Annotated in this window: 43 protein-coding genes (2 of these 43 running past the window's edge); 14 read left to right on the top strand and 29 right to left on the bottom strand. The window is 41.6% G+C overall.

Annotated elements, in window-relative coordinates; all coding sequences use genetic code 11:
- Window positions 1-1,716: the 5' portion of a TonB-dependent receptor gene (locus BMY70_RS15015; RefSeq protein WP_090336224.1), read on the bottom strand. Its footprint begins 660 nt before the window's first position; only the first 1,716 of its 2,376 coding nucleotides appear in the window; it begins with the start codon at window positions 1,714-1,716; its stop codon lies off the left edge, out of view.
- 548 nt (window positions 1,717-2,264) lie between these two features.
- Between BMY70_RS15015 and BMY70_RS15020 the strand changes: the two genes are divergently transcribed.
- On the top strand, window positions 2,265-2,636 hold the full coding sequence (locus BMY70_RS15020; protein WP_090336226.1) for a hypothetical protein: 372 nt from the start codon (window positions 2,265-2,267) through the stop codon (window positions 2,634-2,636).
- Window positions 2,637-2,720: 84 nt separating this feature from the next.
- On the opposite strand, the gene BMY70_RS15025 is transcribed toward BMY70_RS15020, so the two are convergent.
- Window positions 2,721-3,506, bottom strand: coding sequence for an alpha/beta hydrolase (locus BMY70_RS15025; RefSeq protein ID WP_218148629.1), 786 nt, complete (start codon window positions 3,504-3,506; stop codon window positions 2,721-2,723).
- A gap of 540 nt (window positions 3,507-4,046) precedes the next feature.
- Here BMY70_RS15025 and BMY70_RS15030 point away from each other — a divergent pair.
- Entirely contained in the window at window positions 4,047-6,494 is a 2,448-nt protein-coding gene (locus BMY70_RS15030; RefSeq protein ID WP_229209617.1) for a TonB-dependent receptor, read from the top strand.
- A 165-nt stretch (window positions 6,495-6,659) separates the two neighbouring features.
- Here the strand turns inward: BMY70_RS15030 and BMY70_RS15035 are convergent, their stop codons facing one another.
- Together BMY70_RS15035 and BMY70_RS15040 are read right to left on the bottom strand one after the other, a co-directional pair.
- A complete protein-coding gene (locus BMY70_RS15035; RefSeq protein WP_090336229.1) occupies window positions 6,660-7,562 on the bottom strand; it encodes a metallophosphoesterase family protein in 903 nt (300 codons plus the stop codon).
- Window positions 7,563-8,026: 464 nt separating this feature from the next.
- The gene (locus tag BMY70_RS15040; RefSeq protein WP_090336231.1) at window positions 8,027-9,094 is read right to left on the bottom strand and encodes a branched-chain amino acid aminotransferase; all 1,068 of its coding nucleotides are present in this window, start codon (window positions 9,092-9,094) and stop codon (window positions 8,027-8,029) included.
- A gap of 444 nt (window positions 9,095-9,538) precedes the next feature.
- Between BMY70_RS15040 and BMY70_RS15045 the strand changes: the two genes are divergently transcribed.
- The gene (locus BMY70_RS15045) at window positions 9,539-9,934 is read left to right on the top strand and encodes a DoxX family protein (protein WP_090336234.1); all 396 of its coding nucleotides are present in this window, start codon (window positions 9,539-9,541) and stop codon (window positions 9,932-9,934) included.
- 112 nt (window positions 9,935-10,046) lie between these two features.
- Here the strand turns inward: BMY70_RS15045 and BMY70_RS15050 are convergent, their stop codons facing one another.
- Together BMY70_RS15050 and BMY70_RS15055 are read right to left on the bottom strand one after the other, a co-directional pair.
- A complete protein-coding gene (locus tag BMY70_RS15050) occupies window positions 10,047-10,787 on the bottom strand; it encodes an SDR family oxidoreductase (RefSeq protein WP_090336236.1) in 741 nt (246 codons plus the stop codon).
- 294 nt (window positions 10,788-11,081) lie between these two features.
- On the bottom strand, window positions 11,082-12,140 hold the full coding sequence (locus tag BMY70_RS15055) for an alpha/beta fold hydrolase (protein WP_090336238.1): 1,059 nt from the start codon (window positions 12,138-12,140) through the stop codon (window positions 11,082-11,084).
- Window positions 12,141-12,798: 658 nt separating this feature from the next.
- Here BMY70_RS15055 and BMY70_RS30910 point away from each other — a divergent pair.
- On the top strand, window positions 12,799-13,116 hold the full coding sequence (locus tag BMY70_RS30910) for a hypothetical protein (RefSeq protein ID WP_090336240.1): 318 nt from the start codon (window positions 12,799-12,801) through the stop codon (window positions 13,114-13,116).
- A gap of 82 nt (window positions 13,117-13,198) precedes the next feature.
- On the top strand, window positions 13,199-13,867 hold the full coding sequence (locus tag BMY70_RS15065; RefSeq protein ID WP_090336242.1) for a hypothetical protein: 669 nt from the start codon (window positions 13,199-13,201) through the stop codon (window positions 13,865-13,867).
- Between the two features lie 10 nt (window positions 13,868-13,877).
- Here the strand turns inward: BMY70_RS15065 and BMY70_RS15070 are convergent, their stop codons facing one another.
- Window positions 13,878-14,726 (bottom strand): hypothetical protein, encoded by an 849-nt coding sequence (locus BMY70_RS15070; protein ID WP_090336244.1) that lies wholly within the window; start codon window positions 14,724-14,726, stop codon window positions 13,878-13,880.
- Window positions 14,727-14,829: 103 nt separating this feature from the next.
- Here BMY70_RS15070 and BMY70_RS30915 point away from each other — a divergent pair, with 103 nt between their 5' ends.
- Window positions 14,830-14,976 carry a hypothetical protein gene (locus BMY70_RS30915; protein WP_177197029.1) on the top strand — a complete coding sequence of 49 codons (147 nt, stop codon included), beginning with the start codon at window positions 14,830-14,832 and terminating at the stop codon, window positions 14,974-14,976.
- 427 nt (window positions 14,977-15,403) lie between these two features.
- Window positions 15,404-15,988 carry a hypothetical protein gene (locus tag BMY70_RS15075; protein ID WP_177197030.1) on the top strand — a complete coding sequence of 195 codons (585 nt, stop codon included), beginning with the start codon at window positions 15,404-15,406 and terminating at the stop codon, window positions 15,986-15,988.
- A 28-nt stretch (window positions 15,989-16,016) separates the two neighbouring features.
- On the opposite strand, the gene BMY70_RS15080 is transcribed toward BMY70_RS15075, so the two are convergent.
- The gene (locus BMY70_RS15080) at window positions 16,017-16,604 is read right to left on the bottom strand and encodes a Crp/Fnr family transcriptional regulator (protein ID WP_090336572.1); all 588 of its coding nucleotides are present in this window, start codon (window positions 16,602-16,604) and stop codon (window positions 16,017-16,019) included.
- Window positions 16,605-17,226: 622 nt separating this feature from the next.
- On the opposite strand from BMY70_RS15080, the gene BMY70_RS15085 reads away from it, so the two are divergent.
- Together BMY70_RS15085 and BMY70_RS15090 are read left to right on the top strand one after the other, a co-directional pair.
- Window positions 17,227-20,556, top strand: a complete 3,330-nt coding sequence (locus BMY70_RS15085; RefSeq protein WP_090336246.1) for a SusC/RagA family TonB-linked outer membrane protein — start codon at window positions 17,227-17,229, stop codon at window positions 20,554-20,556.
- An 8-nt stretch (window positions 20,557-20,564) separates the two neighbouring features.
- Complete coding sequence (locus tag BMY70_RS15090; protein ID WP_229209618.1) at window positions 20,565-22,334, top strand: RagB/SusD family nutrient uptake outer membrane protein; 1,770 nt, start codon at window positions 20,565-20,567, stop codon at window positions 22,332-22,334.
- A gap of 346 nt (window positions 22,335-22,680) precedes the next feature.
- On the opposite strand, the gene BMY70_RS15095 is transcribed toward BMY70_RS15090, so the two are convergent.
- The 21 genes from BMY70_RS15095 to BMY70_RS15200 form a co-directional block, all read right to left on the bottom strand.
- Window positions 22,681-23,052 carry a hypothetical protein gene (locus BMY70_RS15095; protein ID WP_177197031.1) on the bottom strand — a complete coding sequence of 124 codons (372 nt, stop codon included), beginning with the start codon at window positions 23,050-23,052 and terminating at the stop codon, window positions 22,681-22,683.
- Between the two features lie 480 nt (window positions 23,053-23,532).
- Window positions 23,533-25,692, bottom strand: a complete 2,160-nt coding sequence (locus tag BMY70_RS15100; RefSeq protein ID WP_143072105.1) for a molybdopterin cofactor-binding domain-containing protein — start codon at window positions 25,690-25,692, stop codon at window positions 23,533-23,535.
- Between the two features lie 23 nt (window positions 25,693-25,715).
- On the bottom strand, window positions 25,716-26,360 hold the full coding sequence (locus tag BMY70_RS15105; protein WP_090336253.1) for a hypothetical protein: 645 nt from the start codon (window positions 26,358-26,360) through the stop codon (window positions 25,716-25,718).
- A gap of 24 nt (window positions 26,361-26,384) precedes the next feature.
- Window positions 26,385-26,864, bottom strand: coding sequence for a (2Fe-2S)-binding protein (locus BMY70_RS15110; RefSeq protein ID WP_090336255.1), 480 nt, complete (start codon window positions 26,862-26,864; stop codon window positions 26,385-26,387).
- A 35-nt stretch (window positions 26,865-26,899) separates the two neighbouring features.
- Entirely contained in the window at window positions 26,900-27,097 is a 198-nt protein-coding gene (locus tag BMY70_RS15115; RefSeq protein ID WP_090336257.1) for a hypothetical protein, read from the bottom strand.
- Window positions 27,098-28,539: 1,442 nt separating this feature from the next.
- On the bottom strand, window positions 28,540-30,270 hold the full coding sequence (locus BMY70_RS15125; protein WP_090336263.1) for a tetratricopeptide repeat protein: 1,731 nt from the start codon (window positions 30,268-30,270) through the stop codon (window positions 28,540-28,542).
- 28 nt (window positions 30,271-30,298) lie between these two features.
- Entirely contained in the window at window positions 30,299-30,721 is a 423-nt protein-coding gene (locus tag BMY70_RS15130; RefSeq protein WP_177197032.1) for a rhodanese-like domain-containing protein, read from the bottom strand.
- 4 nt (window positions 30,722-30,725) lie between these two features.
- Window positions 30,726-32,207: a hypothetical protein gene (locus BMY70_RS15135; RefSeq protein ID WP_090336269.1), complete on the bottom strand. Its 1,482-nt coding sequence runs from the start codon at window positions 32,205-32,207 to the stop codon at window positions 30,726-30,728.
- 23 nt (window positions 32,208-32,230) lie between these two features.
- Window positions 32,231-33,559 (bottom strand): hypothetical protein, encoded by a 1,329-nt coding sequence (locus tag BMY70_RS15140; RefSeq protein ID WP_090336270.1) that lies wholly within the window; start codon window positions 33,557-33,559, stop codon window positions 32,231-32,233.
- A 117-nt stretch (window positions 33,560-33,676) separates the two neighbouring features.
- Complete coding sequence (locus BMY70_RS15145; protein ID WP_090336272.1) at window positions 33,677-35,041, bottom strand: RagB/SusD family nutrient uptake outer membrane protein; 1,365 nt, start codon at window positions 35,039-35,041, stop codon at window positions 33,677-33,679.
- A gap of 17 nt (window positions 35,042-35,058) precedes the next feature.
- On the bottom strand, window positions 35,059-38,424 hold the full coding sequence (locus tag BMY70_RS15150; RefSeq protein ID WP_177197033.1) for a TonB-dependent receptor: 3,366 nt from the start codon (window positions 38,422-38,424) through the stop codon (window positions 35,059-35,061).
- A gap of 66 nt (window positions 38,425-38,490) precedes the next feature.
- The gene (locus tag BMY70_RS15155) at window positions 38,491-39,465 is read right to left on the bottom strand and encodes a FecR family protein (RefSeq protein ID WP_090336277.1); all 975 of its coding nucleotides are present in this window, start codon (window positions 39,463-39,465) and stop codon (window positions 38,491-38,493) included.
- A gap of 139 nt (window positions 39,466-39,604) precedes the next feature.
- Window positions 39,605-40,201: an RNA polymerase sigma factor gene (locus tag BMY70_RS15160; RefSeq protein WP_090336280.1), complete on the bottom strand. Its 597-nt coding sequence runs from the start codon at window positions 40,199-40,201 to the stop codon at window positions 39,605-39,607.
- 404 nt (window positions 40,202-40,605) lie between these two features.
- Window positions 40,606-41,499, bottom strand: coding sequence for a DUF1684 domain-containing protein (locus BMY70_RS15165; RefSeq protein WP_229209619.1), 894 nt, complete (start codon window positions 41,497-41,499; stop codon window positions 40,606-40,608).
- A gap of 242 nt (window positions 41,500-41,741) precedes the next feature.
- Window positions 41,742-43,196, bottom strand: coding sequence for a RagB/SusD family nutrient uptake outer membrane protein (locus tag BMY70_RS15170; protein WP_090336281.1), 1,455 nt, complete (start codon window positions 43,194-43,196; stop codon window positions 41,742-41,744).
- A gap of 26 nt (window positions 43,197-43,222) precedes the next feature.
- Window positions 43,223-46,489, bottom strand: a complete 3,267-nt coding sequence (locus tag BMY70_RS15175; protein ID WP_229209620.1) for a SusC/RagA family TonB-linked outer membrane protein — start codon at window positions 46,487-46,489, stop codon at window positions 43,223-43,225.
- A 386-nt stretch (window positions 46,490-46,875) separates the two neighbouring features.
- Window positions 46,876-47,112, bottom strand: a complete 237-nt coding sequence (locus BMY70_RS15180) for a hypothetical protein (protein ID WP_090336283.1) — start codon at window positions 47,110-47,112, stop codon at window positions 46,876-46,878.
- 100 nt (window positions 47,113-47,212) lie between these two features.
- The gene (locus BMY70_RS15185; protein ID WP_090336285.1) at window positions 47,213-47,611 is read right to left on the bottom strand and encodes a carboxypeptidase-like regulatory domain-containing protein; all 399 of its coding nucleotides are present in this window, start codon (window positions 47,609-47,611) and stop codon (window positions 47,213-47,215) included.
- Between the two features lie 43 nt (window positions 47,612-47,654).
- Complete coding sequence (locus BMY70_RS15190; protein WP_229209621.1) at window positions 47,655-48,614, bottom strand: cytochrome-c peroxidase; 960 nt, start codon at window positions 48,612-48,614, stop codon at window positions 47,655-47,657.
- Window positions 48,615-48,638: 24 nt separating this feature from the next.
- Window positions 48,639-49,097, bottom strand: a complete 459-nt coding sequence (locus tag BMY70_RS15195) for a protein-disulfide reductase DsbD domain-containing protein (protein ID WP_090336292.1) — start codon at window positions 49,095-49,097, stop codon at window positions 48,639-48,641.
- A 153-nt stretch (window positions 49,098-49,250) separates the two neighbouring features.
- Window positions 49,251-50,567 carry a peroxiredoxin family protein gene (locus tag BMY70_RS15200; RefSeq protein ID WP_090336295.1) on the bottom strand — a complete coding sequence of 439 codons (1,317 nt, stop codon included), beginning with the start codon at window positions 50,565-50,567 and terminating at the stop codon, window positions 49,251-49,253.
- Window positions 50,568-50,872: 305 nt separating this feature from the next.
- On the opposite strand from BMY70_RS15200, the gene BMY70_RS15205 reads away from it, so the two are divergent.
- The 5 genes from BMY70_RS15205 to BMY70_RS15225 form a co-directional block, all read left to right on the top strand.
- The gene (locus BMY70_RS15205; protein WP_090336297.1) at window positions 50,873-52,183 is read left to right on the top strand and encodes a hypothetical protein; all 1,311 of its coding nucleotides are present in this window, start codon (window positions 50,873-50,875) and stop codon (window positions 52,181-52,183) included.
- 340 nt (window positions 52,184-52,523) lie between these two features.
- Window positions 52,524-53,165: a YceI family protein gene (locus tag BMY70_RS15210; RefSeq protein ID WP_090336299.1), complete on the top strand. Its 642-nt coding sequence runs from the start codon at window positions 52,524-52,526 to the stop codon at window positions 53,163-53,165.
- Between the two features lie 293 nt (window positions 53,166-53,458).
- Window positions 53,459-56,212 carry a TonB-dependent receptor gene (locus tag BMY70_RS15215; RefSeq protein ID WP_090336301.1) on the top strand — a complete coding sequence of 918 codons (2,754 nt, stop codon included), beginning with the start codon at window positions 53,459-53,461 and terminating at the stop codon, window positions 56,210-56,212.
- A 27-nt stretch (window positions 56,213-56,239) separates the two neighbouring features.
- The gene (locus BMY70_RS15220) at window positions 56,240-57,049 is read left to right on the top strand and encodes a DUF4397 domain-containing protein (protein WP_090336304.1); all 810 of its coding nucleotides are present in this window, start codon (window positions 56,240-56,242) and stop codon (window positions 57,047-57,049) included.
- 424 nt (window positions 57,050-57,473) lie between these two features.
- Window positions 57,474-57,671 carry the beginning of an alginate export family protein gene (locus tag BMY70_RS15225; RefSeq protein ID WP_090336307.1) on the top strand. The gene runs 1,068 nt beyond the window's last position, so 198 of the gene's 1,266 nt are visible here — the first part of the coding sequence; the start codon lies at window positions 57,474-57,476; the stop codon falls past the right edge of the window.

Raw genomic sequence — 57,671 nt, forward strand, 5'->3', positions numbered from 1 at the left:
ACCTTCCAGGTTAAGCAAGTCGCCGAACAATTCATCTGTCTCGGGCAGACGGTAACTTTTTTCAAATGAAGCTTTTAATTGAAGATTTCTGGCAACGAAATAAGTAGAAGCGATACCATATCCCAGTTTGCTAAACTTGTTTTTTTGATGCAGGTAGGCAACATCTCCCCAGTTTCCGCTTGGATTATATGATACCGAATATTTGTTGTACTGAGTAAATTGTTTTACGAAAACTGACGTATTCCATCTATCACTGTAATCATATTTATAACCCAGTCCAAGTACATTTTTTGTATTAATCCTTGGCTGCTCATATTTATCGGCATCCGGATAAAGCTCATCTTTTCCTTTCCGGTTGAATGTATTGTAAACATTATTAATCGTAAATGAATGTTTGTTATTAATCTGGTAGCTAACATTGGCAGTAGCTAAACCATTATTATTCCGGTATTTGTAAAGTGAACGTTCTCTTTCACTTCCCAATCCTTCATATTGTTTGAATTGCTGGAACCAGTTATAACGACGATAAACCGTGTCGATGTTCTGTTCTTGTCCAAGGTTGTAATTAGCAGAAATATTAACATTCAAGCCCTTAACAAAAAGATCTTTTTTCTGATATTTCAAACTAGGCATGACGATATTTCCTCTTCTATGCCATTGTCCGAAAACACTGACCATTCTCGCGCCTGTCTGAATTTCAGCTTTGTTTTTTCCAAGCGTAATACCAACTAATAATCTGTCAGCAAACTTTTTCCCTACGACACCGACATTAGCAATTAAGGTTTCGTTATGATATGTATCATGGAATCTTCTAAGGCGCTGATTTTTAAAATATTCTCCCGTGTTAACGTCAGCGACATCTACGTTAATCCAGTAATTATTGTCGGAATAATTTTGAAAAGCGTTGATCTGGGCTGTAAAACCATTTTTTGCCGTAAATCCTGCATTAATCGCCGTTCGGTGCGTATTGAACGAACCGTAAGAGTAAGATGCATCCAGATAACTGTTCTGTTTCGTATTTGTGACAATATTGACAGCCCCTCCGAGCGCATCCGAACCAAGCCAGATCGGAACAACTCCTTTATAAACTTCTACCCTTTCAGCAAGATTTATTGGAATGTTATTCAATTGGAAGGACGATCCGAAGTTATCCATCGGCACACCGTCCAGGAAGAATTTGACCTGGCGTCCTGTAAATCCATTCAGGGAAAAATTCATATTAGACCCAACCCCGCCACTTTCACGAACTCTTACACCGGACACACGGTCGAGCGCATGAGACAGATCAAGCGTCGAGTTTTGAAGTTTTTTGGCATCGATGGCCGTAACATTATAAGCCTGGCGATTAATTTCTTTGGTCTCAGTGCGCCCGATTACCGAAACAGACTCCAGTTCTTTCGTATCAGGAGCAAGACGAAAATTGTGACGGATACGATCGCCTGCTTTAATCGTAATTTCTTTATATTGAGGCAGGTAACCCATAAAAGAAACGATCAACTGATAAGATCCGGGTCTTATGTTTTCCAACGTGTACTTGCCGTCGCTGCTGGAAAATGAGCCAAAAGAGCTTCCTTTGAGCGCGACAGCTGCACCTGGCAACGTTTCACCATCCTCGGATTTTACATTTCCGGTTAAAGTTGCAGTAGGACTTTGAGCGAGGGTTATAAATGACAGGGCACAAAATAGCCCTGTATGCAGAATTTTACTAATTTGCATTGCTTTAAAATGTTTCAGCGTTTATAGGCATTGCGCGTCTGCGCAACGAGCCGGGTGGTTGCAGCCATCCGGCTTTTTCTATTCGTTTATTAAATCAGAGCTTGATAATAGTCAGGTCATACGTTAATATTTATTTTTTTGGAAAAGCAACATTTTCAGAGGTAGTAGCGTAATCATGTAAAAACCGTAAATAGAATCATACTTTAATTCACAGCATCTGCGCTATACATAAATAGACTCATTCTAAATAGTCTCACAAAAGTACACTTCGGGATCTGGTTCCACTTACACAATTTGCCGGTTGAGTTGGACAATCTGCACATCTTCATATACCGTTTCTTTAAGAAAAGCGAAAACTTTGCATATCTCACCGGAAAGTAACGGGGACAGAAATCTCATAAACACCAACACATTAACCAGTTAGGCAGATATTTTATCAGATAATACTGTTCATCAGCTCCTTCATCCACTTATGTATTTCATATGGAAGAAAATAAGTAACTACTGTACATTGCATAGTACCTTGTTTAAACAATAACCATTTAGCCATGAAACATGTATTTCAATTTCTTTTGTTCCTGTGCCTTATCACCACTTTTGCGGCATCTTGTACAAACCATAATGATTTAAAGGTTGCCGTAAAAGACTCCGACGATCAATTCAGATTTACAGCGCAGTATAATCCCTCGAAAACCGAAAGGGTTCAGAAGCTGATTAATAAGGAGATATATCCCACTCGTTTTGAAGAAAATAAGGACTGGAACATTTCAACCATCCTCGATGATAAGACAAATTTTAAGATCATTTCCGCACCGGGAGATTTAGAAATTCAGTTGGACAAAGATGAAAACAGCAGGTCGTCTTACCGGCGTATTCGAAGAATGTGTGAGGAAATCAAAAAGGTGATTGCAGAAAAATAGTAGATTGACCAGAAAAATAGTCAGCGGTACTTTACTTCTGCTGACTATTTTATAATAAAAAAGTCTTCAACGAATGCTGAAAGACTACTTTTCAGCACCCACTGCCGCGGCTACGATTAAGTCCGCAACTTCATTAGGACGCGAAACAAAAACAGAGTGACTTGCACCTGTTATTTCGATAGTTTGACTTTTTGCTCTTTTTGCATACATTCGTTCGAGATCAGGATTTATAACACGATCGGCCCCGGCAATCATATACCAGCTTGGCTTTGTCTTCCAGGAAGGATTTTGAATGATCGCATGAAAAACGACATCGGCTGTCGGTATCTGTGAGACAGCCATAAATTCAGCTTTATCTTTCGGTAAATCAGCAGCGAAATCAGCGTGAAACATTTCCGGCAGCAGATAATCAAATCCATCAGTCCCCGTTTGCAGAGATTTATATGCAGACGGATAAAGCTTACCGTTTGCTCCCTCACTTTCTCCACTGTTAGGAGCATGTGCTGCAATAAACACAAGTCCAGCGACGTGCGGATCATTCCCGGCAACCGTTATGATCGCCCCTCCGTAACTATGTCCTACTAAAATACAGGGGCCATCCTGCATCGACAAAACTCGTTTTACAGCTGCTACATCACCCTCAAATGAAATTAAAGGTTGTTGCGTAACGCTGACCAAATAACCCTTATTCTTTAAAATCTTATAAACCGGTTCCCAGCCCGAGCTGTCTACAAATGCGCCGTGTACAAGAACGATGTTTTTGATCCCGGAAGGAGACTGAGCCAAAGTGCAAAAAACAGTCAGCATATTCAGGAAAGCGATAGCTGTGAGTTTCACGATGATTGTATTCTGGAATAGAAACTTTTTCATGATTCCTGTTATTTATATGAGTGTTAAAATATCTCCCTACTCCTTGTCTATTTGTCGATAAAGTTACCTGCGAGCGTTTAGAATTGCCATGGATCAAATCCCGAAAACGATGTAGAATGACCATGTTCCTTCTGCAACTCCTACTTTACAGTTGTAATGTGAACTAATTTTGGTCAAACTTCTTATTAGTGTTTTTATTTGAAAGTCAGGACTTCTGCATAAAAAACTTTCCTTCGGTTACGTCAAAATTTTATTTAGTAATTACCTGTTTGACAGCATGGAGGCTTGTTACTATGTAATTGGAGGAGCTCAAAAATTTCTATTTTTTCAATACCTCACTTCGGCTACCAAAGACTTATGCTACTTAAAAAGCACACTGACCAGGTAAATTTTATGCTAATGCAACATTTGCAGATTCAAAAAAATAAAGTTTTCGGATACAAAATCTTACGTAAAAATCCTTTTAGTAACCATCATTAATTTCCCCGGAATAATCAATGGCAAGTTTAGACCTGCCTGATAACTTATGAGACCTTCGCTATGAAAAATTATTATAAATACCTGACTTCCTGTGTCCTTTTTTTATTCATTTTATTTGCTGTGCCGCTGATGGGACAACAGACAACACCATTTGCAGTAAAGGGAATTATCGCAGATTCATTGACAAAAAAGAACATAGAATTTGCAACAATCAGCATTCTGGATAATAATCAAAAAGTGGTTGCGCTCACCTATTCGGATGAAAATGGATTATTTAAATCGGCAGATATTACAACGGGACAATACTTGTTGAACTTGTCATTTGTAGGATATGGGCAGAAAAACCTTCCCTTCGGTATCAGTGAGGAAAAACCTGTTTTTGAGTTTGGAAAAATATTTTTGTCGCCGGGAGTGAATGAACTAAATACCGTAACGATCAAAGGAAGCAAACAGCTTGTTGAGCAACAACCTGGAATGCTGATTTATAATGCAGAAAAGGATATCAGCAATAATGGAGGGACTGCCGCCGATGTGCTTCGTAAAGCGCCAATCCTGAATGTCGACGCTGCGGGAAACGTAACGATGCGAGGCAACTCAAATTTGCGGATTTTAATCAATGGAAAATATTCCGGACAAATGGCCCGCAGCCCGGGTGATGCCTTAAACATGATGCCTGCCGGATCGATCAAATCAGTTGAAGTAATTACAAGTCCATCAGCACGTTACGACGCAGAAGGTGCTGCAGGTGTTATTAATATCATCACAAAAAAAGGTCACAAAAGTGTCAGTGGCACCTTGGAATTAGTCGGTGGAAATCTCGAACAGGCAATAAATCCCAGACTTTCAATAAATCGCGACAAATGGAATATTAATTCAACACTTCATATACACCGATTCAGAAGTAAGGAACTAACTAGCCTGGAACGAAATACTTTACAAAACGGACAAGCAACGGGGCGGTTGTTGCAAGAAACGATCAGCGACAATACTAATCCGCATAGTTCCGGAGATGTTCAAATCGAGTTCACACCGGATTCCCTGAACCTGTTTAACTTTTCTGTCAACGGCTGGCTCGGCAGATGGCCACAGGACAAAGAACAAACAAACCGAAGATTTTCAGAGACCGGCGTTTTAATTGATGAGTATTTTCAGAATGCAATAACGAAGGCTCCAAGTAAAGGTATAGATCTAAATCTGGGCTATACCCGCAAATTCAGAAGGCCTGGTGAAGAGCTCTATCTGATGGTCCAGCACAACCGCTCCGTAGATGATTTCAACTATAATTCGCTGCAAACGAGCATCGAAAAAATTCCAATTTACCGGGAGTTGAACAATAACCGGACCAACAATAACGAATGGACATTCCAAAGCGACTACATTCTTCCATTGGCTGAATCGGGAAAACATGCGCTGGAAAGTGGAATTAAGGCAATTCTCAGAAGTGGCGGGACGGTATACGAAGTTCAGGAGAGTATAGACGACCAGACCGATGTGACCGTCCCTGTCCCTTCTCGATCAGATATCTTTGATTTCAACCAGAATGTGCTGGCAGCTTACAGCCAGATCAAATTGAAATGGAATAGCGGCTGGGCCCTGCAAACAGGTGCCAGGATGGAGGGGACTTTTCTCGAAGGAAAACAGAGAAATCCGGGCACGTCGTTCAAAAACAATTTTTGGAATTTCGTGCCAAGCGCAACATTATTCAGGAAGATAAATGCAAATAACAACCTGACGCTAAGTTATACGAAACGTATCTCCCGACCGTCATTGTGGGATTTAAATCCTAATACCAATAGCCAGGATCCGAATAATATCTCCGTAGGAAATCCTGGTCTCCGGCCTGAGGAGGTAAATCAGGCAGAATTTACATACGCGCTCCAAACTGATACAGATTTGTTCATGAATTTTTCCATTTTTGGTAGAAAAACTAATAATTCTATTGAAACGATTGTAAAAATTGGCGAAGACGGCGTAGCAACGTCAACCATGCAAAATCTTGCTTCGAACGCTCAATATGGTATCAACTTTTCCACTTCTGCAGCTCTGCTGCCTAACTGGAAGATAAATAGTAACGCCAATATACGTTATGCAAAATATCGCAGCGGAGCACTTGACATCAGCAACGATGGTATGGCTTGGGGAATTAACATGAACAGCAGCTGGAAACTCCGTAACAATTACAGTGTTCAGTTTTATGGAGATTACGACGCGCGAAGTGTAACCCTGCAAGGAAATGAATCCTCCTGGTTCTATTACAGTTTCTCCGCAAAAAAAGAAATCCCTGCTAAAAAACTGACAATCAGCTTCACGACGGTAAGTCCGTTCGGCAGCTACCTCTCCCGGAATGAAGTTGTGAGAGCATATGATTTTGAATCAACATTTCGCAACCGTCGCCTGATGCGCTCTTTCAGACTGTCGATAAACTGGGAATTCGGAGGCTTACTGAAAAATACGAACACCAGAAAAATTAATAACGACGATCAGAAAAATGTAAAAACCGGAGGATGATAACAGACTTCATACTTATAATAAAATCTTCTGAATCTCTTTTTAAGTATTACATAAAACATCCTTCATTAACTTTCCGAAGTATAATGAAGGATGTTTTGTTTTGACATGCAGCCCAAAACAATTTATCTGAGCAATCAGCTGTTTGTATAAATATTTTCAGAATCAGTAATTTACATAACGCTCCTGGAAACTACCATCTGTAAAAAGGTCCAAAATTCCATAACCAGGCGCTGTTTGTCTCCGATTACCCTCCCACCATGCTCCGCTTACGGCGCCATTGCATATGTACGTAACGTTGTTATACTCAACCCTGTCACGAAGGTGGATATGTCCGCTCAAACAGAGTTTTACATTGGGATATTTATAAAAGAGGTTGATAATTTTAGAAGTATCGGTATGCATATCGCCACCGAGCATTTCCCATTTATTCACAATATTATCTTCAACCATTAATGTAGCTGTAAGAATCGGAATATGGGAAAGTATCAATACAGGCTTATTCGCAGCGGTGTTTTTTAACTCATTTTCAAGCCAGTTAAATTGCTCCTCACCCAGTTTGCCTATGTACCAAGTATTGTCAATGTCGAGATGGACACTATCCAAAACAATAAATTTCCAGTCCGCTTTTTCGAAACTGTAATAGGGTTTGGATAATTGCAGCTGGTCAAGGGAATATTGTTTTCCATAAACCGCCTGCCCCTTATTATTTTCGCTCCACCAAATATCATGATTACCAAGACAGTACTGAACCGGAATGTTATTATCAGATTTCAAAATGCTTTTATAAAGCTTCCACTGGGCATCAATGGTTGTGATATTCTCTTTGTTCATATCAAATACAATATCGCCGCCATTCAAAATCAAATCGACTTTGGGAGTTTTTTTTTGAATATGATGCAGGCATTTTGAAAATTTTTCAGGTGCGCCTAATGCATTTTTTAAATGTACGTCCGTGATATGTGCGACCCGCAAAACAGGCTTATCAACCGCCGGCGATGCTTCTGGAATCAGTGAGGGAGCTAAAAATAGTCCCCCGATATTTTTTAGTACAGACCTTCTTTCCATCTTATTTTTTACTGAAAATAATGGCTGCAAATGTAGAAATTCGGGATAAATCTGCTTTGAATTCTCTGTTAAGCTTTTGTTATCGTTATAGCAAACCGATTTTATTGCTATCCGGAAGTTTCCGGAAGGGATAGGACAAGATGTAACTGACCTTGTCAGGAATAATGTAAAAAAGCTATCCGGATGTTTGCCCTATCTCTGCGACAAATATTCCGAGCCTTTGTTAAATGGATGCCTGCTATAATTCAGCCTCTTCCAACGATGAGAATACATTTCATAACCGGAAATTTTTAACTCTATTGGCACACATAGAATTGGCACCAGGTTTATCTGTCAGTCAGTTTTATGATGTTAGGATACTTGTAATGATGGTATATAAATATTGTTTGATTGCCATACAAAATGCACTTATGATTAAGCGGATGTCAGAATTTACATCCACTTAACCACTAAAATTACTCCGGCTATATTTTTAATGTCCAACCGAAAATATCCTCTGCCTTTCCGGTATAAATATCGCCCAGATAATCTTTGACCTTCTGTGCGAAGGAGTCTTTTTTAACAGCCGGAAGTTCATAGTCAACTCCCTTAAAACCAATCGCTTCGATATGAGAAACCACCGCAGCAGTTCCCGATCCGAACGCAGATTCCAGTTGCCCTTCTTTTATCGCCTTTATTATTTCGTCTACGGAAATTTTGCGCTCTTCTACCGGAATTCCCCAGTGATGTGCTATCGCAACAATTGTTTTTCGGGTGATACCATCTAGTGTAGTATCTGAAACAAAGGGCGTGACCAATTTTCCGTCCATTACGAACATTACATTCATCGCTCCCGATTCCTCAATATATGCATGCTCTCGCGCATCCGTCCAGATCAGCTGATCATAGCCCTCCTGCTGGGCAAGTTTTGCGGGGTAAAGGGAGCCGGCATAGTTACCAGCACATTTCGCTCCCCCAACGCCTCCCTCTGCCGAACGAATAAAGTGTGTTTCTATTTTTACCCTTGGAGGTTTTGCAAAATACGCCGCAACAGGCCCGGTAAAGATAATAAACGAAAATGTATCCGATGGCTTTACACCAATGAATGGGTCCGTTGCGAACATAAAAGGACGAATGTAAAGTGCACATCCTTCCGCCGAAGGTATCCAGTCAGAATCTAGCCTGATCAGCTCCGTTAAACCTCCCATAAAAATTTCTTCGGGGATTGTCGGCATGCACATTCTTTCGGCTGATTTATTCAACCGGTTCCAATTGTCCAGCGCGCGGAAAAGGAGCGTGTCTCCCTCCTGTGTTCTATAGGCCTTCATTCCTTCAAAAATCGCCTGCCCATAATGCAAAGCAGCCGTTGCCGGACTTAAAGAAAGATCTCCGTAGGGGACTATACGTGAATTTTGCCATTGCCCATTGTCATAGTCGGCAACGAACATATGGTCAGACATGATCCGACCAAAACCAAGGTTGTTGAAGTCAACCTCCTGCAAACCTGACCTTTTTGTTTGCGTAATTTCTAAGGGAAATGTTGCGGCAGTCATAAGCCTTTAATTGATAGTGAAATTTTAAATTTTTCATTATTTGTGATGAAACGCAATCTAAATAATTTTAATTAGCATAACAACAATTTATAAGACAACTTTATTACGTAAGTTTTTAAAATCGAGTTTCATATACATCTGGGTGTGTTATAGAACTTAATCTCCTGATATAATGTAAAGCTCTCATGTTCGGATGACTATAAACAGATACAGATAAAATATTTTGGAGGAGTACAGATACCCTGACAGCCGATCCATCATCTTTAAATATCCATACTTATCTGATTAAACGACGGAAAACATCTGTGGTAGCAAAGGAGATGTTGCTCTGACGGCTCCAATCGTCCAATTCAGAAGTTCGTTCGCCTGTTTCAAGTTTGTTTCGCTATCCAGTTGACCGAAACCGCTTCACCTTTACGACAGAAACATAAAAACTAAAAGATCATGAAAACAAAGAAAACAATCTATTGGGCCGGCGTAGTTTTAACTTCTTTATGGTTCGGTGCCAGCGGTTTTTTTGAATTGACAAAAAATCCCCTGGTTTGGGAAATTACCCAACAACTTGGCTACCCTGCTCATTTTATTTATATCCTTGGCTTCGCAAAAGTTTCCGGAGTGGCAGTGCTTCTTTTACCAAACCGCTTGTTAAGGCTTAAAGAATGGGTCTTTGCCGGTATCTTTTTTGATATAATATTTGCCTTTTTTTCAAAACTGGCAGTATTGGGCCTACCCTCCACCACGGATGCCGTCATTGCATTTATCATGGTCAGCATTACGTATACAATGTTCCGGAAGCTATTCCGCGTATCATATCAGACCACATTTTTACAACGGAATTAGTGGCTCGCCCAGATATGGGGCACCTTTAAGCCAGTCAAATTAGAGACGAATTAAACAAAGTGAAGCGAAGCCATGAAATAGCTTCGCTTCACCTTGTTTAATTCGATGTTTGTTACAGACTCATTCCACCGTCAATTACGACTTCCGCGCCCGTGATAAATCCAGCTGCGTCACCGGAGAAATAAGCGACTAATTTGGCAACATCATCTGCGCTGCCAATCTGCTTTAATGGAATTCTTTCGATCATCCAGTCGTCCAATGCTTTCCGTGAGGAAGGATCTAATCCCATTTTGTTTAAAATCTCGGTCTGCGTAGGTCCCGGACTGACGGCGTTAACCCGGATTTTTCTTGGAGCAAGCTCTACCGCTGCAATTTTCATGACAGCATTAAGGGCCGCCTTACTTGAGGTATAGATTGATGAATTGGCTCCGCTCATACTAACAACATTTGAAGATAAAAACACCACAGATGCGCCGTCTTTCAATAGTGGTATAAAGCGGCTCAACGTAAAATAAGCGCCTTTGAAATTGACATCTATCACATAATCAAAGTCACTTTCAGTGGCAGTTTCAATACCAGCTCCTCCAAGCACACCTGCATTTATGAATAGAATATCAAGCTTACCAAATTTTTCGCTTACTTTCACCACCAATGCTTCAATCGCAGCAACCTGGCTCTGATCACTGACAAAGCCGGTTACGCCAAGTTCCAAAGCTGCCTGGCTGACCACATCTTCACGTCTCCCGGTTATAATTACTTCTGCTCCCTGTGCCTTTAATTCTTTCGCTGCCGCATAACCAATGCCACTATTGCCACCTGTAACCAATGCTTTTTTTCCTTTCAAAGTTTCCATCTTTTTCTTGTTTAAATTTAAGCAAAGGTAAAAAGTCATTGATATAACTTTGTTACCAGTATACTCTATGATACCACTATACATGATCTTCAAAAATTTTTCTAAAAGGAAATTTTTCTAAACCTGCAAACTGTGAAGTCCTTAAAGAGCAAAAGCCGGAGTCTCCTTTGTCAGTCAGACAAAAGAAACTCCGGCCATAAATCCGCTTTCAATGCTGAACAAAATATCAGGCAGTTTAGAACAAATCACCAGGATAAATTTCTGCTACTTCAAAGGGACGAATTTAACAAGGTTTTATCTTGCCGTCGACAAATCTGCCACTTCCAGAATTGCATCTGCAAAAGCCTGCGGTGCCTCCTGCGGTAAATTATGTCCGATTCCACCGGTTATAGTATGATGCGAATATTTACCCTTGAAACGAATTGCATAAGTGCCGGGTTCAGGATGCGGAGCACCATTGGCGTCTCCTTCAAGGGTAACCGATGGTACCGTAATTGGCGGCGTCGCGGCAAGCTTAATCTCGAGCTCATCGTATCTGGCTTCGCCCTTTGTAAGCCCCAGACGCCAGCGGTAGTTGTCTATGACAATTTTAACATGGTCCGGATTGCTAAAAGAAACCGCAGAACGCTTAAAAACTTCTTCGCTAAATTTCCATGTTGGTGATGCTGTTTTCCAGATCAGTCTGTTAAATTCATTTGTATTAACCTGATATCCGGCGGCTCCGCGCTCAGTCGCGAAATAATACTGATACCACCAGGACTGTTCGTCTTTCGGTTTCAACGGCGCGCTGTTTCCTTTCTGGCTTCCAATTAGGTAACCGCTCACAGAAACCAGCCCTTTCACACGGGAGGGCCATAAGGCTGCCATAATATCAGCCGTACGCGCGCCCCAGTCAAAACCTCCTATGATGGCACTTTTTATGTTCAGGGCATCAAGGAACTCAATCATGTCCACCGCCAGCGCTGATTGCTGTCCGTTACGTGGAGTTGAAGCGGATAAAAAACTTGTGCTTCCATAACCGCGCAAATAAGGAATAAACACCCTGAACCCTTTGTTCGCTAATATTTCTGATACATCTTTATAGCTGTATATGTCATAAGGCCAGCCATGGATCAGCAGAACGGGCTCACCATCCGAAGGGCCTGCTTCTACGTAGCCAATGTCCAGCAAAGTGGTCTTGACTTGTTTTATCTTATTAAATGGATCGTCAGACTGGTTGCTGATTTTATTAGTATCGCTAATTCGTTGCTGTACCTGGGCAGTTGCTGGCACAAGCGCAAATAGCTGAAACATAGCGAAGAATACAAAAATAACACCAGAAAAACAGCAGCAGGATTTTGAGTAGGATTTCATATTTTTATTTTTTCTTTTTTGTTAGATCTATTGAAATAAATGGCGTTTGATTATTCATTGAGCAACGTCCCGAAGCCAGATTGAGCAAATCCTTTATCATTCTTTACATGGTCGGGCAGATTTCCTCTTCAACTCCACCAGCATTGTGCCGCAATTTTGAGGGTCCCGTTCGAACTTTGCCATGGCAATAGAAAGTATTGACGCAAACCCAAGCAGCCATGTGGCCATAGGTCTCGTTACTTTTGTTATTAAAAATTTCATAATATATGCTTATTGGTAATGAAAATTATTTCAGTCCTCTTCTGATTCAAAACTAGGATCATAACTTATCTTACAACAATAGATTAGGATTCAGGCCGGCACGTTAGGGGGTGATCCGGACAGGATTCAGGCTGAAGTAATTTTGAATAATATTTTCAGTGTTCATTAATCTATGGACTGAGTGTTAATATTCCTAAGTCCGGATCCAGCTAGAGAAGCAAAACTTTGAGCCTTTTCACTGAAATTTCTTTATTGAATACCTGCAAGTTCATCTCGACTTTATCCAAATATTCTGCAAATATTACAACCAATGTTCATTAAATTTGTCTTTGCACAAACTTATGGATTAACTAATTTTATATAAATCCGGACTGTCTCAAAAATCCGGTACAACTTCATGATCAATAAAGATATATGTCCTTCCTGCTCATTCGCATTCATGATACTGTTCATTAGTATCTCAACCGGCTCAACTGAATGCAAAGCTGAGGAAGTTTATATGCATTCATGTAAGGAAGGTATTGCGGGCTATGAAGCACTCAAAACGACCAGGTATTTCATAAATATCAACAAAAAGGTTAGCGTTATTTCTCTCAGAATTCAGTCGCAAAGTCATTTTTTAGAATATTTCAGAAAGGTACCTCAAATTTCCTGGCATATGATATTCAGCTCGCCCATGGCGGCCAAGCTGCCCGTGCAACTATCTCCTTCCTGACTACTATACCAAAATTCCAAACCATACGATCATAACACATAATGTTGGCTATTAAATTTTGATTGACCTAATCCAGAAAAGTATGAACCTGCATTATACCATCCTGCTCAAAATCGTGCTGCTAACAAGTATTTCAACCACAGATTTACTAGGTCAGGATACAAAGACCTGGGATTTTGGTTTATTGGGCCGTTATGGGAAGGACTACTATAAAATAACATATAACGCCCCGTACGATTCATATAAATTCAGTTCGGACAATTCGTTTGGTATCGGACTCTTCGCAGAGAAAAAGTTTGCCCCAATTTCACTGATCGCAAATTTTGAGTATGGCAGGGCCAACAACACACAGGATCTCTGCGAGTGTTCACGCACTGCGGATGTATGGATAACAGATACAAGATATCACAATATTTTCGGAAGTATGAGGGCCCGAAAATATATAACTGATCAATGGAAAATTCAACCTTTAGTAGAAATAGGAATTCAGGCTGACTGGTTCCTGGGCTTTTCAGAAAAGCGGAACGGTACAAAATCAAAATATCATCCCGGCGCTTACGCTTACGATCGTTTTGTCCCGTCCGGGATTGGTGCTATCGGAATAAAGTACAGATCTTTCGCATTGTCGGCAGAATACCAAAGAAACCTGACAAAGGATTTTTCTTCTGATAAGGCGAGTGCTATGGGCAACCACTACATAATCCGACAAGGATACTCTATAAAACTGGCTTACAGTTTTCTCAGAATCTAAACAGAAGGCATCACTTCTTATAAAATTCTGTCAGTTGGTCGCCGGGTCCTCCGTTAATCTGCTCCATATTATTGCTGCAATACAATCCGATTCGCAACTTTTTGTCGGTTGCTTCGTAATATGCCGCAACCTTCTCGAATACAGTTTTAGCATCCGTCGCGTTGAGGTTCATGAGAATCGATATTGAATAATTATTCGGTTCGCGGAATTCTTTTTCCAAATGCTTTGAATGAACTGCATCCAGGTCGGGGTACGGATAATCTGGAACTGTGACGGGTGTTAATCCCAGTTTTTCCAGCTCGGAAATTAATGTTCTGGCCAGGTTCTCATCTGTGCCGCCAACAAATCCAATCGAGCCAAAAAGCAAATTTTTTGGTACTGGATATACAGCTGATATCCGGCTACTCAAAAGGTCGTTCTGCGGGATTTGTATTGTGTACTTTTCCGGATCAATCGTAAGTGTTGATGTCACTTTACGGCCTTCTATCTCCAGTATAAATTTATATTGTCCTTGTGACAGCGCGTTTTCCGGAATAAAAACTGTTCCATTTGAAGTACATTCCTTTCCCCACGACCCAGGAAATTCCGGACATTTTCCTTTGGAAACAGTTTCCCGGAGTTTTATAAGAATTTCCCTTCCCTTGATAGTATAGTCAAATTTCAGCTCAAACTCATCAGACTGCGTTTCTGCGCTCGAAAAACCAAACAAGATGTACCTACCCTTATCTAACCCAAAAGTGTGGTGCCAATACAAGTCAAGCCCTGTCTGGTCTATAAAATAAATACCGGGATCCCGGTCTTTACAACTGATTGTGACAGATACGAAAACAATCAACAGGAAGGATAAAGTACTTTTCATAATATTAGATGAGCTATTACTTTACCAGGACAAAGTATGGTTATAAAAGGTTGGATCAGTTTTATTTTTTGTTTCCGTCAATCGATCTAAACATCTTTTAAAAATGGACTTATCAGAAATCCTGAGGCAGCTCTATGAAGATTTTAATGACAGAAATATCGAAAATGTCTTAGCACATTTACACACGAACCAACCGGGACAAACGGCTGGAAACGGTTATTTTATCAGTGGAAAATTTAGAAAAGGCTAAGAATCTACAAAGCATTGCGAATGTCGCAAATGAAGAAATAAATTTAATTCATCGGACCTAATCAACAGATTTGCCGATGTTTTTTCCGGCACGTCATCATATCTGTTCATCGATCGTGCAGGAATTATGTTCGTGCTGCTTCGCCGTGATTTGGAAGGGAATAAATTTTAATGCGAAACCAATTTCCCGTCATTATTTCAGCTAACTATTCGCTTGCATATCGCGGCGGATAGCCCGTTTACTTAAAAAATCAATTATTTAATACACTGAATAATTTTCGAAGTCGACGGGAATGTGAATCAAACTGGCCATCCTGAATAAAGTATGGTTGATTCCGGCAAATTTGTATTCGTTTTTAACTTAGGTGAAAAATATGATCAAAACAAGGCTGCAACTTTGGGGTAATAAACATTTTAAATTTACAGTCATGTCATCATCACCCTTTTTCAACGGATCAACTAACAGTGCTACCGCCGAGACCTCTCGCGCCTTACGATCGCTTTATTTTACCCGTGCAGCGTTCTCAATTATTTGGGTAGTCCTCGTTAGCATTTTCAGTAAAGACTCGCCGGAATTTGGTAAGGTCCTGCTTGTCATTTATCCCATTTGGGACGTATTCGGCACCCTTCTTGATATCCGTGCTAATAAAAATAATACCACGGCCACCCCGCAATACATAAATGCTGTCATCAGCCTTATAACCGCTGTGGCAGTCGGCATCGCGCTACAAACCGGGGTTTCGGAAGCTTTGCGTGTTTTCGGATGCTGGGCAGTTCTTACCGGAATTATCCAATTGCTAATGGGCTTGATTCGTAGAAAGTCGATCGGCGGGCAATGGCCCATGATCATAAGCGGAGGACAATCGGTTATCGCAGGTATTTCTTTCATAGTTTTGGCCAGTGCCCCCACGATGGGCATCGCAAGTCTGGCCGGATATGCAGCCTTTGGTGCTTTTTATTACCTGCTTTCAGCTTTTCGAATCCCCAAAACAGCAGAATCTGTCATCTCTTAAAGCAATTTGCCGGGCGTCGTGCCTGGCTTTATTTTTTTAATCTTTTTCGAATACGGCTCAGTGACGGATTTGTAATACCAAGATAAGAGGATATATGATAAGCAGGAATGCGCTCGATAATATTGGGACGTTCTTCCAGCAATCTCAAATAACGCTTTTCATGTGAATAAAACATAAATTCTTCTGCCCGGGTCTGAGCGTATGCGAAAAATAATTCTGCCAGCAGCCTGCCGAATTGTGCCCAGTTTGGATTGTTTTCATACAACCCGTTTAAGTCCTTGTAGGATATGAAAACGATTTCTGAATCTTCCATCGCTTCAATAAAATACCAGCAAGGATTGCGGGAAATAAAACTTCTGAAAGAAACGACAAACTGATTTTCGAAAAAAAAGAATAGATTTTTATCGATCTCAGTTTTGGGGTCACGATAGTAAATCCGGAAAATTCCTTTGACCACCAATCCAAGATCATTGCAAACCATACTTTGCATGTTGAAAAAATCCCCCTTCCTGATATTCCTCGGTTTCCAAAATGACTGACTCCCGACAATATCTTTTTCTGTCAACGGAGCGAACTGACTCAAATGCCTGGCTATAATTTCGTTTTTATCGGCCATTTCAGTAACAAAATAATTAAATTCATTATTAGCATCCGCTCTTGTGAATAACACAGCGGTCGAAAGAAGTCGAATTTAGACAGAAACATTCCGACAGATTTTAACCTAAGTTAAAATTAGCAGTATTTTTTACTTCAAGTAACGATAAAGACAGGAAATTACTGAAACTATCCAGGATTTATCTGAGCCTTCTGATTACCAGGAAGACTTCAAACATCCATATAATTTACATCTGTCTATCCGGATCAATCAGCTTGAATAGTTTAGTGTACATTCAGCGATAAATATTGCTCCCGGTGATTCCTCTACAACGCCAGACTAAATGAAAAAGCGAACACGGGCAAGGTTCATAAACCCTACTTTCTGCATAATATAATTTTAACCATACTTGGAAAAATCTAAATGCGTCTTTCGCATATCAACTACGTATCAGCATATAATAATCTTACTACCAAGATATTAATTCTAAAAAAACCTCAAAATATCAAAAGACCAGATTTCTAACAGGGCTAAATTATCATATTGTTAAATCAGCATTATCCAAAACTCGAGCTAAAAAGGATTACATAATTTTGACCCTGTATTTCACTTAATTTATTTCCAATACAAAAAATCTACTCCTATGTATCGATGTAAAAGGAGGATGTCCAGGGTCACGGACACCTTATCCAAATCGGTTGCCCAAGTGGCGTTGATCGCAATGGTCAGCACTGTAAGCTTGGCAAATTCACCTTTCACAACAGAGTGCAAAATAAAAGCCAGTTTGCAAAACCTGGCCCGTGCCGACAGACAGATAAAAGGTAAGGTAACTGACGGTGACACACCTGACGGAATTCCTGGTGTTAATGTTATAATCAAAGGAAGCCAGGTTGGAACTGTCACTGACGCGGGAGGTAATTATACCCTGGACATTCCAGAGGGCGGTGCTATACTGGTATTTTCCTATGTGGGTTACAACAGTCAGGAGATTGAGACCGGCACGCGCAGCACTATTGATATTGCGCTGAAAGCCGACAGCAAATCTCTGAATGAGGTCGTTGTGGTAGGTTATGGAACACAAAAGAAAGTAAACCTGACCGGTGCAGTGGACCAGGTGGGCCAGGAAGTGTTACAAAATCGTCCAATTCCTAACCTTGCACAGGGTTTGGTGGGTGTTGTACCCAATCTGAATATCCGGATGTTTGATGGCAAACCGACACAATCGCCTACATTCAACGTGCGTGGTACAACGTCGATCGGTCAGCAGGGAAGTGCCCTTGTACTAATCGACGGAGTGGAAGGTGATCCCCGTATGCTGAACCCACAAGATATTGAAAGTATTTCTGTACTTAAAGACGCGGCCTCCGCATCTATTTACGGAGCCCGGGCAGTTTTCGGTGTTGTGCTCATCACAACCAAGCCGGCCCCGGAAGGTAAAATGAGGGTTTCATATTCTGCCAACTATTCAATAAAAGCACCTACCGAAGTTCCTGACAATATCGTAGATTCTTACCCATGGGCACAGGGTTTCAGCGATGCATGGTCACGCTGGAACGATAACGGAAGCACGCCGACGGCGATTAATAAAACCATCAGCTTCTCCCCTGCATATCTGGCCGAGATCAAAAGACGATATGAGGACCCATCTCTGCCCAAGGTCGAAGTAAATCCGTCTACGGGTGAATATCAATATTATTACAGCACTGACTGGTACAAGGAGTTATACAAAAAACGTCTCAGCGCACAGGATCATGCACTTTCTATCGCCGGTGGTACCGACAAAGCTACCTATCTGCTGAGTGGCCGTTTCAATAATCAGGATGGTTTGTTCCGCTACAATACCGATAAATACAGCATGTATAACTTCCGTGGTAAAGGTGGTGTTCAGCTGACTCCGTGGCTGCGCGTAGACAACAACACTGAGTATTCACAAATGAAGTATCACCAGCCTATCAACGTTGGTGAAGGGAGTGGGATCTACCGTAATATTGCTGATGAGGGACATCCGTTAGCACCGCTGCTTAACCCGGATGGGACATTATCCTATTCAGCTGCCTATACTGTTGGAGACTACTACTATGGACGTAATGCCATAGACCAAACACAGCGTTTTTTGAAGAACCAAACTGCATTAAAAGCGCAGTTCTTCGAAAAAGCATTGACTATTAAAGCCAATATGACGTTCCAGAGCACAGATCTTGCAACCCAGCAAAATCGGGTTCAGGTACCTTACAGCCGCACGAAAGGCATTATTGGTTATACAGGTACGAACACCAACGATATTGCTGAGGGTAGAAACACGATCAACTATCTGGCTACCAACTTTTATGCAGATTACGTCAAATCGTTTAACAACACGCATAACTTCACGTTGCTTGGCGGATTCAATTATGAGCGGTCAATCACGACAAATTTGAATGCACAGCGTAATGGAATCGTATACAGTGGCGCGGACGACATAAACCTTGCATTGGGACAAAGCATTACCACAACCGGTGGTTACCGAAAATGGGCTGTTGCCGGTGGATTTTTCCGCTTGAATTATAATTTTCGCGAACGCTATTTGCTTGAAGTTAATGGCCGCTATGATGGATCTTCGAAATTCCCAACAGATCAGCAATGGGCTTTCTTCCCTTCTGTATCTGCGGGATGGCGCGTTTCAGAGGAGCCATTCTGGAAAGTTGATCCGAAAGTGCTTTCAAACGTCAAGATTCGTGCCTCTTATGGTTCATTGGGTAACGGTAATATTTCTCCTTATGCATTTAACGAGAAGTTCGACATTGTGCAGTCTGGCCGTGTCATCAATGGCATCCGTCCGCAAACAACCAGTCAGCCTGGTGTAGTGCCAAACGGTTTGACCTGGGAAACTTCAACAACTGCCAACCTCGGTCTTGATTTCTATGCGCTTAATAGCCGCCTTCAATTTTCCGGTGATATATACCAACGTAAAACAACCGATATGTTCACCGTTGGACCAACCGTTCCTGCGATCTATGGCACGGCCGTTCCATTTGGTAACTACGCAGATCTTAAAACCAACGGATGGGAGCTTTCGATAAACTGGGATGATCAGTTCAATATGGCTTCCAAGCCTTTTCATTACAACGTGCGCCTGACCCTGGCTGATTACAAAGCAACGATCACAAAGTACAATAATCCGGACAAGAACTTAACGGATTATTATGAGGGGCAACGTGTAGGTGAAATCTGGGGATACAAGGTTGCAGGTCTGTTCAGGTCTCAGGATGAAATAGCCAATTCTCCTTCTCAAAGCAATATTCCGAACACAAATACCCGGAAAAACTATCCAGGCGATATCAAATTTCAAAATCTGGACGGCGATAACGTCATCTATCAAGGCTTGAACCGTGTTGGAAACTCAGGAGACAAAACCATTATCGGAAATAAGGAACCTCGCTACACATACGGAGTAAACTTGTCGGGAGACTGGAATGGTTTCTTTATCGGCAGTTTTTTTCAGGGAGTTCTCAAACAAAACTGGTACCCGTCCGCAGAAGCTCGGTTTTGGGGACAATACAACCGTCCTTACAACTCATACCCGCGCTGGCAGCAGGACAACATGTACCGCGAAGAGTTAGGTAACTTCGATGCATACCTGCCGCGTCTGGTAGGTTATATTGCACAGGGAACAGGCCGCTCGCTGCAAGTAGCGAACGATCGTTTCATGCAAAATGTGGGCTATATCCGTCTGAGAAACCTTCAGGTAGGTTACACTATTCCAGAGCGTATTTCCTCGAAAATTCACGCCCGCGATATGAAAGTTTATATTTCCGGAGAGAACATCTGGACATGGTCACCACTCTACAAATGGACGCGCGATACCGATGTAACCAATATTTACGGATCTGACCGCGATCTCGCAAGCAATACAGTCAATCCAAGCAATTCTGGTGATGGATACAACTATCCGATGCTTAAATCTGTGTCAATTGGGTTGTCACTTAATTTTTAATGCAATTTATGAAGACTAAAAAAATAATCAGTTATACACTTGCTGTGATGCTGTTGGCGACGGCAAGCTCCTGCGACCTTACCGAGGTGCCTGTTGATACCGCCACAAATGAAGCCGTTTTCGGTTCGGAAAGCGGTCTGGACCTTTATGTTGGGTCTTTTTACAATTTGCTTCCCAACACGGATGTCGGGGTATTCCAGATCGACGACAACTCGGATCTGGTAGCCCGCAATGGTGTTGATGACTATCTGGCAGTAAATGCCCTAAGCCCGGTGACGAGCAGCGGATGGAGCTGGACTGACCTTCGGAATATCAACTATTTTATCGAAAATGCAGAAAAAAGCACTGTCCCGACCAAAAACCATTATTTGGGGACAGCCCGCTTTTTCAGAGCCTTGTTTTATTTTGATAAGGTGAAAAGATTCGGCGATGTACCTTGGGTTGACAAGACCATTGATGTAAAAGACGAAGCGACGTTGTACGGCAAACGAATGAATCGATACGAGGTTATGGACAAGGTACTGGCCGATCTGAATTATGCAATCGAAAATATTACATTGACCTCTGATGCTTCGGTGACGCGTATCACTAAAAATGTTGCCCGCGCCTATAAAACCCGTATCGCATTGTTTGAGGCGTCATGGCGAAAATATCATACCGAAGATAACAAGCAGTCGACCGCAAATGCCTGGTATGAAGAGGTAGTCAAGGAGGCTAATGCTATCTCCGGTTATACCCTGCATACGAGTGTGCCTGACAGAGCTTACCGCGAAATGTTTATTACCAAAACAGCTTACACCGATGAAACGATTCTTTCAGTGGCATTAAGCGCCAGCTTGCAGGTATATAGCTCCGCCAATCGCCGTTTTATCAGCCCGACCTACGGTAACCGTCCAAGTCTTACGCGTCGTTTCGTCAACACTTACCTGAATCTGGATGGAACACCGTTCACAAGTAGTGCGGGTTATGAAACGAAGCCGTTTGCGGAGGAAGTTAAAAACCGCGACCTGCGTTTAAAACAAACGATCCGCACCGGTGACTACACGCGTACTGAAAACGGTCTGCCCGTCATTTCTCCTCCCAATTTCAGCCAGACCTACACAGGTTATCAGCCGATTAAATGGTGTTATGACGAGCGGTTTCCTTTTGATGATGAAAGCCGGAATGATAATGCTCACATCGTCATGCGTTGGGCTGAAGTGCTGCTAAACAAAGCAGAAGCTCTGGCTGAGCTAGATAAAATGACTTCTTCTGAATGGACAAATACAATCGGCGCACTGCGCAGGAGAGCTGGCATCTCCGGTGCTACTTTGACAACTGTTCCGACAGCCGCAGATCCCTACATGGTATCGTTCTTCGCCGGGAAGTTCAATAATCCTGTATTGCTCGAAGTACTCAGAGAAAGAGGTACTGAAATGGTTTTCGAAGGACTTCGGCCGGACGACCTGAGAAGATGGAAATTGGGAAACCTTTTCCAGAGTGCATCTCTCAACGGAATGTATGTACCCGGACTGGGCGAGCTGGATCTAAATAGTGATGGAAAAAATGATGTATATTTTTACCAGGGTACAAAACCAACTTCTTCGACAGCAGGAATTGCTTTCGTCGACGTTTCCCCTTCTACGGCTGTGGGACGTATCCAGTTGTCAAAAGGGACATCAGGTGAAGTGATCTGGAATCCCGGCCAGCGCGAATGGGCAGATAAGAAATATTTATATCCAATCCCTGAAACCGACCGTATCCGTAATCCGGAATTAGGTCAGAATCCTGGTTGGTAGTTTATTAAACCGAAAAGAGAAGCCAGATCGACGTTCTGTTAATCTGGCTTCTCTTTTTTTTACGGAGAAATTTAATTTAATGGAAATTTAGACTGATGGACCAGCATCAATATATCTCCTTTGGTTTTCTAAAATTAAAATTAGTTGTCAGACAAAGTTGAACAACTCCAAGAATGATGGAAAGGGAGGCCTTTTAATCAAGCAGGATCCAAGTCGTTTTGGACAAAGTGTACCTCAACAATGACAAAATAAATAAGGCAACCAGCCTCAGAGTCAGTTGCCTTATTTTTGTTTTTCCAGTTCACAAAAAAAGAATTTCAAAAAACTTGATGAAAGACATAAAAGGTTACTTACCTTGTCTTACAGCTACTATCCCAAAATCCCCATATTGAGATGCGATCGTCCCGGTTAATGTATCGCCTTTTTGCATCAGGCTATATTTGAATTCACCACTCTGGTTTTCTGTTTTGAACGTAATTTTTCCCTGATCAACTGTTAAGTCTTTCATTTCATTCTTTTCAGAACTTTCAACGTATCCGACCGTTTTATTTTCTTTTTGCTCAAATACCAAAGATCCGTTTTGGTATTCAGCGGGGACATCGCTGATCACGTATTTCCAGGTTCCGACCAGGTCGTCAGCTGTGGATGATTGTCGCGCTGCAATTGAGAATAGGCTCATCACAATAAGCATCAGGAAGATGTAGTATTTTGTTTTCATACGGATTGTGGGATTTGTTGTGACTTTTGATAACAGTTAAAGGAAAAGTAAAGATAAATCTTATCATTTTCATATTTAGAAAAATGATAATTTTATATGAGCGTAAAACATCGTTTAAATTTAGCCCCACCTTGCGATGCGTCTCCAAAGAAGTATTGCAAGATGCATTTATACGAGGAATGATGATCATCTTCTATATCTGTTCTTCTTTCGAAGTTAGTGCTCCGCTTAGCTGCCTTCATGCAGTCTGGCAACATCTTTTTTTCGCTTTGTCGGAGAAAGAATATTCCAGGAAGCTTTAAGATGAGACTTTTATGTTGGGTCCGCTGCAGTGATTATATTTTTATCGCGACTACATTCTACCAATTTTATTTAACTTCTGGTTAAGAGTAGATGGAAATTATTATCCGCATTAATCGCGCATCCGGAAGCTATCTGTTTTGAGCATCGTCAGGAAGCACAAAACAGATAGCGTCGTAATTATACCCCCAATAAACTAAACGGCAATTTCCTCACCCTCTTCCCGGTCAAATCGAAAATCGCATTCGTAAGGGCAGGTGCAAACGGCGGCAGCCCTGGCTCTCCTACCCCACCCGCATCGGCGTCATTGTCCATGATATGAATGTCAATCGGAGGAATGTCAGCGATGCGTGGCATTTGGTAGGTGCTGAAATTATTATCCACCGCCATACCATCTTTAAATTTAACCTGATGGATCGTTGCGGCACCCAATGCCATCACCACAGAGCCTTCGATCTGTGCTTTGATCGTATCAGGATTTACATACCAGCCGCAATCCATGACTGCCCAGACCTTGTCGACTTTTACGCCGCCGGTTTCCAGCTTTGATACTTTTACAACCTGAGCTACCGTACTGGAAAAACATTCCGTGATGGCCACACCAAATCCCTCACCCTTTTTCCGGCTTTTCCAGCCAGAGACTTCTTCAATTTTATCAATGAGCTTTTGTAAACGATCTTCTTTCAAATAGGCGCGCCTAAAATCCAGCGGATCTTTTCCTGCCTCGTGCGCCAGTTCATCCAAAAAACTTTCATAAGCAAAACCATTCGTAGATGCGTAGACAGAACGCCACCACATAGTCGGAATCGGTGTTTCAAATGGAATATCCATGATGGCGAGGTTCTTAATAGAATCCGTGTACGGCTTAAGAAAACCTTCCGAGGCACTTCCGTTTGGTACGTCCTTCTTCCCTCCGCGCCAGTGGCTGTTATTTTGACCAGCAAGTTTTACTTTAAAAGCATCAATTTCTCCATCTTTGATCACACCTTCACACCGGTACGTAATTCCAGGTCTGAATGGTCCTTGCGTGGCATCGTCCTCCCTCGTCCATACAACCTGAACCGGCCCTTTTATCTCCTTAGAAATTACAGCCGCTTCATGCGGATAATCCATAAATGCTTTCCGTCCAAAACCTCCGCCTAAAAAAGTCATATTTACAATCACTTTTTCTTTGGAGATGGACATTTCCTTACTAATATAGTCCTGTACCCATTCCGGTGCCTGGATCGGCCCCCATATTTCCAGCTTGTCTTCCTGGTAATGAGCCACGCAGTTAAGCGGCTCCATGGCTGCGTGATATTGGTATGGCGTTTCGTAAGTAACGTCAATCTTTTTCGTTGCTTTTGCTATAATTTCATTCGGCTCACCTTGCTTTTTAAATGCTAAACCTTCCTGGGTTTTTAACGCTTCGGCCTGACGTTTATAAATTTCTTCGCTGTCCAGATGTTCAAATCCTGTATCGTCCCATTCCACTTTCAAGGCCTTTTTACCCTGAATGGCCGCCCAGGTAGAATCTGCTACCACGGCCACACCTTCCCGGTAGGTATTAAAAACACCCATTTTTACCTTGAAGACATTTTTTACCCCCGGAATCAGCCTGGTTCTGGAGTCGTCAAAGCTTTTTACCTTTCCCCGCAATCTTGGATTACGCTCAACGGCCGCGTACAGCATACCCGGAATCATTTTATCCAATCCAAATACCGCCGTTCCATTAGTCTTCATCGGCGTATCCAGCCGGCGTAACGGTTTTCCTATAAGCTTGTAGTCTGCACGTTTTTTCAGAACCACGTCTTTTGGCGCTTCCAGTTTTGATGCTGCTTCGACAAGTTCGCCATAATGCATCCGCTTTCCGGAGGGCTTGTGAATAACATGTCCAGCCTCTGCATGGCATTCAATTTTCGGCACACCCCATTTCGTTGCCCCAGCCTGGATCAGCATCTCCCGCGCCGTAGCACTTAGTTTCAGAAGATTCTTGTAAGACCCTCGTACCGTCGAGCTGCCGCCAGTAACCTGATTTCCATATTTTTTAGCATCGCCCTGGGCAAAAACAACACTTATTTCGTTGAGGTTGACTTCCAGTTCTTCTGCAACAATCTGTGGAACTGCCTGGTAAGAACCTTGTCCCATTTCAGCACGATGGTCGAAAATCGTTACCTTGCCTGACTTATCGATATGCACCCAGGAATTCATCTCTACCCCGAAATTATTCGCTTCGGCAGCATTGACGATTTTCGCAGCTTTCCCGCTACCTGGCCAATAAAAGCCCAGCGAGAATACGGCGCTGGTCAGGGCCGAAGTTTTAAGAAAATTTCTTCTTGATACTGTTTGTTCGTCTATCATGGTAAAGTGTCTTTTAAACCTTGTTATTTTTTGGGCGCATAAGCACCTTTATTAATCCATGTCAGCCATGCTTTTTTAAATTCAGCGTGGCTTACCGGTGGCAAAGTCCGTCCTTCGCCCGGGTTCCACCCTGCAAGAACCAATCCATCATCGGCGTGTTCGATCAGCTTTTTGATATCCTTATTGCCATTTTGTTTTTTGTCAACCAGTTGCTTGGCTAGTTCATGGGCACTTTTCCCCTGAAAAACCATTTTCATTGCCGCTGGCGGTAAATGCCATTCGGGATTTCCAGGAGGTGTATGCAATCCGGGCGTATTGGTTTCCTGATGGCAGTTCGAACATTTCATCGCGTATACGCCCTTGCCTTCTACGCCACGTTTTGGCGCCATCGCGTGCAAATGACTGTCATCTCCCTGCAATGGTATGTCGCCGGCGGGATGGCAATTCATACATCTTGAACTCATCAACACTTTGTAAACTGTCTCAAATGCTTTCACAGACTCGACACTATCTTTGTTGATCATGCTCAATGTAAGCTCTTTCACAGGAGTTTCGTCTTTTCTAAAAGCAGACGCTCCTATGGCTATCACAAATAACAGTACGGAGAGGACCGTAGCTGTCTTCATCGAAACGAAATTAATTTTTCCGTTTTTTGGATCTTGCATCATATCTTAAGATTTAGGTGAACGGGATTAGCCTTGTGGTGCTGCCTTCTTCTGCTCATCCGCAGCCAAATGGATTGCTGCGCGAATACGCAGATAGGTGCCACACCGGCAAATATTACCCGCCATAGCATCATCAATATCCTGGTCAGTCGGGTTCGGTTTTTCACGCAGCAGAACGACCGCAGACATAATCTGGCCCGAATGGCAATATCCGCATTGCGGAACATCTATCTCCTGCCAAGCTTTTTGTACCGGGTGAGAATTCGTTTCCGACAAACCTTCGATCGTCACCACCTGCTTGCCTACCGCCCTGCTGACTTTGGTTACACATGAACGAACAGCTTCTCCATCCAGATGAACCACGCAAGCGCCGCACTGCGCCACGCCGCAGCCGTATTTTGTCCCTTTCAGACCTGCCAGATCCCGGATAGCCCACAGGAGCGGCATTTGAGGATCCGCTTCCAGAGGATACTCTTTTTTGTTGATATTTAAAGTGATTTTCGCCATAGTGAATAGTTGTTATTGAGTTTTCTTCAAAAAAATCACGCCATCAAAAAATGCCGCGCGTCAACAACTGAGCAGCGCTGATTAACAGATTGACACTTGCAATTGTGGTCATTTTCCGCTACGGTTACTTTGTTAAGTACAGCTCTGGCTGCATCGGCCTGAGACTTTCCAATTTTCGATTCAATCAGGGAAATCGCCTCCGCAAATTGAGACGGGCCGGCTCCAAAAGGCATGCAAATTCCAAATGGCTTTGTAATTGTTAATTTGCCCGCATACGCCGGATAATTCGGAAATTTCGGTCAGATCCCTCTCCTCTTTTTTGTCCGTATCGGCTAATTTCATAGCCGCTGCCCCGGTAATATCTGTTAATACTTTTGCCTTTCGTTCACTGACAAAAATATTGATCCCTGTCTGACATCTGGGAAAACAGTAATTATAAGTTTATCCCTTGGCTATGGTTATGAAATACTTGAATCATTAAGACCCGGTGCTGACCGGATTAGGCACTATAATGTTTTGGCTATAATTAATTTTCTTGTCAATGTTCACACAGATAGCAAAACAGATTTGCAAACGGCGTTAACCTGGCTTCTCCCAAAGGTCGAAAAGCTAAGAAAATTATCAAGAAGGGGCCGTCCGGGTATATACGCTAAATGCAGCACAAAGTTTTTTCAGTATCCCGATTTATATGCCACTTTTTAATCGTGAAAAAAGTCACATTGTTATACCCACGGATGTAGCCAGGTCCTGATCGCCTTGGATAAAATGGGATATTATCAGAAAAAAGGCAACACTATTGAAATTTTATGGAAAGGCGATTCCTTAAATTGATAGCGTCTTTTTAAAATATCACTACTTATCTGCAATGCAACAATTGTCTTCTGCCCCAGAAGCATCATTTTAGTCTCATGCTGATCTTTCATAATAGGGTAATAACTGAGCTTATAAAGAAGCCTTGAAAAGGAAGCGTGGGTTCTATCTTGATTCAGAATAACCTGCTTTTTTTTAAATATGCTGAAAATCAATGCGTTTTAAACAAGAAATGCACACTTTCGTGTGCCTTTTGTGATCCCGCTGGGATTATCTTTTCTACCGAAAAAGCGCATTCATTCGTTGATTTTAAATATTCACCAAATTGGATAACCGATTCGGTAACCGAATAATTTGATCAAATATGTTCTATTTTCAATGTATGTTTCTAATCCAGAGAAGTACAAAATTAAATTTGATTTCGATACTAAGACACTAAACAATTCAATATCCCGGAATGTCGAAACTCAAATTATTTCTGATTGATCTATTAAAATTCTCACGTTCCAAAGTATATAAATTTTCACATCTGCAATCAATTCGTAAAATCAAATATTAGGTAACTATATTCGAGGGAAATATTTCTAACAGAAGTATCACGAAAGTAATGCCACTAAAAGCCAGCACCGTTAATGATAAGAATTATGGTGCTCTTTCTATCAAAACTACATGCATCTTTCCACATAAAAAAGCTGAAAAATAGCAGATGAAAACAGTATTTTTTTGACAAAGAAGGATAATGCCAATTTCTCCTCTGACCAAGATAAGATATGAAAATGTGATGTCCTTAATTGTTAATCTTCAAGTATTGTCTGTATCGTTTAACTATTATTTAATATAGATAGATCACCGAGGAAGAACTTAACTAAAAAGGATAAAGAGATTTATCTCCTCCCTTTAAAACTTCGGTCAGTTGGTCGGCATATTGTTTTACTTTGGGAGCATCTCCTTTTTTCTTGTAAACTTTGTAAAGACCCCACAATGCATTGGCGCTGTCCGGGCGTTTTTTCTCCAAATCCTGATAAGCCTTAATCGCCTGATCATATTTTCCTGCTTTCAGATATACTTCACCCAAACTGATCAAAACCGGACGCGCATAAGATGGCGGCTCACTGTAACCCAGATCGTGTTCCTTTTTCTGGGCGATGTTAAGGATCTTAATTGCTTCATCATCCTTGTTTTCAAGACTTTTGATCAATCCCTGTAATTCCAGAGATGCTACATTTAAATCTCCCAACCTTCTGGCAGCGATCACATCGTCCGGGGAAGATTGCGTGCTGTTTCTGTACAAATGAGCATCCAGCGCGTCAGAATATTTCTTTGCTTCTTCCACTTTGCTTCTTTTTACCGCATCCATTCCCAAAGCAAAAAGGTACAATCCGTCTTTATAAGCAATGGCTTTTCCAGTAAAAATACTGTCTTTGTCATTGATCAGCTTCAAACGGTCCGCAGCTTTTTTGTAGTAGCCAAAGCATAATTCCATTTTTGCAGGAGCCACAATTCCCTGATAGAAAAACCTTCCCTCATATTTTGCTTTTCGTTCTTTTGTCACCGGCATATTCTGTAACTTTTCAGCATAGTATAATCCGGTTTGATAGTGTCCGTCTTCGGCGCAGTTCGAAAGAAGATAATTGATATTATGGATATAATTCCAGGTATCGACCTCAGGAATTCCCTGTTTTTTCATGTAAATGGAATCAACTGCAACCGCAGCTAAAAATGCTTTATGTGCCTTTTGATACTGACCGAGTTTGTAATAGACATGACCCGGCATATGTACCATATGCGCAGCACCCGGGGTAAGCTGGCTTATTTTTTCTGAACTTTTGATTGCTTCCTCTGGACAACAATTTTCCATTAAATGGATCCAGTAGTGGTGTGCACCTGCATTTTCAGGGTCTGATCTCAAAATGTCGCGAAGCAGATATTCACTATATATCTGACCATCGCGTGGATTCAGCTCTACATCATATCCGGTCATTTTGCTAAGTGCCAGAAACAATTTCGCATCAATATCATCAGGATATTTGTGAACCAGCACTTCCAGTTTTTTCTGGTATTCCTTTTTGCTGTTCTCACCCGGAGAATCTCTTAACAGTATGGCTTCGGCGTATAAATTCTCATGCTCTGACGCCTTATTTTTTAACTCTTTAAGCTTTTTTACAGCCAGTTTTTTATCGTTATCAAAATCAGTCCCTTCCGTTGCTCCAATGGCACTGTAAAGTCCCCAGTATGGCATAATGGCTGTTGAATCATGGCGAATCGCTTCCTTGAAAGAACGATAAGCTTCAAAGTCCCAGAAGTCGTGAAGCAGCGCAACACCCTGGTTAAAATATTTCTGTGTCAGCTCCGATTTTGTCGAAATTTTCAAATGTGAAGTCCCGATACCTTCCAGAAACTGAGCCGGCGGAAGGTTATGGACATAAGCGGTTTCCTTACGGTAAGCCTGTATATGATCCAGGTGATTATGTGCAAATTCATTTTCATCCACATGGCTCGCGTGGTCATGAGTACCAGCGGGAGCTCCACCCTGTCTGTCACGCTGCGCAATTGCATTAATTGAAATAAGGCAAAACAATAAAAGAGCAAATTTCATATTTCTGATTTTAATATAATACTGATAATTAATGTTGAGGAACTGCTGCGGCTGTCTGACTCTTCTGGTCGGTTTCAACCGTTTTTCCTTCTTGTTTCCATTCCAGAATACCACCCTCCAAATTGATTACGTTCGTAAATCCTTTTTCCGACAGATAATCAGCTGCTGCACTGCTTCTCTTACCGCTCCGGCAATAGACGTAAACAGGTTTATCCTTATCCAGATGCTGTGCGTGCTTTTCAAATTCAACTTTATCTTCCCAGTTTGCAAGCTTTGAGCCTTTGATATGTCCTTCCTCATACTCGGCAGGACGGCGGACATCCAAAAGCTGAATTCCTTTCTTTTTGATCGCTTTTTCAAATTCCTCTGCTTTTACATTGGATTTGTTTTGAGCAAAAACACTAACGGTTATTGATAGTAATAATACGATACTTAAAAATACAGTTTTCATAGTTCTAAAATTTAGATTGAACGGTTTCATAGTGATTTTTTCTACTTTTTTTTAAAGCATATTCTTTGTTAATCCTGTCGAGCACGACATAAATCGAATCGTTGTTATCGTCAATTCCTGAAAGAATGATCCGGTCTTTGGAGGGACGCTGGAAATGCCAGACAAGCTGCTGTATGCTGTCGGTTTTAGCTGCGGCTTTTGAATCTGATTTTTTGGATTTGAAGCCTGATTCATCTTCGCTTTTCGAACGGTTTTTATCTTGCAGGAAAAGCATGTTCTTTTTGGTGTCAGCATCGTAATAAAAGAATCTTCGGCCACCGCCAATACCAGCAAGCTCATAACTCCGGTCTACATCTTTTGTCTGCGGCGTTCCATTGGCAAGCGAAATACTCACAGGACGATTGACCTGATATACAAGCGTAGAGAATTTTTCAAAGATCACATTGTTCCAGCGCAGCGTGTCCAATGGAGAATAGGGAAGAATTTTATTATTGATCTTGAATTCAGTGACATTGTAAAATCCGGCTGCTCCGGCCAATCCGTGTGTTTTGGGTTCCTTTAATCTTCCCTGATTGTAATGCATGTCATAACGGATCCAACCGTAGACAAACACAAATCCGATAACGATAGCGTATTTTAAACTTAACAAACTATTATTGAGCCACTTGAATTTATAAACCGGAACATATTCAACCGGATTAACGTCCTGTTCTTTTATCAATAATTTCCAGACGTATGGAATTTCGTGTGCAAGAACAAACGCCGAAAGCAACGAAAAGTAGGCGCTGTAAACATGTACACCACCATCATAAGCATGGTTGGCGTGCGCGATGTTATACAAAACGCCAAGATTGATGACCGCTCCTAAAACCGAAGTTGCCCTGAAAAACATCAGCGCACCGGCAAAAATTTCGATAAAACCAAGGAATATTTCATACCAGATCACGACTCCAACTGACTGCCAGTAAATTTTATAAGCCGTGTATTCTCCGATCGTTGCTTCCAGATTGCTTATCGATGGAAACGGCATTTGCATCGGAAATAACTTTAAAAACCCGAAAGCAATAATACCGATACCAATCCGGTAACGGGCCAGTGTTCTGATCCAGTAATAGAGTTCATTGTATTCCTTTCTTTCCCTTTTTCGTGCAGCAAATGTCCATATGGCAGCACCTGCAAGCGCAATCATCAGCGCGACGCCCCAGTTGGCATAACTTGCAAATCCCCAGCGCCCACTTTCGCCGGGGATTTTTACAAGATCCACACGGTATCCCGTTAACGTTGAGAAAAATTCGAATAATGATTTTACGGTGAAAAGTTTGGCATACCATTCCAAAGTAAGCGGAACAATAAGAATGGCAAAAAACAGCAGTGCAGCGCGGAAAAGAATCTTTTCCCACGGAGCCCACTCAGGTGATAGAAGCCTGGTTTTATCCGATATTTTGTGCTGTTTTTTCAGCGGCTGACTTAGTTGAATTTCAGACATAATTATTGCCTTTAAATTGGTGATCAGTTGATTTTTATCGGTTTTCTTCGCCCTTCATTCAGAAGGTATTTTTTATCCACTTTTGTCAATACAATACGGAGAGAATCGTTTGCTACATTTTTTCCTGAAAGAATTATTGTAATATTATCCGGACGTGAATAATGAAAATCCAGCTTTCCACCTTTTGTATTTTTTCCAAATAATTCTATCCGGTTTGAAATGGTATCAGCCTGGTATGTATAGAAATGCCTTCCTGCATTTCCGGCAGATTCATAATTTCTATCCGCTTCGTAATCGACCACGGGACTTGAAAAATCGATATTTGCAAGGCAATTTTTTTTAATACTGATCGTATTCCACTTTTCAAAAACCACATTATTCCAGCGTGCCGAATCCGTCAGGGAATAGGGAATCTCGTGATTATTAACCTTATATTCAGAAACATTGTAAAAACCATAGCTATCTTTCAAACCAGCCGTTTTTGGAAAAGGCCAGTGATCTGCCAGACCTGCATATGTTTTAAATCCGTAAAAAATGAAAAACAGGACCACTGATGATTTTAAAATGATGCGGAAGTTTCTTAGCCAACTTTCCGTAATAACGGGCTTAAAACTGGCTGCTTTTGTAAATTTTCTTTTGACCAAAACATTATACAAACGAGGCAAATCGTAAGCCAGCAGGAACAGCGCAATACTCAATAAATAAGCACTATACACGTGCTCTCCTATTTCATAGGCAAAATTGGCGATCACCACATTGGTCAATACAAAAATGATAATCGACGCTCCGATTGTGGCTGTTTTTCTAAAAAGCAAAAGAAGTCCTGCCACAATTTCAACCAGACCGATCGACTGCTCATAAAACGCTGAGCCAATGCCTGTACTTAATGAATAGATTTTCCAGGGAAGGTAATCTCCATAACTTGTCTGTAAATCGCTTAATGCTGGCTCTGGCAATTGAAGTTTGAATAATTTCAAAACGCCATAACCGATGATCGCAATTGCCAAACGGTAACGAAGCAGTACACGAAGCCAGTAATACAACTTGTCGTATTCTTTATTTTTCTTATCTGCCAAACCCCAAATAAAACTCCCAATCAGTGCTATGGCCAGGATAACAAACCAGTTTATGAAACTTTCAATTCCCCAGAGGCTCACAGGAGAAATAAAAGAGGGCATGTAGGTAGTTAACCTGAAAAGATCCTGAAAATGAGGAGCCAGCCAGTTGGTACTGAAAACAGTCCTGAAATATTTCCAATCCAGAGGTAGCGCCTGGATTAAAAAATAGATCAGGGAAACACGAAAAATTATCTTTTTGTATTTTGTCCATGTTTGGGTTTGTGGTGTTTTCATATTTGTTTGACTATGGTTCGGGGTTTCGGTTCGTGTTCCGATTTCCGGTTCCGATGGGCGGTGCCGATGGGCGGTGCCCACCGCTAAAATAAGGAGCCTTTCAGGCTCTTTTATTGGTTAGTATCCTTCATTTTGGACAAGATCTTTATCGGCGGCCAGGTCGTTGAATGGAATGGGGAAAATATATTTTTTTGAATCGGTGACACCCAATACGGTACCTGCCCGTCCTGTCCTTACCAAGTCAAACCAGCGGTGGGGCTCCAATGCAAATTCTGCTCTTCGTTCATCCTCAATGGCTTTTTCAATTAAGGATTTATCTGTTGATGCGAAAGCTGGCACTTTGGCCCTTGTTTTCACGGCATTCAAATCCGCCAATGCGCCTGTTAAATCTGGTGTAGCTTTTTTAGTTCTTGCCTCGGCACGTATCAGATATTGCTCTGCGATACGGAAAATATAAGTCGGGTTATCTCCGGTGGAGCGCCAGTATAACAGCTGCACGTAATAATTCAGGATCGCCGATGTTGAGATGTTTTTGATCAAAATCTTTCTGTCTCCACCAGTGGCAGGATCCTGCAAAAGATTGTACAAGGAAGGTCCGGGACAAAACTGGTTTCTATATCCATCGCTCGACCACGCTCCGTAATGAGAACTTTTATCGGATGTGCTGTACGCCAGTTCAAAAACAGATTCTTTCGAATTTTTACTATTAACAAACGACGACCAGCTAATGAGTTCGTAATTGCTATCCGAGATTAATTTGGAAGCATATTCTTCGGCTTTGTCATATTCTGCCAGGTACAAATGAACCCTGGCTTTGAAGGCGTAAACCGTTTTAAGTGTTATCCTGTTTCGGTCGGTTGTTGCAGGAAGCAAGCCTTCTGCTTTGGTAAGATCTTCGAGAACCTGCCTATACACCTGTTCTTTTGAGCTTTGTTTTACGCCATCGAAATCATTAGGTGCTGTGGTCGGTTTTAATACAATCGGAACATTTCCCCAGGCTCTGGCCAGATCAAAATAGGCAAGCGAACGAAGTACATACGCCTCGCCTGAAAATTGTTTTCTTTGTGCTTCTGTAATTGATTTGCTTTCAAGCTTCTCAACTTTGTCAATTACATTATTAGCTCCATTGACAACAGTGAAAATGCTGTACCAAACACTATTCAAAAGTGTGTTATCTGAGCGGTAGGTATGTGTGATAAAAGTGGCATAATAATTCAGGGTTCCAACCCACAGATTGTCACCACCGGCAAGATATGCCGCTGCCTGATAGCCATCACCACCATAATAATTTCCGCTTTGCAATTTGTCATAAACACCCAGCAATGCAGTTTCAGCCGTAGCAGCGTCTACGATAACTGACTGATCAGAAATGGATTGCTGCGGCTCAACATCCAGAAAATAGGATTGACAGGAAGAAGCCAGCAAACCTATGATGATAAAAAGGGCAACGTTATATCGGATGTGAAATTTAAGTTTTCGCATAATATTTCAAACAGTAATTAAAAAGTAAGATTGATACCAAACTCGATGGTGCGTGGGTGCGGCGGCATAGAGAAGTCGAGTCCCTGTACCGTGGCATTTGCCGTATCCTGCGCTGTATTTACCTCCGGATCTGCGCCGGAATATTTGGTAATCGTGAGCAGGTTTGTCGCATTCACATAAACCTTGGCGTTATCAATTTTGATTTTGGAAATCCATCTTTTAGGAAGAGAATAACCCAGATAAGCACTTCTCAGGCGGATAAACGAGCCATCTTCCATAAACCGGCTGCTCTCAAAATTATGGTTGTAACTGCCATCTTCATTAGGCAAAATGGTAACTCTTGGTATGCTGGTGATATCTCCGGGTTTCTGCCATCTGTCCATCATACTTTCAAGCATCGACCAGGAAGTTCCGCGCGATCCGGCATGCTCCTGGAAGTAGCGGTTCATGTTGAAAACTTTGTTTCCCTGCGAAAAATAAAAGTTTACAGAAAGATCAAAGTTTTTGTAGCGCACAGCATTTCTCAAACTTCCGTAATAAGCAGGCCAGGCATTTCCAACAATCTGACGATCAGCTGTTGTGATCTTTCCATCGCCAGTGCGGGAATCGTCATACACTGCATTTCCTGTTTGCGGGTCAACATAAAGCTGTTTGTAAAGCCAGAAAGAATACATTGGAGATCCTTGTTCCAGTCTTACCCAGTCACGGTTATATTGTGTGAAAGAAATCGGTAATTTTTCGATGGTATTAATGTTGTGGGCAATGTTGAAACTTGTTGTCCACTCCCAGTTTTTATTGGAAATATTGGTTGAACTGATCTGAAATTCAAATCCTTTATTACTCATTTCACCTAAATTCTGGTAGGATGATGAAAAGCCGGTTTTGGCAGGTGTTGGTACAGAAAGTAAAAGATCTGTGGTGTATTTGTTGTAAACATCAAACTCGAATTTCAACCTGTTATTGGCGATTCCTCCTTCCAGACCGATGTTCCATTGACGAGTAGTTTCCCATTTCAAATTATCATTTCCAAGCTGAGCCGGAGCAACACCTGGCTTATCCAGATAGTTATTTCCTCCCGACCAAAGTCCCAGCGAAGCAAAATCCGGAATACTCTGGTTTCCCGTCCATCCGATACTTGCTTTCACCTTTAAGTCATTCAAAAACGAAACATTATCCTTGATAAAATCCTCCTGTCCAATGCGCCATGAAGCACCGGCAGACGGGAAAGTCCCCCAACGATATTTGGCTCCGAAGCGAGAAGAAGCATCCGAACGGACATTGATGTCAAAGCTGTATTTATTATCAAAACTATAATTGGCCCCTCCAAAATAAGACATGATACCGGAATTGGTAACACCGGTGGTAGAACCTGTTGTTATAGCAGCGGCTGAAATGGTTGTAAACTGCGTGCTCGGAAAATTGGTACCGGTAATGGTTGAGCGCTGAAACTGATTCTTTTGTAACGTATTTCCTAAAAACACAGACAAAAAGTGTCTTTCGCCAAGCGGCGCGGTGTAGTTTAAAAGCTGTTCAGCAATCCAGGTTTTATCTTGCGTAGTAGCATTAGTTGCAGTTCCGTTAGTTGCTTTTCCTTCTGTCAGATTGGCATTATAATAAACGGCCTCGTTGTAAAAGTTGTCATCGAGGCTCCATGAACTCTTGAACGTCAGATCGTTAGTAAGATTCCATTTTAAATAGCCATTAGCGATCAGGTGTTTCCCGTATGCATGATTGTTGCTGTTTTCAAACAAAACATAAGGATTATTAAATCTTTCACTTTTGTTGTACGAACCGTCTGCAGCGTAAATTGGCGTTAAAGTCGGGGTATGAAGTCCCGTGTTCAAAATCCCACCGGTATCCCCTGTGCGGGCAAGCTGACGTTTTGTGGCACTGTAAGAAGTACTGATACCAATCTGCACTTTGCTGTTAATATTGTGATCGACGTTGACCCTGAAACCCAGTCTTTGAAAATCTTGCAGTTTTAGAATCGAGTTCTGATTTGTTACTTCTCCGCCCAGATAAAACTGGGTTTTATCATTTCCACCAGTGACCGACAAATTATTTGACTGTTGAATTGCAGTTCGGAAAACCAGACCCAAACGGTCATAAGTACCCTGGTCCGATGGATTCCCCTGTCCGCCTTCACTCACAGAACGAAATGGACGTGTAGATGCCGGATTTCCGTCATTGATCCACTGCTCATTCATAATTTCGGCGTGCTGAGGACCTGTTGTCAAATCCCAGAGCTTTGGCGCTTTGGCAATTCCGAGCGAAGTATTAAAATTAATTTTTGTTTTCCCGCCCTTTGCACCGCGTTTGGTAGTGATCAAAATTACACCGTTCGCTCCGCGAGCACCATAAATGGCGGTCGCATTTGCATCTTTCAGCACCTCAATATTTTCAATATCCGCCGGATTGATATCGGCCATCGGATTGGTGGTCTGCCCGCCTGTTCTTACACCCTGCAACGACTGGCTGTTGATAAAAACACCATCGATCACATACAGCGGATCATTTCCTGCATTGATCGAAGTAGCTCCACGAAGTCTTACCAATACACTTCCTCCTTCTACGCCAGACCCGGAAGTGATCTGAAGGCCAGGCGTTAGTCCCTGAATCTTCTCACTAAAACTTACGCCGTGCTGGTTGGTAATTTCTGTCCCTTTGATATTTGAAATTGCACCCGTTGCAGCCCCTTTTTTCAGCTGCGTATAACCTACTACGACAATTTCATTCAGCTGCTTTTGGGACGATTCCAGTTGTATCTCAAAAAACTTACGGTTTCCGAGTAAAATTTCCTGTGTTTGAAATCCAACAAAAGAAAAAACCAGCACAGCGTCACCAGATGTATTTTCAGGGACATCAAGCTGAAAACCTCCTTCGATATTTGAGGAAGTTCCGGTGCTTGTACCTTTTAAAACGATGTTAACACCCGGAATGCCTTCACCCTTATCGTCTGTAATTTTCCCGGTAATTTTACGAAAAGACTGATTTTCCTGTGATTGAATAATTGCTGCAGCAGATTTTTCTGTCCGCTCTATCAGGACAATTTTTCCATTTTGTTCTTTATAATCCAGGTTTGTATTCTTCAATACCTTTGATAAAACATTCGCAACCGTTTCATTTCCAGTACTCAAACTAAGCTTAGTATATGGAGTTACTAGTCTTTCGGAATAAACAAAAACGACTCCGCTTTTTTCCTCAATTAAATGAAGAATTTCTTTCAACGATTTCTTCTCCGCTTTGATCGATATCTTTATTTCTTTGACAGACGTATCGCTATATTCAGAGGCATGAACAGCCCCATTTTCCAAACCTAACAGCACCGCTGCCAGTGCAATACACTTCACAGAGTCAACAAGTGCTGAAAGTATTTTTCGCATAGTTATTTTCATATTGGAACCAGTTGTAGTAAATAAATATTGTTGAATTTTGGTAGCAGACCAATCTTACTTTCTCTGGGAAAGTGTTATTACTTTCCCATTTTTCACATAGGCCAGATTTTCAGCCAAACAAAGAACTTCCAGAATATCATCCAGTTTTTCAGATGCTTCAAAAGCGGCACTGAACCTCAATCTCCCCAAATCCTGTCCTTTAAAGTGTATCGGGATATTAAATCTTTTTTCAAGAATTACAGCAATGTCACTCAGGCTTTCATTATTAATCTTCAATTTCCCTTCTCTCCAGCTAATAAAATCAGATCCACTGACCTTTGTTTTTTGAAAAGACCCGTCGTCAGGATTCAATATAACCTGCTGATTGGCAATAAGAAAGACTGGTTTATTCTTATCATCTCCCGATTTCATAACGCCAACTTTACCGCGCGTCACCGTAATCTGAGTAGCAGCCAAAGATTTGTAAGACCGTATTGCAAAAGCAGTACCCAAAACCTGAGTTTTCGTAATTCCGGCATATACTACAAATGGTTTTTCTGTATCGTGTTTAATATCAAAATAGGCTTCTCCGTCTTCCAGTGTCACTTCTCTGAGTTTTTTATCAAACTGATTGGAATACTTTAACTTACTTCCGGCATTGAGCCAAACTTTTGATCCATCAGGCAATACAAAGTTTTTTAATTCTGAATTTTTCGTTTCGATCAAACTGTAATGAAGCCGTTCAGATTCCGGTGTTTTAATGATATCTCTATTGTGATACATTAAAAACGACAATCCTAACAATAAAGCAATACTGGCTGCAACCAGAAACGGACGGGTAAATAATAAACTGGATTGCTTACTCTTCCTCGAAATGTTATTCTGAATTGCTTTCCAGCTGATAATCTGCTGTTTTACAATGTCATGTTCATCAGAAAATTCCTGTTTGGCAATATCAGAATACCACTGCTCTATCCAGGATTTTTCCTCCGGCGTACATTGACCCAACCTATATTTTTGTAAAAGCTTTCTTGCGTCCTGCCTGTTCATTATTGCTCTGAGAGATCAGATTTACTGTATGTAATGATAAGACAGTCAAGCGGCGTTATGGTAGTAGAAGAAAATCAATTTTATTTGAAATAATTTTAAAACAATGAGTCAATCAACTGATTATCAGTATAAAACATTTTTAATTGATAAATTCGATACAGGCTTGCGCAAATACCAGACTATATGAAATTTTCATGCGCAGTATTTTCAACGCATTACTGATCTGTTTTTTAACAGTTTTGTCAGAAATAGCCAGATAGTCTGCAATCTCTTTGTGAGAAAGATCCTCCTTACGACTCAATTCAAAAATTTCCCGCATTTTTGAAGGCATTTGCTTAATTTCACTTTCGATGATTTCAGCCAGTTCCTTTTCTATAACCACCTCATCAACAGACATTTCAACCGTTGACAAAAATTCCCCTAACGATGAAACGTAATGATCATGTACCCGATTGTGCTCGAACAGGTTCAAAACGCGGTTCCGCGTAGCAGCATACAAATATGACGATACACTCGTGGTTAAATCAAGCTCCCTGCCCTTAATCCAAAAAGAAGTAAATAGCTCCTGAATAAGATCCTGTGCCTCATCCTGATCTTTAAGCATTTTGAAAGCATGCTGATAAAGGCGCGGAAAATATCGGCTGTAAAGTGCTTCAAATGCAACAGTTGAACCTTGTTGAAATTGTCCCAACAACTCATTATCAGATAATATATCTTCTTTAAAAAAGGCTTTCATAATTCATTAGATTTCATTCAGGCTAATTAACTTGCCCTATCACAATACACGCTATTACATTCCCCTACGGCATTCAGGAAAAGAAAATAACGATATACAATATACGTTTACTAAATAATTGAGGTATCTACAATCAAAATACTCAAAACTGATTCGTAAAATCTTTTATACTTCTGCTTTCATATAAGCATATAAAATGAAGGTCCGTACGATAAGATATTTCCACACGCGAAAATCAATTTTAAATCTATCCGGATACTTAGGGTAATATACCCGAAGGGTTAAGCTTTTATTTTCAATCCCAGTAACATATAATAATTTGCAAACGCTACGAATGGTAACAATCGACACCACTTGTACAAATGATGTCGATTGTTACCGGTAATGTTCGCCCAATATTTTAATTAGTGATGTCCATAATTTTTTTCACCTGCGGTTATTGCTACTGCCAAGATATTCTGTTTGGGTGGAAGCGGGCAGGTTGCATAGGGTGTAAAAGCACATGGAGGATTTATTGCTTTGTTAAAATCTAAATAGGTAAAACCTTCCGCGTCCAATTTCTCAGTATACAGAAAACGCCCTGAACCGTATGTTTCCTTCTTATTTGTGCTGTCACCAAAAAGTACAAAAAAGCCTTCACCGGATTTCAATGCGTCCAGGCGATAGTCTTTTCCTTTAATATTGAAGACCAGTACTCCGGGAGAATCCTGTAGGTCTAATCTGCCTGTGATATCAATAATTGAAATTTTCCGCCCTTCTGTTGGTTCAAATTTGGCCTTCACTTTCCAGTCCTCGGATACAGGATAAGTATCAATTCCTTTAAACTCTTTTAAAAACGGACTTTCAAGATCTCTCAGACGAACTGCAAATTTGTCTCCACGCTTTATAATGAACCAGCGCAGAGATTTGTGCTTTAAAACAACAGGTTTGTCCGACGGAAATATTGTCAGTTTAGTAACAAGCTGATCGTTATTATAAATCTCAGCCTCCGGTTTTGCTTCCAGCGTGATTTGCCCATTTTCCACAACTAAGTCTCCCAAGTTAGCCGGGCTTTTATCAGGCGGAAATACAATCTTATTTTTCCCATCACCACCGAAAGAATTTCTGCCGTTTTCCAGCCAGAATAAACCTGCAAGATTTAGCCATCCATTTTCTGTTTTAAGTGCTTCCTCACGTTTTGTATGCCATTCTTTTATTTCATTTTCATAGGTGCTGTCACGAACAAAACTCAGTGAAGTTATACCTAGTATAATCAGGATAAGCATTCTATGATTAGCGATTTTAAAATTTGCAGTCATAACAGGAATGTGATTTATTTTAGATAACAAAATGAATCTGGTGAAGAGGTTACTAATTTCGTAGCCCTAAATTACTATATAATTTTAATAGAGTATGTATACTAAATGACAAATTGGGAATCCTACCACAAAACAGTTAATACCGATGCATCAGAAAGATAGTGCACACTTATGATCATATCCTTTATTCATAATGGCTAACGCGCTGCCTGGTCAGATTCCTGAGCAGGCAGCGTTACCAATTATTGCAGTAATAATTTGTTCGAGGTAATCTCAGTATTTGGCAGTGGGAAGATGTAATTGGCTTGGGACGGATCCACTGCAGGGGCGATTAAAGCACTACTTGACTTTGCCGGAAGGGGGAACAAATTTCTGAGGAGATCATTTGACCGGAACCCCTCCCCTAACAGCTCAATTCTCCTTTCTTTCAAGATTGTGCTGACCAGAGCAGACTGTGTACTGGTTGCGGATTCTGGGAAGTTATAACTCGCATCAGATCTGCCGCGCACGGCTTGTAATAAGGCTGTTGCAGTCACAATATCACCTGTTTTTGCCGCTGCCTCGGCATAATTCAAAAGGACTTCAGAATATCGAATGATAGGCATATAATCCAGAAATGGAGAAGGCTTGTTGTATTTTGTCAGAAACTGAACACCAGAAGCAGTTCTTGCAAAAGATCTTCTTGCGTCTGTCGACTTCCATTCTGTTTCTCCCCAGATTCCGGAAGGATTCAAATTATATTCTGAATTTGCGTTGAATACGTACGGGAAAGAGGATTGCCCGGTTATGTTATCAAGCTCAGTCATGGGTACAGATAAGATGGATTCCGTACTGGTATAATTTGTCGTAAAAATCTCAGTGATATTTTGAAGTTTATGAGCCACCCCGGTTGTGGCCGAATAAGGTGCCGTTGCTGAGACAATCTTTTTTGCTTCCTCAATTACTTTGGCATAGTTTCCGCTATTAAGATAAACTCTTGTTTTTAAAGCAATGGCCGTATTTCTGTGCGCTCTTGTTGTATTAAGCAGGGAGGTCGAATAGTTTAGTGGAAGGTCAGCCTCTGCTTCGTTGAGATCTTTAATTATCTGAGCATAAATTTCTGCCACTGAACTCCTTTTAAGATCGTTATTTGCTGTAGTTGTTTCAGCAAGCAACCGCAACGGCAATCCAGGAGAGGCACCCTTATCTTCATTATACGGACGGGCATATAAAGTGACCAGATCAAAGTAGCTAAGAGCTCTCAAAAATTTTGCTTCCGCTATATATTGTTTTGCAACCACCTCGGTAACCTTGCCTGGATTATCAGCAATTCCCTTGATCAGAATATTGGCATTGTTGATGACCGTATATCCGGCAGCCCAGAAACCGGCGACAAAGTTCGATCCAGAGTTAAGTGTTTGGTTCCATGCTTCAAAAGCTGTAAAGGTATTGCTGGTTCGGTTTATAAACTCCTCCCCCCTGGCCTCACTGTATGTATAATAATTACCTCCGTAGAAGTTGGCGGCTTTCACAGATTTATAAATCCCGTTTACCAAAGCCAGGATTCTGTCTGGTGTGTCAAATGCATTTGCACCACTGATTAAAGTTTCCGGTGTCGGATTTAGAAGCTCTTCTTTATCGCAGGCAGAAGTACCAAGCATTAGGGCCAGGCTCAGATAAATAGCATTTTTTCGTACTGATATATTTATTTTTTTCATGTTCGTTATGGTTGAAATATCTTCTGTTAAAAGCCTACATTAAGACCCACAGTAAATGTTCTGGCCTGGCCAATCGAGTTTTTCTCAACCCCCGGCGTAGTATTGGAATTTCCATTGACCGACGATTCAGGATCAGTTCCTTTGTATTTTGTCCATAAAAATCCGTTGGAAACCTGAGCATATATCCGAATGGAACTGATACCTTTATTAACAAAAATCGACGCAGGCAATCTGTACCCAAGCGATGCATTTTGTAAGCGAAGAAAATCTGCTTTCTCGGCATTTGTTGATACAGGGAATGATGAACCACTTGAAAGCTGGTCATTATATACCAATCTGGGCACATCTGTAACGTCGCCTGGTTTTTGCCAGCGCGTCAGGATCTCGGTTGAGTTGTTGTAAGCACGCTGATCCAAAAGTGTGGCCCGGGTTCCATTCATGACCAGATTACCTCCTGAGTAAGACAAGTTTATGCCCAGATCAAAGTTTCTGTATTTGAAATTATTAATAAAACCTCCATACCATTTTGGTAAGGCGTTGCCAATCAGGTAATAATCTGCACCAGTGATCGCCGCAGCCTTAGTACCATCCAGATACGTCCACTGGCTTTCGCCAGCACCTACAACCTGGCTGTACTGCACTTTCTCTCCTTTGGCATTGATAAAAATCCTTCGGCCATTCTCAGGGTTCACACCCTCTGTTTTTGCTCCGTACAAGCTGCCTACTGAATGTCCAACGCGGGTAACATTGGTGGTTTCATAGGAAACGTGCGTAGTTCCGACGATATCGGTATTTCCTTCTGCCAGTGCAGTCACTTTATTGTTCAGATTCGTGTAGTTCAATGATGCATTCCAGGTAAATTCACCTTTACGGATCAGGTTCGCGTTGATACCTATTTCAATGCCGCGGTTATACATCGATCCTACATTTCCCAAGATAGCGTTTCCGGGGATACCCTTGGAAACTGCCTGAGGTGCACTCAATATTAAACCGTTGACATTGTTGTTAAAATAGGTCAGCTCAACCTGAATTCGGTCATTCAAAATACCCAGATCAGCTCCGATATTTGTTTGATCACTGGTTTCCCAGCCAAGCGCTGCGTTTCCAGCCTGCGAGATCGCAGAGGTTGGCACATTGCCGTAAAGGGAACCACTGTACAGTTCAAGTGAACTGTAAGAATTACTTAAATTTCCATTTCCAACCCGCCCCCAGCTTGCACGCAACTTCACGTTATTCAACACCGAAGCAACACCTGAGTTTTTATAAAAATCTTCTTCAGACAATGCCCAGCCTCCTGAAATACCACCAAAGTTTCCATATTTTTTACCGGTACCCAAGGCTGAGTTCCCATCGCGTCTGAAATTCAACGTCAGGAAATATTTTTTGTTTAAATCATACGTGATCCTTGAAAAATAGGATAAATAAGCGCGCTCGTTAATATCATTATCCGATGCTGTAATGGAGCCCCAGTTTCCCTGGTAGTTTTGATAAAACGGATCAGAGGTTTGGGTGCGCGTAGCTCCCCAGGATGAGTTGTTGAATTTCTGAATATCATACCCGGCAAGCACAGTAATGGCATGTTTCTCCCCGAAAGTTTCTGAATAATTCAAAGTGTTTGTCCAGTTCCAGCTATCTCTAACAGCAGAAACGTTGGCAACAGAACCCCTGCTTGAAAATCCGTTTCCTTGGACAGGACTGTCAAAACTTACGTTATCTGTACGCAAACGGTCCACTGCATACGACGTATTAAAATCCAGGTTTTTTAAAAGTTTAGCTGTCGCACCAAAGCTTGCTATAACCCTGTCATTTTCAGAAGTATAACGGTTCAATTCTAAAAGCGCAACAGGATTACCAAAGTTACTGACCACTTTATTATTGCCCATTCCGATTGTATTAGGACTGGCTGTGCTGATATTGTATGTCCCATCTTCGTTGAAGGCTGGCACGTTTGGAGGCAATGAAATCGCCAGTCGGGCTGCGCCTACCAGAAAGAAGTTAGAGCCTGGAAGTGATCCGGCATATGGCGACAAGTTGTAGCTGGTGTTATACGATACACTACCTTTCAGCTTCAACCAGCTGTTGACCGTCTGGTCGATATTAAACCGTACTGCTTTTCTTTTAAATTCATTCTCTTCCAGAAATCCGTTTTGCTTTGTATAATTTGCCGAGAAGTAATATTTTGTGTTTTCCGTACCACCTGAAACATTGATATTATGGTTTTGAGACACACCCTTTCTATAAATATAGTCATACCAGCGGGTATCAATCGTCGATCCGTCTGATCGGGTATTGGGGAAAAACAAGGCCGAAGCAACGTTATCGTTATTTGCATTTCCGCCTAAAATCTTTGCAGTCAAAACCGCTTCATTTTTAATGGCGATGTACTGATCAGCATTTAAAAGCTTCGGTAACCGGACCACCTCAGATACACCCGCCCAGGTCTCGTAAGATATACGGGGTTTGCCGGTTTTGCCTCTTTTGGTAGTAATTAATAACACTCCTGCCGCGGCACGTGACCCGTAAATTGATGTCGATGCTGCATCTTTCAGTACGTCAATAGACTCGATATCAGCCGGATTAATGTCGCCCAAAGGGTTATTGGGTACCGCTGTGCTGGAAGAAACGTTTCCAGTGTTGATAGGGATTCCATCCACGACCACCAATGGATACGAGCTTAGTGAAATAGAATTTACACCGCGAATCCGGATCACCGGCGGGTTATTCAAAACTCCGTTGGGCTGTGCGATGCTAACTCCGGCTGCGCGACCGGCAAGTGCCTGATCGAAACTTTGCACAGGCTGCTCTTTAATAGCCTCCCCTGAGATTCGAACTGCTGACCCCGTAAATTCTGCTTTTGCCTGGGTACCATATCCTACAACCATAACTTCACTAAGTTGTTTTGCATCAGTAAGGAGCTCAATATCAAATCCTGTCTTATCATTAGCAGATCGTTCGATGGAGCTGTACCCTATAAAAGAAAAAACCAGTGTTGCATTATCGCTTACGGTTATAGTAAATTTTCCATCCGCATTTGTGATGGTTCCGTTGGAAGTTCCTTTTTCAAGTACAGAAACACCTGGTAAAAATCCACCCGATTCCTTATCCCGAATGGTGCCGGAAATGATTTTCTCAACTGTTTTTAATTGGGCTTTAAAAGTCTTATCCTGGTTAGCTGCATCTATGCTTTTTGCCAGGGAAGTATCCGGAATTAAAAAGATGGTAAGTGGAATAATAAAATGGACAGGCCTTATTTTCAAGGTTTCCCGCATTGTCGCGTAGAGATTTTTTTGCATTTTTTTGAAGGTTAAATAATGAACAATCCAGTCGACTACCGGCATGCTTATTAGCAAGGCTTAAAGTTCAATGTACGTAAGACTAAACCAACTCAATAATTGGCTTAGCGATAAAGTTTAATTTCTGATCCGACAGAAAATAAGATTGATTTTAAATCAACAGCAACAACTTTGTTTGCAGAAGGGTAAACATGAAATGGCTTCCAAGAAATAAATAATGCTGGAGTGTAAATGTTGTGATTTCATAAATGTTATGATTTCATAAATGACTCCTTACCTACAGGTGGCTTACAAGTAAAGATTATTAGTATAGTTAATATATAGACAAAGTAAATTAAAAAATTTATTAATGCCAACATTGTCGCTATTTTTTCTGCTATAATTTTTCAGCAGCGAATGTTAATTACAGATGCCAGCACCTTAGTAGCGCGCATTCGTTTAATGATTGCTTTTAACCCACTCTTGTCAGATGTTTCTACAACCAAAGTCCCAACAAAGTCTTTCCCTGTAAGTCTGAAGTTGAGATATTTTATTCTTGCACCATTAACAGACTCAACCGTAGAAGTGATTTTGTAAAGATTTACCTGGTGCGGGTAAATGATATTAAGTTGGTGTGTATTCATTTTTACCGCCGGTTTTAGGTTAACAGACTTCGTTTGCAGTATGCACAAAATACTTCCATCAGTAAATTAAAGGCGTAATTAAGCTGGCCCACCCCTTTTTTTATTTTCTTGAAATCCAGTCTTTTTTTACAAAAGCGCTCTTGGATCTAATGTAAGCAGATGAACAAATATCTTCCGTACGAGAGATATGTGTCCGTATTGATCCTGTCCGGAATTCTGCCCGGCTATTTGTTTCCAGACAAATGTCGTAATTCCATCTGCTTCCCACTATCACTTCTTTGGTTTTAAAAAAACGGGATGATAATTCAATCGTATCACCTTCTGTAACTGTGAGATCGAAAAAACCGTCGCTTCCCGTTACAACACCTTGATTGGTTCCTTTCACCCAAACAACAATTCCAGATAATAAATCGCGATTTTCCGCCGAAGTAACGATCCCTACGACCTCTTTGCTCTGGGCATAAACCGGGATAGTCAATACCAGCAATAAAGCTGACATCAGATATTTTCTTGTATGATAAATTAATTATAAATGAGTAAAACTATTTTTTACGGAACCTGTCATCAGTCAGCGCTTCCAGGAAAGCAACGACATCATCAATTTCTCCCTCCGATAAGTTAAGCGAACTGCCAAGAGACAGATCACGATTGATGCTGTTTTTGACGAACTTGTCAGGCGTGTTATAGTACTCCACCACCTGGCGCAGGCTTTTAAACATGGCATTGTGCATATAGGGTGCAGTGACCGCGACGTTACGCAGACCGGGTATTTTAAAGACGCCAATATGCGAACTATCCGACGTTATTTTAAATCTGCCGGGATCTGTAAGTTCTCTTCCATTAAATAATCCTATGCTTTTGAAGCGGTCGGCGGTAAAATCCTCCCCAGAGTGGCAGGTTGAACAATTGGCCTTACCGATGAACAGTATACGTCCTCTGATGGCTGACGGAGACATAGCCTTATCATCTCCGTCCAGATACCGGTCATACGGAGTGTTCGTTGTTTCCAGTGTTCGTTCAAAGGACGCAATAGCGCTTAAAACGTTTTTGCTATTTACTTCGCTTTTGAAAATTCTTTGAAATGCTGCACTGTAAAAATCATTTTTTCTGAGCCTCTCAACGGCATCATCAATTGGCAGATCCATTTCATCACGGGCGGAGAGCGGACCCAGGACCTGCTCTTCCAGCGAAGACGCCCTTCCATCCCAGAAAAACTCGGTCCTGCCTGATAAATTGGTCAGTGACGGACTGTTGCGTGGAAGTAAAGTGCCCTTATCTCCTTTACTAAAGGCAGCTGAATCTGCAAAAGCGAAGTCAGGAATATGGCAGGAAGCACAGCTGATGGCCATGCCTTTGGATAATATGGGATCGAAGAACAGTTTTTCCCCAAGTTGCTCTTTTGTCAAAACTTCATTTTTTTCTTTTTGGGGCTGAAATGCGACAGTAAAAATAAACACTACCGCACTCAACAATACCATCAAGTATTTTCGTGTCCTGAACATTGCTCTCTTTGTATTGTTGTGAAACTAATTGACCTGGAACGATTCTTCAAATGGAACGCATATGCCGTCTATGCTGCTACATAAAAGCCCTTTGATCTTACCTGTGATAATGAAATCTTTTTTTACCAGTTTGATTTTTTGTCTGAATTCTGCCTTTTCAGTAAAGTAGGTGTAGGCGACATCCCAGGTCGGATCGACTGTTTTTTTCGGTTTTACTGGGGTAATATCGCCAACAAGTTTGTAGGCTTCATTTTTTTCGAAAACAAAGGTTGTCGGCAACGGCCCGATATCACCCTTGAAATCAGAGGAGTAAAGTTTCCAGTTTTTATCAATATCTGCAAAAAAGATCACTTCAGATTCTTGACCGGCTTTCGCAGCATTATTTGAAACAGAAACTTTCCATCTTGAAATTTCCTTATCTTTCTGACCAAATGCCAGCGTAGACAAGAAGAAAAAAAATACAATAAAATTTGGGTATTTCATATTACTGAAATTTAACTGGCTTAGTATGTCTGGCTTCCGTGTCGGAAAACCCAGAGCAGATCTGAAAATTTAGAAAGGAATTAAACAACTGCAAAGATCATTCAGGTCCCTGCAGTTGTTTCAGAATACTTCGTACTTAGGGGGAATACGTTATTATTTAGATCCTTTGACTTCTGAATTTTTGTTTAAAGAAGTAAACGTAGCCGGCACTGGTTCTGCTAAAAGTTCATCAAGATCTTTATTCCATTTGGCCACATAGTCCTTGAAGTACTGTCCTGTAACTTCACCTGTATAACCTGTATGAATCTGACGTACATCACCTTTGCGGTCGATTAAAATGGTAGTTGGAAAAGCCATCATGCGGTTCAGCGCAGGAAGTTTGTCTGACGCTACCTTTTTATCAGCAATACCTCCGAAAAGAATATCATATTCTATTCCATATTTCTTTTTCAATGTACCGAGTGTATATTTTGCATATTCGAGATCGTCCTTTTGTTCGAATCCGATAGCAATAGCTTCCACACCACGTGCCTTATTGGCCTTAAACCAGGGAGAAAGAAATGCAGTCTGATCTGTACAGTTCGGGCACCAGGTACCAACAATTTCAACGATCACAACTTTACCTTTGTATTTGTCATCACTCAATGAAACCGGATTACCGTTCAGGTCAGGAAGCGTGAAATCTAGCTTGCTATAACCTTCTTTCAAATGCGTTAATTTGTATGGATCCGGCAGGGCAGCCTGCTCATTTTTACTTCCTTCAAATTTGGTATTGTCATAAATCCCGGAACTGATCACACCGGATATAGATCCATCGTCGTTAATTTTCCCCTTGTAAACTCTTGGGTTAGGACCTGAGAAATGTGATAACACAAATTCATCACCCTGCACCACGCCTTCCAGCTCGCGGCTATCGCCCACCGTCGACATAATTACACCAGTGAGCTTGTTACCCTCCTGTTTAAGCAATGCTACGTTATCAGGCATTTTGGCTTTACTCAAAACCTGTAAATCCCACTTGCCCGATAAATTATGCTTTGTTGGCTGTTCTTTCCCTTTTTCAACGAAACGATAATCCTTACCATATTCAGCTGAAAATGGAAGCGAGCTTCCGCGAAATCCGGGAACCAGGCTTCGGTATTCTCCGGTGATCTTACCATCAGATTCAACGTTCGCAACAAGCGCCGCATCGTAGGTATTCATTTTCACAAAAATAGAGTCGCCTGAAAGTTTTGTCACTTTAAAATCATCGCGGCGCGAACCGTTCAGAAGCGTCAGAACGGGATGCTCTTTGTCTTTGGCGTTATATTCAAAGTTAAAAGGAATATGCGTTTCACTGATCACAAATTCACCGCGCCAGATTCCTTGTTTTGGAGATTTTGCTCCTGGGTTTTCAGCTGCGTTGGCAAGACTGGAAAAAATGGTGACACCTGCAAAAGCCACCGCCTTGATCTGATTGTTGATTTTCATACAAATAGATTTTTAAAATAGAATAAAAAGTTAACTATATAGCCTTGCCGGATTGCTCCGGAAGAACCCGCACATAACCGGAAACATTTGCAGGATTTTTTCCGGTGTAAAAGTTAACCAATCAAAGGTGGTTTTTAATCAGTCGTTGTCTTAACGTGCTGCAAATATAAAACAGGAAAAATGGATAACAATTATTTGTCTATTAAATTTATAGACTTTATAGAATTATTCTGTTTTCGTACCACCAAAATGCTTGCAGGGTATTTTTATCAGCTATACTTTTGCCGAAACGCTAAACAATAATTATGTCTCTGCAAGCTTCTCCGAAGACCTCTTCCGGATGGGAAGGGTATGAAAAAATCGCATTACGAACAGCGCTGATTTATGCGGTTATCAGCACAATTCCATTCACACCTGAATTTTACACCCAGGATTTCGATGCAGGCTTTAATGTGAATTCGTATTTTTTCCGATGGTTTGACGCCATTTCTCAAAACAAACCCTGGTTTTTTCCCAGCCAGGAAGGGAAAAATTATACCGGTTGGTTTATCACGTTACTGGTGTGCGCATTTGCCGCTTTGCTTTGGAATATTCTGGACAAACACCGCAAGGATTATGAAAGGTTGTACTATTGGTTTTACGTCGCAGCCCGATACGGAATTGCCTTGCGAATGTCATGGTTTGCCTGGGCAAAGGTATTCCCGGTACAGATGCCTTTCCCGACAATTAGCCAGCTGAATACGAATCTGGGAGATTTCACGCCTGGAAAACTCTATTGGCTGACAACAGGGGTTTCTCCGTTTTTTGAAGTTTTTGCAGGTGTTTTCGAATTATTGGCAACCATCCTGCTTTTATACAGGAGAACAACAACCACAGGCGCGCTGATGATGATTGCCATCCTGGTCCCAATCTGGTTTGTGAATATTGGTTATGATGCCGGTGTTGAGCTAACCAGTCTTCATATCTTAAGTCTTTCAATTTTACTTTTGGTGAGAGACAGCAAAAAATTCTACGAAATTTTAATCGAACATAAAGCAGTAGCCTTGACTTACGTTCCTAAAATCCAGTTCCGTAGTGATTGGAAAAATAAAGCGCGGCTTGTTTTAAAATATGGTTTCATATTGATTTTCATCCTTTACCGCGGAGTTGGTTACGGTAATCTATATGCAAACGGGAAGTCCTTCAAACTGCCGCTTGATGACGGCCTTGCTGGCGTCAGCGGATTCTACGATGTCTCTGAGTTTAAGATCAACAACCGAACTATCCCCTACTCGGCTGGCGACACGGTGCGCTGGCAAAATGTCATTTTCGAAAAATTCAATAGTATCAGTGTCAAAATCGATAAACCTTTTCAGGTCAACACGAAAAATTCAGTTCGGACAACCGAGTTTTATGGTAGTATCGGGCGATATTATTATGGCTATCAGGCAGATACAATGAAGCAAATTTTTACGCTGTCTAATCGGGCAGATACTTCCAGTAAGCTCGTATTACATTACGACCGTCCGGACGAAAAACATTTTGTTTTATCTGGCATAAACGAACACAGTGACTCAATTTACGTTGTTTTGGCCAAAGTTGACAAAAAATATCCACTCGCACAGAAGCGTAAATAGTTGCAAAAAAAGATTGCTCTGGTGGTATCATCCCCGATTTCTTTTAAATTAGTGCTATCAATTTTTCGAAATCTGAAAATCTTACACTTACCTTTGTAGCGTCTTAGGACAATCTGCGAAATTATTCAGGCGGAAAAAGAATAGAATGTCTAATTTTCAATCCTGAAAATAATAAGGTTCGATCGCCACCTACCGGACCTGAGTTAAAATTACTGTTGGCATATCAGTCAACCAATTCGGCTAAACTTGAACAAATAATTATTCAGACAACCTCAAACAGAAATTATTAGTATACTAAATCAATAGAATAAATATATTATTTAAACTAATCTTATTTTTTATGAAAACGATTGTATTATCGCTGATCTCTTTGACCGCATCTACTTTCCTGGCCTTTTCCGGTCCGACGGATAAAAAAGCGAAGAATGTATCTTATTTGGTCAATGCGCAAAAAAGCAAACTCACATGGAATGCCAAAAAAGTTACCGGGGCGCACGCTGGAACGGCTCCTGTGAAAAGTGGCCAATTGAATTTGAGTGGCGGCAAATTAACAGGTGGACATGTCGAGATTAACCTCAAAGATCTTGTTGTAACGGATATCAAAGATCCTGAATACAATGCAAAACTAGTAAGTCATTTAAAGAACGACGATTTTTTTGCTGTTGAGAAATTTCCGGTTGCTACACTTGAAATTGTATCCGCAACTTCAGCTGGTACAAATAAATATACTGTTAAAGGGAAATTAACGATCAAGGGAATCACCAAAGACGTAACCTTCCCGGCTGATATTGACGCCGATGACAAAAAGCTGACGGCAAATGCTAAACTAGCTATTGACCGTACCCAGTATGGCATTCGCTATAATTCAAAGAGTTTCTTTTCATCCATCGGTGACAAAGCTATCGAAGACAACTTCAATCTGGATGTTTCACTGTTTGCGGATGTGTCCACTGCCGCTGCCAAATCCGCTGCCAGTAAATAAGTTGCCAATTCATTTCTTTTGATACTCCTCAATTCGGCGGTGTGCCGGCCAAAGGCGAATGTCTGATGTTGTACTGAAAGGTTTGGTTATTTCCGGGACTGCAGGCTCTCCGGTATATCTTCATCTAATAGTTTTTAACAAGGGCTGCACATCGCCGAATTGCAAAACTTAACTCTACGTATAATAACTACCGGACAGGTACGATTCGTATCTAACAGCATCATTATGCCTCCGTCTCATCATAATTTTGCCATATCTGGCTTACCGCTCACCCTGAGTAATTATTCAATTTCATGAAAAAATTTATCCTACTATTTTTTCTGCTGGCATCTATATCTTCATTTGCACAGCAGCGAATTCTTTCCGGATCTGTTCGCACTTCCGAAGACAACAGCCCCTTGCCTGGCGTAAATGTTTCCATCAAAGGAAGCAGGCAAGGCACTATTACGGATGTAAATGGACAATTCACACTCGGTATTGTTAAGGGCGAAACACTGGTATTTTCATTTATCGGATTTACATCGCAGGAAATTCCCGTTGGAACATCCAACGAATACAATGTCACGCTTTCACCCGGTACACACACGCTGGGGGAAGTGCAGGTAGTTGGCTCCCGGAATGCAAACCGGACAAAACTGGACTCGCCTGTTCCGGTTGACGTGATTGATATAAAATCACTCTTGGAATCAGCTCCCCAGGTCAGCATTACTCAGTTGCTTCAATATGTTTCTCCCTCGTTCCACTCAGTGAACGGTAGTAATGCCGGCGATGCAGGTTCTGCGTTGAATTTGTCTCAGCTTCGTGGGCTTGGTGTTGATCAGGTGCTTGTTTTGGTGAATGGCAAACGCCGTCATAAAAGCTCTAATATCAACTGGGGCGGATTAGGAAACGGAGCAACAGGTTATGATTTAAACTCAATCCCGACAGCTTCTATTCAGCGGGTTGAGATTCTGCGTGACGGCGCGGCGGCACAATATGGTTCAGACGCGATCGCCGGAGTAATTAATATTGTTTTAAACAAAAATGTGGATCAGCTGACACTTAGTTCTACGGCCAGTACAAGGCGCCGCGGCGATGGTACTACCACGCGAACCAATGCCAATTATGGATTTGCGCTGGGAAAAAACGGTGGTTATCTGAATACGACTGCCGAATTTGCCACACAGGCAATATCACTTTTACCCGGAAACGACGAGGCTGGACTTTATCTAGGACCAATTTATGGCGGCGGAGCCAATACCAGAGCGTATGACGCCATTTATACAAAAGAAATAGACGAGAAAATTCTAGCCGACCGCGGTTTGGATCGTCATCATTTCGACCGGCGCGGTGGCGGATCCAACAAAGCGAAAGATGCCCTTTTGTTTCTTAATGCTGCCATTCCGCTGGCACAGAATGCAGAGGTATATGCCTTTGGAGGCATCAGCCATCGGAATTCACAATTTACAGCGGTTTACCGGCTTCCCGGATGGACAGAGCGAAATAATGCTTTTTTATATCCCGATGGTTTTTTACCGGCAATGGAAAATATTATTACTGACAAATCATTTGCGGTTGGTATCAAAGGAAAATTCCGCCACTGGGCTGTTGACATATCGAACGTGTATGGAAAAAATAACTTCGGAAACGTGATCACCAATTCTCTTAACGCCAGCCTCGGGCTAAGAACACCAACAACGTTTGATGCGGGAAGTTACAACGCAAGCCAAAATACAGGCAGCATTGACATCAGCCGTTATTTCGATAAAGCCTTGAAAGGGATCAACGTAGCCTTTGGGGCGCAGTACCGGGTCGAAACTTACCAGATCGTTGCAGGTGAAGAAGCATCCTATTCAAAAGCTGATTTGCGCGCGGTGTTTGGACTGGATACAACGGCAAATGGCATTGTTTATTCTACAAAAGAAGGTAGTATCGGGCTCAACGGGCTATCGCCCGGATCACAAATTCATGCCGGTTTCAGACCTGAAAACGCCGTCAACGTAAACCGCTCAATTCTGGCAGGATATGCAGATGTGGAAGTGAATTTCACCCGAAACTGGCTTGTCTCAGGAGCTTTACGACTTGAGAGTTTCTCGGCATTGGGCAATGTAACAACCTATAAGATTGCTTCAAAATACAGTATCACAGACTGGCTGGGCATCAGAGGATCACACAATACCGGCTTCCGTGCGCCGGATCTTGCACAGTATTATTATACAGAAACCTCAACAAGTTTTCAGCAGGGAAGAGCGATTGATCAGGTAACAGCCTCGAACCAAAGCGCCGCGACACGTGCACTTGGTTTCCCTACGCTGACGCCTGAAAAATCAAAGGGTTATACCCTGGGTATTACAACCCAGCCTTTCAGAAACTTCGAGTTCACAGCGGATGCCTATCAGGTAGATGTAAACAACCGTGTGGGAAATACCGGAAATTTCTCAGCAACCGATGTTAATTTACCATTAGAAGTCAGAAATTTATTTGTGCAGACCGGAACTACGCAAGCGAAATTTTTCTATAATTCATTCAGCACCCGCACGAAAGGGCTGGAATTGACGGGAAGCTATAAAACACCATTCCGAAGTGGAGCACTGACCTTACTTTTTGGTGCTAATTTCGTCAATACCGAAGTTAAAAACGTGAACACTCCGAAAGGTCTGGAAGCGTACCGGTACATTATTTTCAATGACGGAGAAAAAGCAAGGGTTACTTCCAACATTCCAGGTAAAAAGATCAATTTGCAGGGAACATTTAGAATTGGAAAACTTACTTACCTGGCAAGGGCAATTTATTTTGGATCGGTAACCAATGCCTCTGCTTTGAATGCAACCTTCCCTAAACCGGACTATTTCTTTCAAAAGTTAAAACCAATATGGGTAGTGGATGCCTCGGTGGCGTATTCGTTTTCAAAAATCTTGCAGGGCACCATTGGTGTAAACAACGCCTTCAATCAGTTGGGGGATTATTCAGATCAGAAACTCAATGCGCTAAGCAAGCCATCCATTATCGGCATCCAAAACGGCAGTGCTGGCATTCAGCCATTTATCAGAATTACGGCCAGACTTTAATGACAAATCCAATTAACATCGATACTTATGAATTCTTATAACTTACTTCAATCAGGTCCGCTTTTGAAAAAGGTTATTATTGCAGCGGTACTGCTTACAGGCTTTTCGTCTTGCAAAGACACAGACTATCTGGATGTAGATGCAGCAGATCGGCCCGCATTGAGTGCCTTCATCAGTTTTGTTAATGCAAGACCAATCAACACAGCACTTAATTTCTGGACATTTACTGATAAGATAACACCCAGTGCAATCGCTATCAATGAAGCGTCAGCTTACTATCCAACCGTTTTTGGTAATGTTCAGATCAACTTTACCGAAGGCACTAATACAAGTTATAAGGCCTCTTATCAGTTTGGAAACAGTGCTGTTTTTTCTGCGACCGGACGGCCAAACGGGCCCATCGCTACTTTTTACCATACTGTTGTAGCGGCAAGGACGAGCAATAACAAAGCAGATTCACTGATTCTGTTTTATGACGACCTGAAAGCGCCCGACCCGCAGAAAGCTAAGCTTCGGTTCGTGAATCTTTCCCCAGAAACTGGTGCTCTAAATGTTTTGAATGGGAAAACAGCTTTGTTCAGCAATGTCGCTTATGGCCGAGCGGCTAATTCTTCGCTTGCAGGAGAGACGCTTAGCGCTTGGTCGCTGGGTCCATTCCAAAATGTCAGCCCGGGTAAGTACGATTTGAATTTTACAAATGCAACCAGCGGCAACACTACCGGCAGCTCAACCTCTGTAACACTGGAAGCAGGTAAAATTTATACTGTATTTACCCACGGACTTCTAAATGGATCTCCCGATTTCGGTGTAAAAGTACTGGAACATCCGGTTAAATAAAATGGCGACGATTCGAAACCACCCGAAATTTTTCCGGGTGGTTTTTTGATTTTTTGCAAGCATAAAACCCGCTGTTTTGGCAGTTTATCTTAGTATATCTCCATGCTTATCATTAGTCACATGTAGCTTGATTAGAAGCATCTTGCATTTTCTTAATTCCTCAGACTCAGGAAGGTTACTCTGCTAACAGGGACCATATTTTATCAAACTTATTACAGGTTGATAAAATCATAGTAACATTCAGACGATTCACAAAGCCCTCAGATGTTAAAACCTTTCAAAATAAATTTTGAATGACAATTTTGAAGATAATTAGTGATGGGAATCAAAAAAAAATCTGCGCAATGCTCATATTATAGTAACTTCGACAAAACATTTGTCTCCATAGACTTTATATACTAATTCTGTGCGCCCGATTCTTTTTATGATCCTTCTACTTGGTCCTGGGAATCATTATCTTTATTCGCAGTCCAAAGATACCCTCACCAGCATACTTAGCATTGATTTTGAATCCAGGCCAAGGGCCGAATTTAGAAATAATTTCAGATGGACAAATGCTGATTCCAGTCTAACCGAACTTTACGTGAGTCAGCGAAACCGGCTGAACATAACATATCAGAAC

It is taken from the genome of Dyadobacter koreensis (genome assembly GCF_900108855.1).
Taxonomy (GTDB): Bacteria; Bacteroidota; Bacteroidia; order Cytophagales; family Spirosomataceae; genus Dyadobacter; species Dyadobacter koreensis.

Coding starts and splice junctions, on each gene's coding strand:
- BMY70_RS15085 (WP_090336246.1), top strand. CDS start 17,227: ATGTATCGATGTAAAAGGAGGATGTCCAGGGTCACGGACACCTTATCC.
- BMY70_RS15080 (WP_090336572.1), bottom strand. CDS start 16,604: ATGGCCGATAAAAACGAAATTATAGCCAGGCATTTGAGTCAGTTCGCT.
- BMY70_RS15090 (WP_229209618.1), top strand. CDS start 20,565: ATGAAGACTAAAAAAATAATCAGTTATACACTTGCTGTGATGCTGTTG.
- BMY70_RS15140 (WP_090336270.1), bottom strand. CDS start 33,559: ATGAAAACACCACAAACCCAAACATGGACAAAATACAAAAAGATAATT.
- BMY70_RS15065 (WP_090336242.1), top strand. CDS start 13,199: ATGAACCTGCATTATACCATCCTGCTCAAAATCGTGCTGCTAACAAGT.
- BMY70_RS15130 (WP_177197032.1), bottom strand. CDS start 30,721: ATGAAAACTGTATTTTTAAGTATCGTATTATTACTATCAATAACCGTT.
- BMY70_RS15045 (WP_090336234.1), top strand. CDS start 9,539: ATGAAAACAAAGAAAACAATCTATTGGGCCGGCGTAGTTTTAACTTCT.
- BMY70_RS15020 (WP_090336226.1), top strand. CDS start 2,265: ATGAAACATGTATTTCAATTTCTTTTGTTCCTGTGCCTTATCACCACT.
- BMY70_RS15210 (WP_090336299.1), top strand. CDS start 52,524: ATGAAAACGATTGTATTATCGCTGATCTCTTTGACCGCATCTACTTTC.
- BMY70_RS15115 (WP_090336257.1), bottom strand. CDS start 27,097: ATGCCTTTTGGAGCCGGCCCGTCTCAATTTGCGGAGGCGATTTCCCTG.
- BMY70_RS15175 (WP_229209620.1), bottom strand. CDS start 46,489: ATGCAAAAAAATCTCTACGCGACAATGCGGGAAACCTTGAAAATAAGG.
- BMY70_RS15200 (WP_090336295.1), bottom strand. CDS start 50,567: ATGAAAATCAACAATCAGATCAAGGCGGTGGCTTTTGCAGGTGTCACC.
- BMY70_RS15195 (WP_090336292.1), bottom strand. CDS start 49,097: ATGAAATACCCAAATTTTATTGTATTTTTTTTCTTCTTGTCTACGCTG.
- BMY70_RS15150 (WP_177197033.1), bottom strand. CDS start 38,424: ATGCGAAAAATACTTTCAGCACTTGTTGACTCTGTGAAGTGTATTGCA.
- BMY70_RS30910 (WP_090336240.1), top strand. CDS start 12,799: ATGATCAATAAAGATATATGTCCTTCCTGCTCATTCGCATTCATGATA.
- BMY70_RS15030 (WP_229209617.1), top strand. CDS start 4,047: ATGAAAAATTATTATAAATACCTGACTTCCTGTGTCCTTTTTTTATTC.
- BMY70_RS15160 (WP_090336280.1), bottom strand. CDS start 40,201: ATGAAAGCCTTTTTTAAAGAAGATATATTATCTGATAATGAGTTGTTG.
- BMY70_RS15040 (WP_090336231.1), bottom strand. CDS start 9,094: ATGACTGCCGCAACATTTCCCTTAGAAATTACGCAAACAAAAAGGTCA.
- BMY70_RS15215 (WP_090336301.1), top strand. CDS start 53,459: ATGAAAAAATTTATCCTACTATTTTTTCTGCTGGCATCTATATCTTCA.
- BMY70_RS15095 (WP_177197031.1), bottom strand. CDS start 23,052: ATGAAAACAAAATACTACATCTTCCTGATGCTTATTGTGATGAGCCTA.
- BMY70_RS15050 (WP_090336236.1), bottom strand. CDS start 10,787: ATGGAAACTTTGAAAGGAAAAAAAGCATTGGTTACAGGTGGCAATAGT.
- BMY70_RS15145 (WP_090336272.1), bottom strand. CDS start 35,041: ATGCGAAAACTTAAATTTCACATCCGATATAACGTTGCCCTTTTTATC.
- BMY70_RS15185 (WP_090336285.1), bottom strand. CDS start 47,611: ATGTCAGCTTTATTGCTGGTATTGACTATCCCGGTTTATGCCCAGAGC.
- BMY70_RS15220 (WP_090336304.1), top strand. CDS start 56,240: ATGAATTCTTATAACTTACTTCAATCAGGTCCGCTTTTGAAAAAGGTT.
- BMY70_RS15190 (WP_229209621.1), bottom strand. CDS start 48,614: ATGTTCAGGACACGAAAATACTTGATGGTATTGTTGAGTGCGGTAGTG.
- BMY70_RS15125 (WP_090336263.1), bottom strand. CDS start 30,270: ATGAAATTTGCTCTTTTATTGTTTTGCCTTATTTCAATTAATGCAATT.
- BMY70_RS15170 (WP_090336281.1), bottom strand. CDS start 43,196: ATGAAAAAAATAAATATATCAGTACGAAAAAATGCTATTTATCTGAGC.
- BMY70_RS15105 (WP_090336253.1), bottom strand. CDS start 26,360: ATGATGCAAGATCCAAAAAACGGAAAAATTAATTTCGTTTCGATGAAG.
- BMY70_RS15135 (WP_090336269.1), bottom strand. CDS start 32,207: ATGTCTGAAATTCAACTAAGTCAGCCGCTGAAAAAACAGCACAAAATA.
- BMY70_RS15165 (WP_229209619.1), bottom strand. CDS start 41,499: ATGACTGCAAATTTTAAAATCGCTAATCATAGAATGCTTATCCTGATT.
- BMY70_RS15205 (WP_090336297.1), top strand. CDS start 50,873: ATGTCTCTGCAAGCTTCTCCGAAGACCTCTTCCGGATGGGAAGGGTAT.
- BMY70_RS15035 (WP_090336229.1), bottom strand. CDS start 7,562: ATGGAAAGAAGGTCTGTACTAAAAAATATCGGGGGACTATTTTTAGCT.
- BMY70_RS15070 (WP_090336244.1), bottom strand. CDS start 14,726: ATGAAAAGTACTTTATCCTTCCTGTTGATTGTTTTCGTATCTGTCACA.
- BMY70_RS15075 (WP_177197030.1), top strand. CDS start 15,404: ATGTCATCATCACCCTTTTTCAACGGATCAACTAACAGTGCTACCGCC.
- BMY70_RS15100 (WP_143072105.1), bottom strand. CDS start 25,692: ATGATAGACGAACAAACAGTATCAAGAAGAAATTTTCTTAAAACTTCG.
- BMY70_RS15025 (WP_218148629.1), bottom strand. CDS start 3,506: ATGAAAAAGTTTCTATTCCAGAATACAATCATCGTGAAACTCACAGCT.
- BMY70_RS15055 (WP_090336238.1), bottom strand. CDS start 12,140: ATGAAATCCTACTCAAAATCCTGCTGCTGTTTTTCTGGTGTTATTTTT.
- BMY70_RS15180 (WP_090336283.1), bottom strand. CDS start 47,112: ATGAATACACACCAACTTAATATCATTTACCCGCACCAGGTAAATCTT.
- BMY70_RS30915 (WP_177197029.1), top strand. CDS start 14,830: ATGGACTTATCAGAAATCCTGAGGCAGCTCTATGAAGATTTTAATGAC.
- BMY70_RS15110 (WP_090336255.1), bottom strand. CDS start 26,864: ATGGCGAAAATCACTTTAAATATCAACAAAAAAGAGTATCCTCTGGAA.
- BMY70_RS15155 (WP_090336277.1), bottom strand. CDS start 39,465: ATGAACAGGCAGGACGCAAGAAAGCTTTTACAAAAATATAGGTTGGGT.